Origin of the sequence: Ideonella sp. BN130291 (genome assembly GCF_036231905.1) — a bacterium.
Classification (GTDB): Bacteria; Pseudomonadota; Gammaproteobacteria; order Burkholderiales; family Burkholderiaceae_C; genus CAMLIZ01.
The window spans coordinates 109,615-163,957 of the sequence record NZ_JAZARE010000006.1; the positions used below are offsets into that span (position 1 = coordinate 109,615).

55 protein-coding genes and 1 riboswitch (1 of these 56 cut by a window edge) are annotated in these 54,343 nt (G+C 69.7%); of the genes, 23 read left to right on the plus strand and 32 right to left on the minus strand.

Annotated elements, in window-relative coordinates; translation table 11 throughout:
• Positions 1-127 precede the first annotated feature (127 nt).
• The gene (locus VPH43_RS24650; RefSeq protein WP_442909290.1) at positions 128-604 is read left to right on the plus strand and encodes a restriction endonuclease; all 477 of its coding nucleotides are present in this window, start codon (positions 128-130) and stop codon (positions 602-604) included.
• Between the two features lie 282 nt (positions 605-886).
• Here the strand turns inward: VPH43_RS24650 and glmS are convergent, their stop codons facing one another.
• Positions 887-2,716 carry a glutamine--fructose-6-phosphate transaminase (isomerizing) gene (gene glmS, locus VPH43_RS14150; protein ID WP_328578365.1) on the minus strand — a complete coding sequence of 610 codons (1,830 nt, stop codon included), beginning with the start codon at positions 2,714-2,716 and terminating at the stop codon, positions 887-889.
• Positions 2,717-2,857: 141 nt separating this feature from the next.
• Between glmS and VPH43_RS14155 the strand changes: the two genes are divergently transcribed.
• Positions 2,858-3,346, plus strand: coding sequence for an Lrp/AsnC family transcriptional regulator (locus VPH43_RS14155; protein WP_328578366.1), 489 nt, complete (start codon positions 2,858-2,860; stop codon positions 3,344-3,346).
• A gap of 70 nt (positions 3,347-3,416) precedes the next feature.
• Complete coding sequence (locus VPH43_RS14160; RefSeq protein ID WP_328578367.1) at positions 3,417-4,331, plus strand: DMT family transporter; 915 nt, start codon at positions 3,417-3,419, stop codon at positions 4,329-4,331.
• Here the strand turns inward: VPH43_RS14160 and VPH43_RS14165 are convergent.
• The 10 genes from VPH43_RS14165 to VPH43_RS14210 all read right to left on the minus strand — a co-directional run bounded on the left by VPH43_RS14165 (position 4,300) and on the right by VPH43_RS14210 (position 14,515).
• A complete protein-coding gene (locus VPH43_RS14165; RefSeq protein WP_328578368.1) occupies positions 4,300-5,484 on the minus strand; it encodes a class I SAM-dependent rRNA methyltransferase in 1,185 nt (394 codons plus the stop codon). The genes VPH43_RS14160 and VPH43_RS14165 overlap by 32 nt on opposite strands.
• Positions 5,485-5,507: 23 nt before the next feature.
• On the minus strand, positions 5,508-7,556 hold the full coding sequence (locus VPH43_RS14170; protein WP_328578369.1) for an alpha/beta hydrolase family protein: 2,049 nt from the start codon (positions 7,554-7,556) through the stop codon (positions 5,508-5,510).
• A 135-nt stretch (positions 7,557-7,691) separates the two neighbouring features.
• Positions 7,692-8,039, minus strand: coding sequence for a tyrosine-type recombinase/integrase (locus VPH43_RS14175; protein WP_328578370.1), 348 nt, complete (start codon positions 8,037-8,039; stop codon positions 7,692-7,694).
• A 740-nt stretch (positions 8,040-8,779) separates the two neighbouring features.
• Positions 8,780-9,700 (minus strand): tyrosine recombinase XerC, encoded by a 921-nt coding sequence (locus VPH43_RS14180; protein ID WP_328578371.1) that lies wholly within the window; start codon positions 9,698-9,700, stop codon positions 8,780-8,782.
• 12 nt (positions 9,701-9,712) lie between these two features.
• Positions 9,713-10,384 (minus strand): DUF484 family protein, encoded by a 672-nt coding sequence (locus VPH43_RS14185; RefSeq protein WP_328578372.1) that lies wholly within the window; start codon positions 10,382-10,384, stop codon positions 9,713-9,715.
• Positions 10,381-11,235 carry a diaminopimelate epimerase gene (dapF, locus tag VPH43_RS14190; protein ID WP_328578373.1) on the minus strand — a complete coding sequence of 285 codons (855 nt, stop codon included), beginning with the start codon at positions 11,233-11,235 and terminating at the stop codon, positions 10,381-10,383. Before dapF ends, VPH43_RS14185 begins: the two co-directional genes overlap by 4 nt.
• A gap of 7 nt (positions 11,236-11,242) precedes the next feature.
• Positions 11,243-11,872 carry a glutathione transferase gene (gene yfcF / locus VPH43_RS14195; RefSeq protein WP_328578374.1) on the minus strand — a complete coding sequence of 210 codons (630 nt, stop codon included), beginning with the start codon at positions 11,870-11,872 and terminating at the stop codon, positions 11,243-11,245.
• A gap of 46 nt (positions 11,873-11,918) precedes the next feature.
• Positions 11,919-12,812 carry a PhzF family phenazine biosynthesis protein gene (locus tag VPH43_RS14200; protein ID WP_328578375.1) on the minus strand — a complete coding sequence of 298 codons (894 nt, stop codon included), beginning with the start codon at positions 12,810-12,812 and terminating at the stop codon, positions 11,919-11,921.
• An 81-nt stretch (positions 12,813-12,893) separates the two neighbouring features.
• Entirely contained in the window at positions 12,894-14,051 is a 1,158-nt protein-coding gene (locus VPH43_RS14205) for a cytochrome c biogenesis protein DipZ (protein ID WP_328578376.1), read from the minus strand.
• An 11-nt stretch (positions 14,052-14,062) separates the two neighbouring features.
• A complete protein-coding gene (locus tag VPH43_RS14210) occupies positions 14,063-14,515 on the minus strand; it encodes a DUF2147 domain-containing protein (protein ID WP_328578377.1) in 453 nt (150 codons plus the stop codon).
• Between the two features lie 167 nt (positions 14,516-14,682).
• On the opposite strand from VPH43_RS14210, the gene VPH43_RS14215 reads away from it, so the two are divergent.
• Positions 14,683-15,420, plus strand: coding sequence for a response regulator (locus VPH43_RS14215; protein WP_328578378.1), 738 nt, complete (start codon positions 14,683-14,685; stop codon positions 15,418-15,420).
• On the plus strand, positions 15,417-16,703 hold the full coding sequence (locus VPH43_RS14220) for an ATP-binding protein (RefSeq protein WP_328578379.1): 1,287 nt from the start codon (positions 15,417-15,419) through the stop codon (positions 16,701-16,703). Before VPH43_RS14215 ends, VPH43_RS14220 begins: the two co-directional genes overlap by 4 nt.
• Here VPH43_RS14220 and VPH43_RS14225 read toward each other — a convergent pair.
• Together VPH43_RS14225 and VPH43_RS14230 are read right to left on the minus strand one after the other, a co-directional pair.
• Positions 16,697-17,578 (minus strand): LpxL/LpxP family acyltransferase, encoded by an 882-nt coding sequence (locus VPH43_RS14225; RefSeq protein WP_328578380.1) that lies wholly within the window; start codon positions 17,576-17,578, stop codon positions 16,697-16,699. The two genes, VPH43_RS14220 and VPH43_RS14225, sit on opposite strands and share 7 nt — an antisense overlap.
• Complete coding sequence (locus VPH43_RS14230) at positions 17,575-18,444, minus strand: lysophospholipid acyltransferase family protein (protein WP_328578381.1); 870 nt, start codon at positions 18,442-18,444, stop codon at positions 17,575-17,577. Before VPH43_RS14230 ends, VPH43_RS14225 begins: the two co-directional genes overlap by 4 nt.
• Before the next feature lie 147 nt (positions 18,445-18,591).
• Here VPH43_RS14230 and metK point away from each other — a divergent pair, with 147 nt between their 5' ends.
• Positions 18,592-19,770 (plus strand): methionine adenosyltransferase, encoded by a 1,179-nt coding sequence (gene metK, locus VPH43_RS14235; RefSeq protein ID WP_328578382.1) that lies wholly within the window; start codon positions 18,592-18,594, stop codon positions 19,768-19,770.
• A 61-nt stretch (positions 19,771-19,831) separates the two neighbouring features.
• On the plus strand, positions 19,832-20,923 hold the full coding sequence (locus VPH43_RS14240; protein ID WP_328578383.1) for a DNA glycosylase AlkZ-like family protein: 1,092 nt from the start codon (positions 19,832-19,834) through the stop codon (positions 20,921-20,923).
• Between the two features lie 14 nt (positions 20,924-20,937).
• On the opposite strand, the gene VPH43_RS14245 is transcribed toward VPH43_RS14240, so the two are convergent.
• Entirely contained in the window at positions 20,938-22,971 is a 2,034-nt protein-coding gene (locus tag VPH43_RS14245; RefSeq protein ID WP_328578384.1) for a putative bifunctional diguanylate cyclase/phosphodiesterase, read from the minus strand.
• Between the two features lie 104 nt (positions 22,972-23,075).
• The gene (locus tag VPH43_RS14250; protein WP_328578385.1) at positions 23,076-23,876 is read right to left on the minus strand and encodes an HAD family hydrolase; all 801 of its coding nucleotides are present in this window, start codon (positions 23,874-23,876) and stop codon (positions 23,076-23,078) included.
• A gap of 61 nt (positions 23,877-23,937) precedes the next feature.
• A riboswitch (S-adenosyl-L-homocysteine riboswitch) is annotated at positions 23,938-24,012 on the plus strand.
• A 71-nt stretch (positions 24,013-24,083) separates the two neighbouring features.
• On the opposite strand from VPH43_RS14250, the gene ahcY reads away from it, so the two are divergent.
• The 3 genes from ahcY to metF all read left to right on the plus strand — a co-directional run bounded on the left by ahcY (position 24,084) and on the right by metF (position 27,222).
• Entirely contained in the window at positions 24,084-25,511 is a 1,428-nt protein-coding gene (gene ahcY / locus VPH43_RS14255; protein ID WP_328578386.1) for an adenosylhomocysteinase, read from the plus strand.
• 110 nt (positions 25,512-25,621) lie between these two features.
• The gene (locus VPH43_RS14260) at positions 25,622-26,380 is read left to right on the plus strand and encodes a TlyA family RNA methyltransferase (protein ID WP_328578387.1); all 759 of its coding nucleotides are present in this window, start codon (positions 25,622-25,624) and stop codon (positions 26,378-26,380) included.
• A complete protein-coding gene (gene metF, locus VPH43_RS14265; RefSeq protein ID WP_328578388.1) occupies positions 26,377-27,222 on the plus strand; it encodes a methylenetetrahydrofolate reductase [NAD(P)H] in 846 nt (281 codons plus the stop codon). Before VPH43_RS14260 ends, metF begins: the two co-directional genes overlap by 4 nt.
• Before the next feature lie 66 nt (positions 27,223-27,288).
• Here metF and VPH43_RS14270 read toward each other — a convergent pair whose 3' ends face one another.
• Together VPH43_RS14270 and VPH43_RS14275 are read right to left on the minus strand one after the other, a co-directional pair.
• Positions 27,289-28,260, minus strand: coding sequence for an MBL fold metallo-hydrolase (locus VPH43_RS14270; RefSeq protein ID WP_328578389.1), 972 nt, complete (start codon positions 28,258-28,260; stop codon positions 27,289-27,291).
• Between the two features lie 61 nt (positions 28,261-28,321).
• Positions 28,322-28,918 (minus strand): 5-formyltetrahydrofolate cyclo-ligase, encoded by a 597-nt coding sequence (locus tag VPH43_RS14275; protein ID WP_328578390.1) that lies wholly within the window; start codon positions 28,916-28,918, stop codon positions 28,322-28,324.
• A 44-nt stretch (positions 28,919-28,962) separates the two neighbouring features.
• Here VPH43_RS14275 and VPH43_RS14280 point away from each other — a divergent pair, with 44 nt between their 5' ends.
• Positions 28,963-29,412 (plus strand): TfoX/Sxy family protein, encoded by a 450-nt coding sequence (locus VPH43_RS14280; protein ID WP_328578391.1) that lies wholly within the window; start codon positions 28,963-28,965, stop codon positions 29,410-29,412.
• On the opposite strand, the gene VPH43_RS14285 is transcribed toward VPH43_RS14280, so the two are convergent.
• Positions 29,309-29,710, minus strand: coding sequence for a DUF2917 domain-containing protein (locus VPH43_RS14285; RefSeq protein WP_328578392.1), 402 nt, complete (start codon positions 29,708-29,710; stop codon positions 29,309-29,311). The two genes, VPH43_RS14280 and VPH43_RS14285, sit on opposite strands and share 104 nt — an antisense overlap.
• 95 nt (positions 29,711-29,805) lie before the next feature.
• Here VPH43_RS14285 and VPH43_RS14290 point away from each other — a divergent pair, with 95 nt between their 5' ends.
• The 4 genes from VPH43_RS14290 to VPH43_RS14305 all read left to right on the plus strand — a co-directional run bounded on the left by VPH43_RS14290 (position 29,806) and on the right by VPH43_RS14305 (position 35,020).
• On the plus strand, positions 29,806-30,765 hold the full coding sequence (locus VPH43_RS14290) for a LysR family transcriptional regulator (RefSeq protein WP_328578393.1): 960 nt from the start codon (positions 29,806-29,808) through the stop codon (positions 30,763-30,765).
• Positions 30,766-30,919: 154 nt separating this feature from the next.
• Complete coding sequence (locus VPH43_RS14295; protein ID WP_328578394.1) at positions 30,920-32,959, plus strand: lytic transglycosylase domain-containing protein; 2,040 nt, start codon at positions 30,920-30,922, stop codon at positions 32,957-32,959.
• A gap of 104 nt (positions 32,960-33,063) precedes the next feature.
• Entirely contained in the window at positions 33,064-33,741 is a 678-nt protein-coding gene (locus VPH43_RS14300) for a glutathione S-transferase family protein (protein WP_328578395.1), read from the plus strand.
• Between the two features lie 46 nt (positions 33,742-33,787).
• Positions 33,788-35,020, plus strand: coding sequence for a multifunctional CCA addition/repair protein (locus VPH43_RS14305; RefSeq protein ID WP_328578396.1), 1,233 nt, complete (start codon positions 33,788-33,790; stop codon positions 35,018-35,020).
• A 6-nt stretch (positions 35,021-35,026) separates the two neighbouring features.
• Here the strand turns inward: VPH43_RS14305 and VPH43_RS14310 are convergent, their stop codons facing one another.
• Positions 35,027-36,127: a class I SAM-dependent methyltransferase gene (locus VPH43_RS14310; protein WP_328578397.1), complete on the minus strand. Its 1,101-nt coding sequence runs from the start codon at positions 36,125-36,127 to the stop codon at positions 35,027-35,029.
• Between the two features lie 18 nt (positions 36,128-36,145).
• On the opposite strand from VPH43_RS14310, the gene VPH43_RS14315 reads away from it, so the two are divergent.
• From VPH43_RS14315 to VPH43_RS14330, 4 genes are all read left to right on the plus strand, one after another.
• Positions 36,146-36,922 carry an SDR family oxidoreductase gene (locus VPH43_RS14315; protein ID WP_328578398.1) on the plus strand — a complete coding sequence of 259 codons (777 nt, stop codon included), beginning with the start codon at positions 36,146-36,148 and terminating at the stop codon, positions 36,920-36,922.
• 3 nt (positions 36,923-36,925) lie between these two features.
• Entirely contained in the window at positions 36,926-37,318 is a 393-nt protein-coding gene (locus VPH43_RS14320; protein ID WP_328578399.1) for a dihydroneopterin aldolase, read from the plus strand.
• Between the two features lie 5 nt (positions 37,319-37,323).
• On the plus strand, positions 37,324-38,244 hold the full coding sequence (ttcA, locus tag VPH43_RS14325; RefSeq protein WP_328578400.1) for a tRNA 2-thiocytidine(32) synthetase TtcA: 921 nt from the start codon (positions 37,324-37,326) through the stop codon (positions 38,242-38,244).
• Positions 38,245-38,329: 85 nt separating this feature from the next.
• A complete protein-coding gene (locus VPH43_RS14330) occupies positions 38,330-38,872 on the plus strand; it encodes a DUF4136 domain-containing protein (protein ID WP_328578401.1) in 543 nt (180 codons plus the stop codon).
• A gap of 9 nt (positions 38,873-38,881) precedes the next feature.
• On the opposite strand, the gene VPH43_RS14335 is transcribed toward VPH43_RS14330, so the two are convergent.
• Positions 38,882-39,787, minus strand: a complete 906-nt coding sequence (locus VPH43_RS14335; protein WP_328578402.1) for a DUF6279 family lipoprotein — start codon at positions 39,785-39,787, stop codon at positions 38,882-38,884.
• Between VPH43_RS14335 and glmU the strand changes: the two genes are divergently transcribed.
• Entirely contained in the window at positions 39,786-41,156 is a 1,371-nt protein-coding gene (gene glmU / locus VPH43_RS14340) for a bifunctional UDP-N-acetylglucosamine diphosphorylase/glucosamine-1-phosphate N-acetyltransferase GlmU (RefSeq protein WP_328578403.1), read from the plus strand. The genes VPH43_RS14335 and glmU overlap by 2 nt on opposite strands.
• A gap of 144 nt (positions 41,157-41,300) precedes the next feature.
• Here glmU and VPH43_RS14345 read toward each other — a convergent pair whose 3' ends face one another.
• Genes VPH43_RS14345 through tsaB form a run of 3 tightly spaced genes read right to left on the minus strand, consistent with a single transcriptional unit; the run spans position 41,301 to position 43,322 of the window.
• Positions 41,301-42,104 (minus strand): uracil-DNA glycosylase, encoded by an 804-nt coding sequence (locus VPH43_RS14345; RefSeq protein ID WP_328578404.1) that lies wholly within the window; start codon positions 42,102-42,104, stop codon positions 41,301-41,303.
• Entirely contained in the window at positions 42,091-42,594 is a 504-nt protein-coding gene (rimI, locus tag VPH43_RS14350; RefSeq protein ID WP_328578405.1) for a ribosomal protein S18-alanine N-acetyltransferase, read from the minus strand. Before rimI ends, VPH43_RS14345 begins: the two co-directional genes overlap by 14 nt.
• On the minus strand, positions 42,591-43,322 hold the full coding sequence (gene tsaB, locus VPH43_RS14355; RefSeq protein WP_328578406.1) for a tRNA (adenosine(37)-N6)-threonylcarbamoyltransferase complex dimerization subunit type 1 TsaB: 732 nt from the start codon (positions 43,320-43,322) through the stop codon (positions 42,591-42,593). The genes rimI and tsaB overlap by 4 nt, the downstream gene beginning before the upstream one ends.
• A gap of 118 nt (positions 43,323-43,440) precedes the next feature.
• Here tsaB and dacB point away from each other — a divergent pair, with 118 nt between their 5' ends.
• Together dacB and VPH43_RS14365 are read left to right on the plus strand one after the other, a co-directional pair.
• Positions 43,441-44,862, plus strand: a complete 1,422-nt coding sequence (gene dacB / locus VPH43_RS14360) for a D-alanyl-D-alanine carboxypeptidase/D-alanyl-D-alanine endopeptidase (RefSeq protein WP_328578407.1) — start codon at positions 43,441-43,443, stop codon at positions 44,860-44,862.
• Entirely contained in the window at positions 44,862-45,203 is a 342-nt protein-coding gene (locus VPH43_RS14365) for a SemiSWEET transporter (protein WP_328578408.1), read from the plus strand. Before dacB ends, VPH43_RS14365 begins: the two co-directional genes overlap by 1 nt.
• Here VPH43_RS14365 and VPH43_RS14370 read toward each other — a convergent pair.
• The 6 genes from VPH43_RS14370 to purE all read right to left on the minus strand — a co-directional run bounded on the left by VPH43_RS14370 (position 45,191) and on the right by purE (position 51,142).
• Complete coding sequence (locus VPH43_RS14370; RefSeq protein ID WP_328578409.1) at positions 45,191-45,868, minus strand: OmpW/AlkL family protein; 678 nt, start codon at positions 45,866-45,868, stop codon at positions 45,191-45,193. The genes VPH43_RS14365 and VPH43_RS14370 overlap by 13 nt on opposite strands.
• Positions 45,869-45,899: 31 nt before the next feature.
• A complete protein-coding gene (locus VPH43_RS14375) occupies positions 45,900-47,294 on the minus strand; it encodes an alpha/beta hydrolase family protein (protein WP_328578410.1) in 1,395 nt (464 codons plus the stop codon).
• A 194-nt stretch (positions 47,295-47,488) separates the two neighbouring features.
• Complete coding sequence (locus VPH43_RS14380; RefSeq protein WP_328578411.1) at positions 47,489-48,481, minus strand: SGNH/GDSL hydrolase family protein; 993 nt, start codon at positions 48,479-48,481, stop codon at positions 47,489-47,491.
• A 37-nt stretch (positions 48,482-48,518) separates the two neighbouring features.
• On the minus strand, positions 48,519-49,514 hold the full coding sequence (locus tag VPH43_RS14385) for an L-threonylcarbamoyladenylate synthase (protein ID WP_328578412.1): 996 nt from the start codon (positions 49,512-49,514) through the stop codon (positions 48,519-48,521).
• Positions 49,515-49,520: 6 nt separating this feature from the next.
• On the minus strand, positions 49,521-50,681 hold the full coding sequence (locus tag VPH43_RS14390) for a 5-(carboxyamino)imidazole ribonucleotide synthase (protein WP_328578413.1): 1,161 nt from the start codon (positions 50,679-50,681) through the stop codon (positions 49,521-49,523).
• Positions 50,678-51,142 carry a 5-(carboxyamino)imidazole ribonucleotide mutase gene (purE, locus tag VPH43_RS14395; protein ID WP_328578669.1) on the minus strand — a complete coding sequence of 155 codons (465 nt, stop codon included), beginning with the start codon at positions 51,140-51,142 and terminating at the stop codon, positions 50,678-50,680. The genes VPH43_RS14390 and purE overlap by 4 nt, the downstream gene beginning before the upstream one ends.
• A gap of 94 nt (positions 51,143-51,236) precedes the next feature.
• Here purE and VPH43_RS14400 point away from each other — a divergent pair, with 94 nt between their 5' ends.
• Positions 51,237-52,181 (plus strand): tetratricopeptide repeat protein, encoded by a 945-nt coding sequence (locus VPH43_RS14400; protein WP_328578414.1) that lies wholly within the window; start codon positions 51,237-51,239, stop codon positions 52,179-52,181.
• Positions 52,182-52,200: 19 nt separating this feature from the next.
• On the opposite strand, the gene VPH43_RS14405 is transcribed toward VPH43_RS14400, so the two are convergent.
• The 3 genes in view from VPH43_RS14405 to VPH43_RS14415 are tightly spaced (at most 41 nt apart) and all read right to left on the minus strand, a layout consistent with a single transcriptional unit that may run on beyond the window.
• Positions 52,201-53,307, minus strand: coding sequence for a hypothetical protein (locus tag VPH43_RS14405; RefSeq protein WP_328578415.1), 1,107 nt, complete (start codon positions 53,305-53,307; stop codon positions 52,201-52,203).
• Positions 53,308-53,314: 7 nt separating this feature from the next.
• A complete protein-coding gene (locus tag VPH43_RS14410) occupies positions 53,315-54,223 on the minus strand; it encodes a phosphoribosylaminoimidazolesuccinocarboxamide synthase (RefSeq protein ID WP_328578416.1) in 909 nt (302 codons plus the stop codon).
• 41 nt (positions 54,224-54,264) lie between these two features.
• A protein-coding gene (locus VPH43_RS14415) for a DUF3667 domain-containing protein (RefSeq protein ID WP_328578417.1) crosses the window boundary here: on the minus strand, positions 54,265-54,343 show its 3' end. It continues 809 nt past the right edge of the window; the window shows 79 of its 888 coding nt (coding positions 810-888); its start codon lies off the right edge, out of view; it ends in the stop codon at positions 54,265-54,267.

A 54,343-nucleotide genomic window follows, 5' to 3' on the forward strand; every position in this document is an offset into this window, starting at 1 on the left:
GACGGCGCTCAGTGCGCGAAGTGCCGCGCGATCGGCATCGACCACGAACCACTTCTTGACCCTGCGCATTCATTGAAGACGTTCCGCGGTCAAAGCGGCTCGCGGGCTATTGCTCACCAGGACTTTCTTGTCGCTATCAACAAGGAGCAACCATGGGCCGACCCAGACGGCATTTGCCGATCGGTCCTCCCTACATCCCCGACTCTTCGGCTATCGAGCAGAAGCGACCGCATATACGAGCGATGGAGGGATCGATGTCGTATTGGAGGACAGCGCAGGCGAGAGGATAGGAGTGCAAGTAAAGCGGCAGAAGCGCTCGATCGAAGTCGAGCAGATCAGGGCTTTTTTGGGCGCTCTCGTCCTAGGAGGGTATGCGCGGGGCGTATTTGTCTCTTCTTCGCGCTTCAGTCAAGCGTCAACAGGAGCAGCGCGTAAAAGTACTGAATCGGTCCTCCCAATCGACTTGGTGGATGCGGATCGATTTTTTGACATGCTGGGCTACGCTCAGTTGCACCGACCCGCAAGACTCGAGGACTGCGATATCAGTCGAGCGATGCCACTCAAGTTTCACGGCCATGCCTGCTACAACCTGAAAACGTTGTGAAGCTGTTGTCCGGCGTTGCTGGCGGCCCGCTGCCGACTCCTCTGGGAGACCGACAGTTCGGAAACCGTGGCTGGCCAAGGGCAAGATGACGCCTCCGGGGACTCGAGGATCTACCAGGGCCGCACCTGACCTCGAACACATCGCGCCCGTCCTGAAACGTTCAGCTTTCTCTGCGCAGCAGCCGCCAAGCTCGTCTCACCCTTCAATGGCACCCCTCAGGCATCAATGGCATGTCTCAGGCACGGATAGCACGGAACAGCGCATGCATGGCCCTTCTGCCGTTCACTCCACGGTCACGCTCTTCGCCAGGTTCCGCGGCTTGTCCACATCCGTCCCCCGCGCACACGCGGTGTGATACGCCAGCAGCTGCAGCGGCACCACGTGCAGCAGCGGGCTCAACGCGCCATAGTGCTCCGGCATGCGGATCACATGCACGCCCGGCTCGCTCTCGATGCGGGTGTCGTTGTCGGCAAACACGAACAGCTCGCCGCCGCGCGCGCGCACCTCCTGCATGTTGCTCTTCAGCTTTTCCAGCAGCTGGTCATTGGGCGCCACCGTCACCACCGGCATCGCGGCCGTCACCAGCGCGAGCGGGCCGTGCTTCAGCTCGCCGGCCGGGTAGGCCTCGGCGTGGATGTAGCTGATCTCCTTGAGCTTGAGCGCGCCTTCCAGTGCGATCGGATAGTGCAGGCCGCGGCCGAGGAAGAGCGCGTTTTCCTTGCGGGCGAACTCCTCACTCCAGGCAATGATCTGCGGCTCCAGCGCCACGACGGCTTGCACCGCCACCGGCAGGTGGCGCAGCGCCTTCAGGTGCTCGGCTTCCTGCTCGTCGCTCAAGCGCCCGCGCACCTGCGCCAGCGCCAGCGTCAGCAGGAACAGGCCCACCAGCTGGGTGGTGAAGGCCTTGGTGCTGGCCACGCCGATCTCGGCGCCGGCGCGGGTGATGTAGGCGAACTTGCATTCGCGCACCATCGCGCTGGTGCTCACGTTGCAGATGGTCAGCGTATGTTCCATGCCCAGGCTGCGCGCATGCTTCAGCGCGGCCAGGGTGTCCGCCGTTTCGCCGCTCTGGGTGATGGTGACCACCAGCGTGCGCGGGTTGGGCACGCTGTCGCGGTAGCGGTATTCGCTGGCGATCTCCACGCTGGTGGGGATGCCGGCGATGCTCTCCAGCCAGTACTTGGCGGTGCAGCCGGAGTAGTAGCTGGTGCCGCAGGCGAGGATCAGCACCTGGTCCACGTCCTTGAACACGCGGTAGGCGCCGTCACCAAACAGCTCGGGCGAGATGCCGTTCACGGCGTCCAGCGTGTCGGCAATGGCGCGCGGCTGCTCGAAGATCTCCTTCTGCATGTAGTGGCGGTACGGGCCCAGCTCGGCGGCGCCGGTGTGGGCGTGCACGGTGCGCACCTCGCGCTGCACCGGCTTGTGGGTGCCGCCGGCCTGCGGGCTGCTGATCCAGTACTTGCCCAGCTGCACGTCGACCACGTCGCCTTCTTCGAGGTAGACGATCTGGTCGGTCACGCCGGCCAGGGCCATGGCGTCGCTGGCGAGGAAGTTCTCGCCCTCGCCCACACCCAGCACCAGCGGTGAGCCATGGCGCGCGCCCACGATGCGGTGCGGTTCGTCACGGGCGAACACCGCGATCGCATAGGCGCCGCGCAGGCGGGTGGTGGCGCGCTGCACAGCATCCAGCAGGTCGCCGTCGTACAGGTGGTTCACCAGGTGGGCGATCACCTCGGTGTCGGTCTGGCTCGTGAACTCGAAGCCCTTGGCCTTGAGCTCGGCACGCAGCTCGTCGTGGTTTTCGATGATGCCGTTGTGCACCAGCGCAATGCGGTTGCCGCTGAAGTGCGGATGCGCGTTGTGCACCTCCGGCGCGCCGTGGGTGGCCCAGCGGGTGTGGGCGATGCCGGTGCCGCCGATCACTTCGTCACGCAACACCAGGCTGTCCAGCTCGGCCACGCGGCTGGTGCTGCGGGTGCGGCGCAGTTCGCCGTTCTGGTGCACCGCCACGCCGCAGGAGTCATATCCCCGGTATTCCAGGCGCTTCAGGCCCTCGATGAGGATGGGGACGATGTTGCGGTTGCTGACCGCGCCGACGATGCCGCACATGGTGGAAGCCTCTCGTGATGTTCGGAATGGGCTGCATCGTACGGCTGCGGCGGTGTTGTGTTCTTTCAGTTTTGCTAGTCTCCTGGAATAATCGTTCACACTGCCGAGAAACCGCAATTTTCCTTCTTTTGTCGTGCTTCTGTGAACGAACCTGAACAAGCCATACCCCTGGACCCCCTCGACTGGAGGTTGCTCGGCCTGCTGCAGGACAACGCTGCCGTGTCGAATTTCGCGCTCGCCGAGGCGGCCCATGTCTCGGCCGCCACGTCGCTGCGCCGGGTGCGGCGCCTGGTCGAGGCCGGCGTGATCGAGCGGCAGATCGCCATCGTGTCGCCAGACGCCGTGCCGGGCAACGGCCTCACCGCGCTGTGCGAGGTGACGCTCGACCGCCAGGGCGCCGAGCATCTGGAGGCCTTCGAGGCGAAGGCGGTGGCCGAAGCGGCGGTGCAGCAGTGTTATCGCGTGTCGCCAGGGCCGGATTTCATGCTCGTGCTCTGGGTGCACGACATGCCCGCGTACCACGCGCTGGTGCAGCGCCTGTTCACGCAGGACGCCAACGTGCGCAACGTGAAGACCTTCTTCAGCGTCAAGCGCGCCAAGTTCGCGCCCCGGATCGCGCCCCCCGCTTGATGCCGCCGGCGCAACGCTGGCTTGCGCAAAGCTCACCGCTCGCGCGTGGCAGGCCCGTACAGTGGCCCGAATGAGATCGCGCGACCTGACGGAGATGCTGGTGTTGGCGGCGGTATGGGGCGCCGCCTTCCTGTTGCTGCGGCTCACCGTGCCCGAGTTCGGCACCGTGCCGCTGGCCTGGCTGAGGCTGGCCGGTGCGGCGGCGCTGCTGTTGCCCTTGCTGCTGTGGCAGGGGCAGGCCCGGCTGCTGTCGCGGCACTGGCGGCCGATGCTGCTGATGGGCGTCACCAATTCGGCCTTGCCCTTTTTGTGCTCCAGCTACGCCGCGCTGCACCTCACCGCCGGCCTGAACGCGATCCTCAACGCCGCCACGCCCTTGTTCGCCGCCGCCATCGCCTGGGCGTGGCTGCACGACCGGCTTTCGGCCTCGCGGGTCCTCGGGCTGGCGCTCGGTTTTGCCGGCGTGGCGTGGCTGGCCGCCGCGCGCAGCGGCCTCGCAGGCGTGCAGGGCGATGCGGCCTTGTGGGCGATGGCGGCCTGCATGGTGGCCACCTGCTCGTATGGCTTTTCCGCCTGTTATGCAAAGAAGCGGCTGGGCGACGTGCCGCCGGTGGTGTCGGCCACCGGCAGCCTGGCCGCGGGCGCGCTGTTGCTCGCGCTGCCGGCCGCGGCAGCCTGGCCGGCCCAGGCACTGTCAGTCGCCGCCTGGGGCTGGGTACTGGTGCTGGCGCTGCTGTGCACCGGCGTCACCTGCCTGATGTACTTCCGTCTGATCGCGCGCCTGGGCCCGGCCCGGGCGGTCACCGTGACCTTCCTGCTGCCGGTGTTCGGCGCCGGCTGGGGCGCGGTGTTCCTGGGCGAGCGCATCAGCGCGCCCATGCTCGCGGGTGGCGTGGCCATCCTGCTCGGCACCGCGCTGGCCACCGGCGCCTTGCAGCGGCTGCTGCCCCGCCTCAGGCCTGCTTCAGGATCGCCAGCCCCTTGAGGTATTCCCCCTCGGGAAAGTTGATGGTGGTGGGGTGGTCGCACGCCCCTTCCAGGCGCTGCAGGATGGCGCCGTCCACGCCCGCGTCCATGCCGGCGCCGGCCACGATCTTGTGGAACAGCTCGGCGCCGATGCCGCCGGAGCAGCTGAAGGTGAGCAGCAGCCCGCCCGGCGCCAGCAGCTTGAAGGCCAGGCGGTTGATGTCCTTGTAGGCGCGCGCGGCCCGGTCGGCATGGGCTGCCGTGGGCGCGAACTTCGGCGGGTCCAGCACGATGGCATCGAAGCTGCGGCCTTCCTTGATGCAGTCGCGGAGGTACTGGTTCACGTCCGCGTCGGCGAACTCCGCGCGTGCGATGTCGAAGCCGTTGAGCTCCACGTGCGCGCGGGCGCGCTCCAGCGCCGGGGCGGACGAGTCCACGCTCACCACCTGCGTGGCACCGCCGGCCAGCGCCGCCACGCTGAAGCCGCCGGTGTAGCAGTAGCAGTTCAGCACGCTTCGGACGCCGAAGTGTTGTACCCAGCGCGCAAAGGCGGCGCGGTTGTCGCGCTGGTCCAGGTAGAAGCCGGTCTTGTGGCCTTCGGCGACGTCCAGCGTCAGGCGCCAGTCGTGTTCGCGGATGGTGACCGTGGTGTCGCCGTCGCCGCGCAGCCAGCCGGTCACCGGTGGCAGGCCTTCGAGGCCGCGCACGCCGGAGTCCGAGCGTTCGTACAGGCGCGTCAGGCCGGTGGCCTTGAGCAGCAGGTCCGCGATCACCGGCTTCCAGCGCTCGGTGCCGGCGGACAGGAACTGGGCGCTGAGCACATCGGCATACCGGTCGACGATCAGCCCGGGCAGGCCATCGGCTTCGCCATGGATCAGGCGCACACCGTCGCTCGCGATCGGAAGGCGGGCGCGCAAGGCCACGGCGGCGGCGATGCGGCGCTCGAAGAAGGCGGCATCGATGCGCTCGGTTTCGTCGAAGCTCCAGGCGCGCACGCGGATCATGGAGCTGGGGCTGAAGGACGCCCACGCGAGGAACTTGCCGTCGTGCGATTCGACGCGCACGGTTTCGCCGGAGTCGGCTTTGCCGCTGGCCACGCTGCCCTGGAACACCCAGGGGTGGCGGCGAAGCAGCGAGCGTTCTTTGCCTTCGCGAAGCTTGATGACTTTCATGGGCGGATTGTCCCAGGGCGCGCTCAGCGCGAGCCCGCCATCGACTCCTTCAGGAAGGCTTCGACACGGCGCAGGTAGTCGGCCCGATTCGCCAGATCGTAGAAGCCGTGACCCTCCTCGGTATAGATCAGCTTCTGCACGCTCACTCCTGCCCTCTGCGCCGCAGACACGAACTCGCGCGTGTGGACGACGGGGACGCGGCGGTCTTCACCGCCGTGCACCACAAGCACAGGTACTTTGATGTCACCGGCGCGCTGGAGCGGCGAATAGCGGTCGTACAAATCCTTGTCACGATCAGGATCGCCCACCAACACGGGCATGCCGTAGCGTTTGTACTCCTCGCTCATGTCGCTCCAGGCCACGTCACGCATCAGGCGCAGGTCAGTCACGCCGGCGAAGCTGATGGCGCAACGGTAAAGCTGGGGTGACTTGATCACACCCATCAGGGCCGCATAGCCGCCGTAGCTGGCGCCCATGATGCAAACCCGGGAGCCATCGACGAGCTTTTGCTTCACGGCCCACTGCACGGTGTCCACCAAGTCCTCGTCCATCGCCTGGCCCCATTGTTTCCACCCCGCCCTGAAGAGCTTGGCGCCATACCCCGTGCTGCCGCGGAACTCGGGCTGCAACACACGGTAACCGCGCGACGCCAGGAACTGCGCTTCCGCATCCCACTCCGTCGAGCTGCCGCGGACCCACGGGCCACCATGCACCAGCAGCACCGTCGGCAGCGGCTGATCGGCCTTGGACCCCGCAGGGTGGGTTACATACACCGGCAACTGCAGCCCGTCCCGGGCGGCGACGCGGTGAAAGCTGCGGCGCCCCTGGGTGGCTTCGTCGATCCACGGACGCTCCTTGCCCAGCGGTTGCATGGCGGACGTCTGGCGATCCAGCAGGTAGTACTCCCCGGGCAGGCGGTCGCTGGACGAGCGCACGACAAGGAAACGCGTGCTCTCGCAGCGTCCGCAGTAGATGCGATTCGTGCGCCCGGGAAGTGCAGCGTCGAGGCCCCGCTGAGCCCGGCCCAGCTCGGCGTTAAACCAATAGCTGTACGGCCGGTCAGCCATGAAGTGGACGCCGACCAGTTGATTGGTCTGGCGGTCCGTTTCCGCAACGGGGTCCAGATCAAAGCCCTTGACCTGCACCAAGGGCTCGGGGAGCAGGCGCCGCGCTGCGGTGTCGAAGCGGTAGAGGGCCTCGGTGTCCCCGCTGCCGTAGGCGGTGACCAAAAGCTGGCCGTCCGCATCGATCTGCCAAGGCGAGAAGGCATCGCTTGGGGTGAAGTCGTCGAACTCGGCCAGCGAGCTCCACTCTGCACTGGCGCCCTCGGCACGCCACCACACCTGCGTCCGCCCCTTGGTATGACTGGTCGCCACCCTGGGCGTCAGCGTCTTGTCCAGAAGCCAGCCAAAGGTCCGCGCGGGCTGGCCGATGCTCATGTTGTGCCGGATACCGTCCAGTGTGTTCAGCCGCGCCAACGTGAAACCCTGCACCTCGTCGCGACCGTCGACGATGCGACGGTTCACGATCACGTCCGCGCTGCCGTCGTCCAGCGTGGTTTCAAGGTTCCAGCCATACGGCAATACGCGCGACTGGATGTTCGAGCCGGTTTCCTCGTTGTGGTGGATCCAGGAAATCAGGCGTCGCTGGCGGCTCCCGTCGTGATCGACCGCGAACAGGCCTGCGCCGCCATGCTGCACCACGAAGGACCGTTGGGCGGCGAAGAAGACCAGCCGATCATTGTTCACCCACTGCAGCCGCTCCACATCGGCGTCGACGAAGCTGGCCACCCAACGGACTTTGCCGATGGGGTCGAGGTCCATCACGGCCGCGCCGACATACCCCGTCGGTGTGGCCACCAGCATCGCCAGCCGCCGCCCGTCGGGCGACAGCGCAACGTTGCGCATTGCGGGCGGCCGGACGAACGCCTCGGCGGGAAGTGGCGCCGACGCGCCGGGCGCAGGCGCCGGTGCGGCGTCGCTCGCACGCACCACGCCCCAGCTCAACAACATCCCCCCCAGCAACGCGGCAGCGCGCGCCGGAACCGAATATCGTCGTTTGGAGTGCGTCATCATCCCCCCTTGTTCGTCTGCTATATGTCGCACGGCGATTGTCCCGCAAGGGCGCGGGCGCAACCGGCCGCTACTTCTTCTTCGCCCGCCGATGCGCCGCGCTCGTAGGCAGGCCCGCATGAAGCGCCAGCACCTTCAGGCGCGAGCGGATTTCGCTGCGCTCAGGCACGTGCGACGCTGGCTGACGAAGAGCGCGGGCTCGCCCGCGGGTGCCAGCGCGCTGCGTTCGGCGAGCCATGCTTCGAGTGCGCCCAATGCTGCTCGGCCGATGGGCACGCTGCGGCGCTTGCTGCCCTTGCCGAGCACCTGCGCGCTCGCGTCGCCGATGTCAATCCATCCAGCGGCTCCCGCACCGGGCGCCACGTCCAGCCCCACCAGTTCGCCCACGCGCAGGCCGCAGCCGTACCGCAGCTCCACGATGCAGCGGTCGCGCGCCTGCAGCAGCGGCGTGGTGTGCGGGTTGTCCTGGTCGGCCAGCGCCATCGTTCTGCTTCACCGCAAGCGGCTTGGCCGCTGGCCACGCTGCCTTGGAACACCCAAGGGTGGCGGCGCAATAGCGAACGTTCTTTGCCTTCGCGCAGGTGGATGGACTTCATGTTGGGACGGTGAGCCGATGTGGTGAACGCCGCATCCTGCCACAGGGGGTGGTGGTTCTTTGCGCCTGCGGCGCGGGCTGGGTTTCTGGCCCGTGGCCACAGCCCGCCGGTCGCGCCCGGCCGGCGGTCACTTTCTTCACTGGCATGAAGAAAGTAACCAAAGAAGGTGCCTGGGAATACCAACATCCGATCAGATTCGTTGACGCCGAATCGGGGGCCGGTTTTCGGGGGGCACGCTGACATTGCTGCAGACCCGAGGCCACTTGGCACCAGCCAAGCACATCGCCCCACCCATCACTCGACCACCAGCCAGCCTCCGCGTGCCATGTCCGAGCGAGCGCAGCGAAGCGCCGGCACACGGAGGATGGAAGAACGTCGAGCGCGCGGTGCACACAAGCCAAGGCACTCGTCACAAGTGGCCTCTGGACCTCTACCGACCGAGCGACTCACCAGAGAACCGGGCCCCCGTTCGGAGTGAGCGAGCGAAATCGGATGTTGGTCTTCGCAGGCTCTCTTCTTTGGTTACTTTCTTCTGAGCCAGCAGAAGAAAGTGACCGCCGGCCGGGCGCGACCGGCGGGCTCCACGCAAAGCGCAAACCCACCCACCGCCGCAGGCGCAAATCCCCACTACTCGGACTTCTTCCGAGCCCGCGGATGCGCCAAGTCATACACCTTGGCCAGATGCTGAAAATCCAGCCTCGTGTACACCTGCGTGGTGCGAATATTCGCGTGCCCCAGCAGTTCCTGCACCGCGCGCAAATCGCCACTGCTCTGCAGCAGATGCGACGCAAAGCTGTGGCGCAGCATGTGCGGATGCACGCTCGTCGGCAGCCCGGCCTGCAGGGCAAGCCCCTTCAGCCGCGACCGGATCTGGCTGGCGCTCAGCCGCGTTCCACGCTGGCTGACGAACAAAGCCGGTTCGCCGGCCGGTGCCATCGCGACTCGCTCGCTCAGCCAAGCCTGCAGCGCCTGAAGCGCAGCACGGCCGATCGGCACGCTGCGGCGCTTGCTGCCCTTGCCCAGCACCTGGGCGCTGGCATCGCCGATGTCGATCCAGCCGGCGGCCGCGGCACCCGGCGTCACATCCAGCCCCACCAGCTCACCCACCCGCAGGCCGCAGCCATAGAGCAGCTCCACGATGCAGTGGTCGCGTGCTTGGAGGGCCGGCTCGGTGTGCGGGTTGTCCTGGTCGGCCAGGGCCATCGCCTGCTCCACCGCCAGCGCCTTGGGCAGTGGCTTCGCGGCCTTGGGCGCGCGCACACCCTGCACCGGGTTGTGCGCCACGCCGCCCTGGTGGCCCCACCAGGTGTAGAGCCCGCGCCAGCCGGACAACAACAGCGCGATGCTGCGCGGGGCCAGGCCTTTGGCGTGGGCCTGGGCCGCCCAGCGGCGGATGTGGTGGGCCTGCACCTGCTTGAGCGGCACGCCGGCTTCGTCTGCGGCGGCTTGCAGGCGCTGGAGTGCGTCGGTGTAGAGCGCCAGCGTGCGCGGCGCCAGGCGACGCTCACTGGTCAGGTGCTGCAGGTAGCGCTGCAGCGTGTCGTTCATGTCAGCGCCGGCCTACTGGGCCGGCAGCAGGCGCGACAGCGCACCGCCGGCAATCTCGCCGATGCGCATCAGGAACTCGGTGCCCATGTCGGCGGTGTAGCGCGTGGGGTCGGGCGAGCCCAGCACCAGCAGGCCGAAGGCCGCTTCCGCGCCGGCGTGGCGCAGGGGGATCAGCGCCACCGACATCACGGTGGACGTATCGTCCAGCCAGCCCGCGGCTTCGAAGCCGGAGTTGATGCCGCAGTAGGGCAAGGTGAGGCTGGAGGCAAAACTGCGCACGTCGCCGCTCACCGGCTTGGCAAACGGCAGCGGCTCGTAGGCCTCGGCCACGCCCCACAGGCGCACCGCCGCCTGCGGAATGAGGAACTGGTGCTTGAGCTCGTCCACCAGCACCTGCGGCAGCTGCGACGGCGCCGCGGTGAGCAGCAGGGCGCGGGTCCAGCGGTGCAGGCGGTCGGCAATGGCCACGTTCTCCTGGCCGTTGCGGATCATCTCGATGATCTTGAACTCCAGGCCCTTGATCTTGTCGCGCAGCATTTCCATCTGCCGCTCCTGCAGCGACACCGCGCGCTGCCCGTGCGGGCTGGTGAGCTGGATGCTGGCCAGCAGCTCCGCATGGCGCTCGAAGAACCCCGGCGTGTTGGCCAGGAAGTTGGCGATGTCGCCTTCGGTGATGCCGTTCACAGCTCGATCTCTCCTTCAAATACGGTCTCGGCCGGGCCGGTCATCAGCACAGGGCTGCTGCCGCCCGCCCATTCGATGGTCAGGCGTCCGCCGCGCATGTCGACGTCCACGGTGTTGTCCAGCCAGCCCAGCCGGATGCCGGCCACCACGGCAGCGCAGGCGCCGGTGCCGCAGGCCAGGGTTTCGCCGGCGCCGCGCTCGAACACCCGCAGCTTCACGTGGCTGCGGTTCACCACCTGCAGGAAGCCCGCGTTCACACGGCGCGGGAAACGCTCATGCGCTTCGATCTGCGGGCCCTGGATGGCCACCGGCGCACGGTCCACGTCCACCACCCGCTGCACCGCATGCGGGTTGCCCATGGACAGCACGGCCACGTCCACCTGGTCACCATCGCCCAAAGCCAGCGGCCAGAGCGCGAAGCCGTTGACTTCGCGCGGCGTGAGGCGGCTGGCATCGAAGGGGACTGCAGCCAAATCGAACACCGGCGCACTCATGTCGACGGTGACGCGGCCGTCGTCCTGCTCGCGCAGCTCCAGCACCGTGTTCATCGTCTCGACACGCACGGTGCGCTGCTCGGTCAGGCCGTGCTCGCGCACATAGCGCACGAAGCAGCGCGAGCCGTTGCCGCACTGCTCCACCTCGCCACCGTCGTTGTTGAAGATGCGGTAGCGGAAGTCGATGCCGGGCTGGCTGCTGCGCTCCACCATCAGGATCTGGTCGGCGCCCACGCCGAAGCGCCGGTCGCCCAGCTTGCGCAACTGCTCCGCCGACAGGGCCAGCGGCTCGCGGGTGGCGTCGAGCACGACAAAGTCGTTGCCCGCGCCGTGCATCTTGGTGAAGCGCAGCCTCATGGGCGGATTATCGGGGCTGGCGCACCCACTCGGCCACCGAGGGCCGCTGCCACTGGGCTTCAGCATAGGCGCGCAGCGGCGCCGGCAGCGCGTCGCCATGCTGCAGCAGGCGCTGCAGCATCACCGCCAGGTCCACGTCCGCAATGCACCAGTCGCCAAAAAGAAACTTACCGCCGTGCGCCAGCAGCCGGGTGGCTGCGGACACCAGCTTGTCGGCCGCCTGCTGCGCGTCGCGCGACAGCGCTGCACCGCGGGCACCACGGAACACCACCTCGGTGCTGCGCTCCTTGCGCAGGGCCAGCAGGTCGCTGCGGATCCAGGCCTGCACCTGGCGTGCGCGTGCGCGCTGCTCCAGGTCGCGCGGCAGCAGGGCGGCGTACTGCGGCGGCGCAAAACGTTCTTCCAGGTATTCCACGATGGCGGTGGATTCGGCCAGCCAGAAGCGCCCGTCCACGCACAGGGCCGGCACGCGGCCGGTGACCGAGGCGTCGCGGTAGTCATCGGCATGTTGCTCGCCGGCGTCCAGGTTCAGCGTGCGCAGTTCGAAGGGCAGGCCCTTCTCGCGCAGGGCCACATGGGCACACAGGGCCCAGGGGCTCAGGTGGTCGGCATCGATGCACAGCAGCAGGGAACTCATGGGGCTATCGTCCTGATCGTCAGTAATGAAAGGAAGTGGCAAGAGATCAGCCCGCGAGCTCGCTCGCCGGCAGCAGCAGATGGCCGGCGCCCACGAACGCGACATCGCCGCTGACACGCACCGACAGGCTGGCGCCGCCGCTGACCAACACATGCAGCTCGCTGGGCCGGCCGAGGAAGCGGCCCTGGTGCAGCGCCACACGCCGGCCGATCGGGATGCGGCCATGGCGGGCGAGGTACGCCGCCGCAGGCCCTGCGGCGCTGCCGGTGGCGATGTCCTCCACCCGGCCGTCGTTGTCCCAGGTGCGGCCTTCCAGCGTGTCCACGTCGATGGCATACGCAAACTTCGCGCCCCAGGGCGCGAGCAGCGACTCGAGCTGCGGATGGACGATGCGCGTGCGGTCCAGGCCGGCACGCAGCGGCACGATAAGGTAGGGCAGCCCGGTGGACACCACCTGCAGCGGCAGACCGGGGGCGACGTCGTCGGCCTGCAGGTTCAGCGCGCCCAGCAGCTCGCCCTGAGCCGCCTGGCCGATGGTGGAGACGAACTCCGCCTCGCCCTGGTCCATTTCCGCCGAGTAGGCGCTGCCGTTGCGGCGGCTGGTGACGGTGACCTGCTTGGCCGGCAACTGCAGCTCCAGCTCCAGCGTGGCCTGCCCCGGCGCATGCTGTTCATGCAGCACACAGGCCGCGCCGATCACGGGGTGGCCGGCAAAACCCAGCTCCTCTTCCATGGTGAACATGCGGGCGCGCCAGCGCTGGGGCTGCTCGGTGGGCCAGAGGAAGATCGACTCGAACTGGCGCATCTCCTGCGTGATGCGCTGGAGCAACGCGGTGGGCACCGGCTGCGTGAGCTGGAAGGCGGTGAGGCCGTTGCCGCGCAGCGGTTGCGCGGCAAAGACATCGACGTGGCGGTAGTCGAAGCGGAGGGTGCTGTTCATGGGTCGCTGACTGTATGCCGGCCGGTCGGGCGCAGGCTTGCCGATTTCGCAGCGACTGATGCCGGGTGCGCATCGGGCGCCTCACGGGCGGGCCAGCTCGCGCGCAATCGCCTGCTCGATCGCCGCCTCGTCGCCCTCCCCGAAGTGGCGCAGCACGATGCGGCCCTGCCGGTCGATGAGGTACTGCGCCGGCCAGTAGCGGTTGGCCCAGGCGTTCCAGGTGCGGTAGCCGTTGTCCTGCGCCACCGGATAGCGGATGCCGTGGCGGTTGATGGCCGCCTGCAGGTTGGCCGCCGACCGCTCGAAGCCGAACTCCGGCGTGTGCACGCCCACCACCACCAGCCCCTGCTCGCCATACCGTTCATGCCACTCCTTGAGCGCCGGCAAGGTGCGCACGCAGTTGACGCAGCCGAAGGTCCAGAAGTCCACCAGCACCACCTTGCCGCGCAGCCCGGCCACGGTGAGCGGGGCGGAATTGAACCAGGCGGCTATGCCCTCGAACTCGGGGGCCACGGTGGGCGCCGCAGCGGCACGCGGGGCGCTCGCTTCGGCGGGCGTGGAGGCCAGGTCCGCGAGCCAGGCGGCGGCGGAGACGTCGGCGCCCGTCTGCATCGCCAGCGCCGTGCCGATCACCAGCACGCCGAAACCCTGGCGCAGCCGCGTGGCATGGCGCGTCAGGCGCCGCACCGAGTTGCCGGCCCATTGGCCGCCGTAGGCGATCAGCAGCATCGGCACACCCGCGCCCAGCGCATAGGCCAGCAGCAGCACGGCGGCGCGGGTGGTGTCCTGCTCGCCAGCCACCAGCGCCAGGATGGACGCCAGCACCGGCCCGGCGCAAGGTGTCCACAAGGCACCCAAGCTCAGCCCCAGCAGGAAACCGCCCGCCCGGCCGCTGCCGCTGCGCCGGCCGAAGCGGGCGGCCAGGTCCGCCACGCGGCCGAACGGCGCCATCACCCGGTCCAGCAGCGTGGGCCAGGCGAGCAGGGTGCCGAACAACAGCAACGCCAAGATGGCCAGCTGGCGCACCGTGTCCTGCGACAAGCCCGCCGCACGCGCCGAGGCACCAAACGCCAGCCCCGCGGCCGAAAACGACAGCACGAAACCGAGCACGATGAACAGCGGCCGCGCCCGGCCGCCGTGGCCCACGGTGCCGCCCAGCAGCAACGGCAGCATGGGCAGGATGCAGGGGCTGGCCACGGTGGCCATGCCGGCGCCGCCGGCAAGCAGAAGTTGCAGCATGGCAGGCCCTTTCAGCGTGGCGCGTCGGCCGCGAAGGCCGCGCGCTGCCACAGCTGCGTCTTGCCGAACGCCGGCAGGCCGACGTAGGCCCTCAGCACCATCGCGCCGTTGGCGTCCAGCGACATCAACCCGCTGTAGGTCTTGCCGTTCTCGCGGTTGTAGATCTCGCCGCGCCAGGTGCCGGCCTCGCCTTCTTCGGCGGTGAAGTTCTTCAGCAGGGTCATGCCGAGCGCAGGCCGCGTGTCCGCCGGCTGCATCGCCTCGCCAGGCCGGCTCATGGAGTGGTTGGCAATCACCTTGGTGACCACGCCGCAGAGGGCCGCACCGCAGGGCGCGACCTCCACTTCGAGGTTGCCGCTGGCGGTGATCCAGCGGCCGCGCGGGTCGGCAGACGGTGCTTGCGCGAAGGCGGCCAGGGACGCCAGGCCCAGGGCGGCCGCGCACAGCGATGATCGGGTGGACATGAAGGAGCTCCTCGTCGGTGAAGGGAGCCTCCATTGCAGCGGCGTTGCGTATCGGGCGTTTGTCGGCGATGGGCGCGGCTGCAAGCGAGCGTGTCGCGGCCGCCGCCATACAAACTGCGATACAAACCCGCGATCGTCCGGCGCGCGTTCGCGCTTAAGGTGCCGCCATGGAATCGCCCGACCACCTGCTGCTCGTCGACGACGACCGCGAGCTGCTCGCGCTGCTGCGCGACTACCTGGAAGCGGCCGGCCTGCGCGTGAGCACCGCCCGCCATGGACGCGAGATGCGCGCGGTGCTGGCCAGTGCCCGCATCGACCTGATCGTGCTGGACCTGATGCTGCCGGACGAAGACGGCCTGGCGCTGTGCCGCGAGCTGCGCACACGCGAGGCCGCGCCCATCCCCGTGCTGATGCTCACCGCGCGCGCCGACGAAGCCGACCGCATCCTCGGCCTGGAGATGGGCGCGGACGACTACCTCACCAAACCCTTTGCCGCACGGGAGCTGCTGGCGCGCATCCGTGCGGTGCTGCGGCGCACCCGCATGCTGCCACCCAACCTGCAGCCGGTGCGGCAGGCACGCGAGCTGTGTTTTGGCGACTGGCGGTTGGACACCACCGCGCGCCACCTCGTCGACGCACAAGGCACGCTGGTGTCGCTGACCGGCGGCGAATACCGGCTGCTGCGCGTGCTGATGGACCACGCCCAGCGCGTGCTCACGCGCGACCAGCTGCTCAACCTCACGCAGGGCCGTGACGCGGACCCCTTCGACCGCTCCATCGACCTGCTGGTGAGCCGCCTGCGCCAACGCCTGCGCGATGCCGCCAGCGAGCCGCGCTACATCAAGACGGTGCGCAGCGAGGGCTATGTGTTCTGCGCGGAGGTCACCCCCGGGGCCTCGGCATGAGGGGCGTGCCGCGCTCGCTGTTTGCCCGCATCGCCGCCATCCTGGCGCTCGGGCTGCTGCTGGCCTATGCCCTGGCGCTGTGGTCGGTGCTGCGCGAACGTGGCGAGCTGTCGCGCTCGATGATGCTGGGTTACCTCGGGCGCGACGTGGCTGCGTCCGTGGCGATGCTGGACCGCCTGCCGCGCGATGAACGTGCGGCCTGGCTGCCCCGGCTGGCACGCGCCAACTACCGCTACGCGCTGACGCCGGCGCCCGCCGGGCCGGCGGCGGATTCGGCGCTGGTGAAGGAGATCGCCGATGCGCTTGGCGCCGAGCTGGGCCCTGGTCGGCTGCTCCGCGTGGCGCAGGCCGACGGCCAGCTGGCATTCGACCTGCGGCTGGCCGACGGCTCGCCGCTGGCGCTGACGCTGCAGCCACCGCGGCTGATGGTGTCGGCCACCACCGCCGGTCTGCTGTTGCTGCAACTCGCCTTGCTGGGCGCCTGCATCGCCTGGGCGGTGCGGCAGACCACGCAGCCGCTGGCGCAGCTGGCCCACGCCGCCGACGCACTGGGGCGCAACCCCGAGGCCCCACCGCTGGCCGAACACGGGCCCACCGAAGCGCGCCGCGCCGCTGCGGCCTTCAACACCATGCAGCGCCGCATCGCCAGCCACCTGGCCGAACGCCTGCAGATCCTGGCCGCGGTGTCGCATGACCTTCAGACGCCGATCACCCGCCTGCGCATGCGCACCGAAACGATGGCCGACACCGCCCTGCGGGGCAAGCTGCAGGCCGACCTCGCGGAGATGCAGGCGCTGGTGGAAGAAGGCCTGGCCTATGCCCGCTCGGCCCATGCCGCGGCCGAACCGGCGCAGCCCGTGGACCTGCATGCGCTGCTCGACAGCCTGGTGTGCGACTACACCGACGCAGGCCGTGAAGTGCTGCTTTCCGGAGCGCACCCGAGGCCGCTGACCACTCGCCCGCAGGCATTGCGCCGCGTGGTGGGCAACCTGGTCGACAACGCGCTCAAGTTCGCCGGTGCGGCGGAGCTGATCGTGCGCAGCGACGCCCGATCGGTGCACATCAGCGTCTGCGACCGCGGGCCCGGCATTGCACCGGATCAGCTGGCCGCCGTGCTGCAGCCTTTCTATCGGATCGAAGCGTCCCGCAACCGCGACACCGGCGGCGCCGGCCTCGGCCTGGCCATCGCCAGCCAGCTCACGCAAGCCCTGGGTGGCCGCCTGCACCTGCTGGCGCGCGCGGGCGGCGGGCTGGAAGCGCGCCTGAGCCTGCCGGCTCAGTAGAAGGACTTCTCACCCGGTGGCCGCGTCTTGAAGCGCTTGTGCACCCAGAGGTACTGCGCCGGGTTCCTGAGGATCTCACTCTCGATCCAGCGGTTCATGCGCAAGGTGTCGGCTTCGGCGTCCTCTGTGGGGAAGTCGTCCCACGGCGGCAGGTAGCGCACCTTGTAGCCCTGGCCGCCGGGCAGCACTTCCGTCACCACCGGCTGCACCACCATGTGGAGGCTCTTCGCCAGGCGCGAGGGTGCCAGCAAGGTGGCGGCGGGCACACCGAAAAAGGGCACGAAGGCCGCGTCGCGCGCACCGAAGTCCATGTCCGGCAGGTTGAGGAACACCATGCCGCGCTTGATCGCCTTCACCAGCGGCAGCGCATTGTGGTGGCGCGGCAGCAAGTCGCCATTGTTCCAGCGCAGGCGGCCGGCCTTGAGCGCGGCGTCGAACACCGCGTTGCTCTGCGTCTGGTACATCGACACCACACGCCGGGGCTGCAGCGCGCTGGCGGTGCCCGCGATCTCCAGCCCCACGAAGTGCGGCACCAGCCACATCACCGGCCGGTCGGTGGCGGCGGCAAAGCCGATGTCGCCCTCGACATGGATCAGGCGCTTCAGGCGCTCGGCCGAGCCATACCAGAGCAGGCCGCGTTCGAGGATGCTGCGGCTCACCCACTCGAAGTTCTGCCGCACCAGGGCCTCGCGCTCGGCGGGCGGCATGTCGGGGAAACACAGCTCGAGGTTGCGCTGCGCGATGCGCCGGCGGCTGCCGGCCGCGGCGTAGAGCAGGCGGCCCACGGCGCGGCCGATGGCCGCCTGCATGCCGAGGGGAAGCCAGTGGAACAGCCAGAGGAAGGCCAGCGCGGCCCGTGCACCCAACACACTCATGAAGGCTTAAGCTCCCGGCGTGGCGCCTTGTAGCGGTGGTAGCCCCAGAGGTACTGTTCGGGGCGTTCGGCAATCAGCTGCTCCATCGCCCGGTTGACGGTGGTGGCGCAATCCAGCTGCAAGGCCTCGTCGCTGGCGGCCGCGGTGGGCAGCGCAGGCGCAGGCCGCACATGCAGGTGGTAGCCGGCGCCGCGTGGCAGGCGCTCGCACCACATCAGCACCATCGCAGCACCGCTTTGTTGCACCAGGCGGGCCGCCAGGGTCATGGTGTAGGCGGGCTTGCCGTAGAACGGCGCCCACACGCCCAGGCCCTCGGGCGGTACCTGGTCGGGCAGCAGGCCCACGGTTTCGCCCTTTCGCAGCGCGCGCAGCATCTGGCGCACGCCGGACAGCGCGGCCGGCGCGGTGTGCAGGCCGGGCCGGGCGCGGGCAGTCTCCTCCAGCTCGCGCAGCCAGGCCTTGCGCGCGGGGCGATAAAGCGCGGTCATCGGCTGCTGGGCACCGTAGCGGTGGGCATAGGCCTGGGCGCAGACCTCAAAACACCCCAGATGGGGGGTCAGCAGCAACAGGCCCTTGCCTTGGGCCAGCGCCTGGTCGATCAGCTCGGCGCCATCCCAGGTGATCCAGTCGGCGATGGAGCGCCCAGGTGGATGCAGCCAGACCCACGGCACCTCGGCCACCATGCGCCCCGCTTCTCCTATGGCGCGGCGGCGCTGCGCGGGTGTCAGCCCGGCCAGCGCGGCGTTGTCGTTCAGGCGTTGCCGGTAGCCCGCGGACAGGCCATAAGCCAGCCAGCCGAGCAGGGCGCCAAGAGCGTGAAGGAGTCGCAAAGGCCAGCGCGCCAGCCAGTGCATTAGGGGCAGCATCGGAAAGTGTTATTTCTATAATGCGCGCATCGCCGAGTTAACCGAACAACTTGCGGGGCGATTCAAAAATGCCGCTAAAGCGTTCGCCGCTTTTCCGAACCAGGACTCCGGCGACGCCTCAGTGCAACGACCTAGGAGTTTAAGAAAGTGGCGAACGACTTCCTCTTCACATCCGAATCCGTCTCCGAGGGCCACCCCGACAAGGTGGCCGACCAGATCTCGGACGCGATTCTCGACGCGATCTTCGAACAGGACCCGCGCTCCCGCGTGGCGGCCGAAACGCTGTGCAACACCGGCCTGGTGGTGCTGGCCGGCGAGATCACCACCAACGCGCACGTGGACTACATCCAGGTCGCGCGCGACACCATCAAGCGCATCGGCTACGACAACACCGAGTACGGCATCGACTACAAGGGCTGCGCGGTGCTGGTGGCCTATGACAAGCAGAGCAACGACATCGCCCAGGGCGTGGACCACGCCAGCGACGACCACCTGAACACCGGCGCCGGTGACCAGGGCCTGATGTTCGGTTACGCCTGCGACGAGACGCCCGAGCTGATGCCCGCGCCGATCTACTACGCGCACCGCCTGGTCGAGCGCCAGGCCCAGCTGCGCAAGGACGGCCGCCTGCCCTTCCTGCGCCCGGACGCCAAGAGCCAGGTGACCATGCGCTATGTGGACGGCAAGCCGCACAGCATCGACACCGTGGTGCTGTCCAGCCAGCACAGCCCGGAGATGAGCGACGGCGCCAAGATGAAGCCGGCCTTCATCGAGGCGGTGATCGAGGAGATCATCAAGCCGGTGCTGCCCAAGGAATGGCTGAAGGACACCAAGTACCTGATCAACCCGACCGGCCGCTTCGTCATCGGCGGCCCGCAGGGTGACTGCGGCCTCACCGGCCGCAAGATCATCGTCGACACCTACGGCGGGGCCTGCCCGCACGGCGGGGGCGCGTTCTCCGGCAAGGATCCGACGAAGGTGGACCGCTCGGCCGCCTACGCCGCCCGCTACGTGGCCAAGAACATCGTGGCCGCCGGCCTGGCGCGCCAGTGCCAGATCCAGGTGGCTTATGCCATCGGCGTGGCGCGCCCGATGAACGTGACCGTGTACACCGAAGGCACCGGCGTGGTGTCGGACGAGAAGCTGTCGCAGCTGGTGCAGGAGTATTTCGACCTGCGGCCCAAGGGCATCATCCAGATGCTGGACCTGCTGCGCCCGATCTACCAGAAGACCGCCGCGTATGGCCACTTCGGGCGCGAGGAGCCGGAGTTCAGCTGGGAGCGCACGGACAAAGCAGCCGCACTGCGCGCAGCCGCGGGCAAGTAAAGTCCACCCCACCGAATTCAAAGGCGGCTTCGGCCGCCTTTTTCATGGGTGCCCGCGCCACATGCCCAGCCCGATCACGCTTGACGACCTGCGCCGCTACGCCGTCGCCCGCTCCCTCTTCAAGCCCACCACCCTCGGCCGCGCGATCGAGAAGCTCGGTTTCGTGCAGGCCGACCCGATCCGCGCCCCTGCCCGCGCGCAGGACCTCACCCTGCGCCACCGGGTGCGCGACTACCGCGCCGGCGACCTGGAGCGCCGCTACGCCAGGCTGCCGATCGAGGAGGACTTCCTCGTCAACTACGGCTTCCTGCCGCGCGCCACGCTGGCCCTGATGCACCCCCGCACAGCCAAGCGCGCCTGGGATGCCGCCACGCGCCGCCGCGCGCAGAACGTGCTGGCCTTCATCCGCGAGCACGGCCCCTGCCATCCGCGCGATGTGCAGGCCGCCTTCGACCACGGCCGCACCACCAACTACTGGGGCGGCGAATCGAACGCCACCACCCACCTGCTGGACGGCATGCACTACCGCGGCATGCTGCGCGTGGTACGGCGCGAGGCCGGCGTGCGGGTCTACGAGGCGGTGGAGCATGCGGGCGACGAACGATCGCCATCGCAGAAGGCCGAGGCACTGCTGAAGCTGGTGGTGCAGAAGTACGCGCCGCTGCCGTCGCGCAGCCTGGGCCAGCTCACCTACCACCTGGGCGGTGGTGCGCCCCAGCTGCTGCCCGAGCTCAAGCGCATGCTGGCCCATGCACGCGAGACCTGGCCCAGCGCCGAGGTGGAGGGCACACGCTGGTATTGGCCCGAAGGCGAGAACCCGCGCTCAATGCGCCATGCCCCCGATGACGCAGTGCGCCTGCTGGCGCCCTTCGACCCGATCGTGTGGGACCGCCTGCGCTTCGAACTGCTGTGGCAGTGGGTCTACCGCTTCGAGGCCTATACGCCGGCGCCCAGGCGCCAGCGCGGCTACTACGCGCTGCCGCTGCTGTGGCATGACCGCGTGATCGGCTGGGCGAACGTGACGGTGCGCGACGGTGAAGTGAATGCGCAGACCGGTTATGTGGCCGGCAAGGCGCCGCGCGATGCGGCCTTCCGGCGCGGCCTGGACGACGAGCTGCAGCGCATGGCCCAGTTCCTCGGCCTGGAACCCTGACTGCGAAAGGCCGTCTACAAGGCGGCCGGCGAGGTGGACAGGGGGGCGAAGTCGGTGCGCGCGCGCGGCAGCTTGGGTTCGTTGGCGGCCAGCGGCGCGCCGGCATGGTCGAGCTGGGTGGCGGGGGCCGGGCGGCCGAGCAGGAAGCCCTGCAGCTCGTCGCAGCCATGCGCCTGCAGGCTGCGCAGCTGGGCCGGCGTTTCCACGCCCTCGGCATTGACGCGGATGTTCAGCGAATGCGCGAGCGACACGATGGAGCGCACGATCAGCGCGACCTTGGGGTCGCTGTCCAGGTGCTGGGTGAAGGCGCGGTCGATCTTCACCTTGTCGAACGGAAAGCGCCACAGGTAGGCCAGGCTGGAATAACCGGTGCCGAAGTCGTCCATCACGATGCGCACGCCCATGGCGGTGAGCCGGTGCAATGTCTTCACCACCTGTTCGGTGTTGCCCATCAGCAGCGATTCGGTGATCTCCAGCTCCAGCCGGCTGGCCGGCAGGCCCGCCGCCTCCAGGCTGGCCGCCACCATGCGCACCAGCTCGTCGCCCTGGCGGAACTGCGCCGCTGACAGGTTGACCGACAGGCTCAGTGATTCCGGCCAGCCGGAGGCCACGTCGCAGGCCCGCGCCAGCACCCACACGCCCAGGTCCTCGATCAGGCCGCACTCCTCGGCGATCGGGATGAACTGCGACGGCGGAATCGCGCCGCGTTGCGGGTGGCTCCAGCGCACCAGCGCCTCGTAGCCCTGCAAGGTGCAGCCGTCGCGCTCATACAGTGGCTGGAAGTTCAGGTGCAGCTGGTCGGCGTACAGCGCCTGGCGCAGGTCGCGCGCGATCGCACGGCGGGCCTGCAGCTGCTCATCCATGGTGGCGTCATAGAAGCTGAAACCGCCGCGGTGATGCGACTTGGCGCGCAGCAGCGCCTGCTCGGCCTTGTGCAGCAGCTCGGCGCTGTCGAGCCCGTCGTTGCCGTACACCGCCGCGCCCACGCTCACGCCGGCCTGCAACGCCTGGCCCGCCACCTGGTGCGCTTCGGCCAGCGCGGCGGCCAGGCGCTGGCCCAGCACGCTCACTTCGTCGGGGCTGCGCACCCCGGCCTGCAGCACGGCGAACTGGTCGCCCGCCAGGCGGGCCACGAGGTCCAGCTCGCGCACCGTCTCGCGCAGCCGCTCCGCCGTGGCGCGCAGCACCGTATCCCCGGCGGCATGGCCGAAGGCGTCGTTGATGTCCTTGAAGCCGTCCACGTCCAGGCACAGCACCGCGAAGCCGGCGCCGCCTTCCTGCGCGCGTTTTTGCGCGCGCTGCAGCGCCTCGTGGAAGCTCGCGCGATTGAGCGCGCCGGTCAGCATGTCGTGCCGCGCCAGGTAGCGCAGCTGCTCGTCGGCCCGCCGTTGCGTGCGCAGTCGTTGCCACCATTGCCAGGCGCCGGCCGCCACCAGGGTGAGCAGCACCAGGGCCACCGCCAGCGCCACCTGGCGGAACGCCTTGGCGATGCGGCGCTCGCGGGCGGTCTGGTCCACGTAAACCTCCACCACGCCCAGCACCTGCCCGCCGCGCAGCACCGGCACATAGGCTTCGCTGTAGACCGCGGGGCGGTCGCTGCGCTCTTCCCGCTTGAGCTCGATCAGGTTGCCGCCACCCAGCACCACGGCGCGGACGCTGCTGTTCTGCTCGCCGGGCTCGGCACCCAGCGGCTCGCCGGTGGCGCCGGACGGCTGCTGCGTGCGATCCATCTCATCCGACACCAGCAGCGTGGCGCCATTCGGGTCGTAGAGCTTGAAGCGGAACACTTCGCCCGCCTGGCGCAGGCGGCGCAGCTGGCGCAGCGCCTCCAGCGTGAAGCCGCGGCCGGCAAACGCCTGCTCGAGGTCGGGCACGGTGTCGCGCGCGAAGGCCGCCCAGTTCAAGGCGACATGCTCGGCGTCCGCTTCCAGCTGCGCGCGCGCGGCCAGTTGCATGGCCGCCGCCATGCCCAGCAGCGCTGCGACGGCAGCCAGCAGCCACAGGGCGACGCTGCGCGCGCCCTTGGCCAACGGAAGGGAAAGCTTCATGTGTTTTCTTGGCGGTTTCTGCAACCGCTTCTCCCGGAGCTTCGCCGCTTATCGACCGATCGCCAAGCCGGCTTGAGCCCTGCCGCGGCGACCGGTGTGCGGAATCACCGCCCCGCGATCAGGCGTTGCGCCACTTCCGCAAAACCGGCACCGCGTTCTGCCTGCGCCAGGTAGGCCGGCCAGGTGTGCAGCTGGGGCGCGAAGGCCATGAGGTTGGCCACGCCCACGCTGAGCGGAAAGTGGGCAAACATCTGCTGGTCGTTGGTGGAATCGCCCACGTACACCCAGTGCGGCGTCTCTGCGGCCAGCGTGCGGCCGAACAGGCGCTGCAACATCCACTCGGCGCCGCTGAGCTTGGTGTGCTGGCCGTACCAGCCGTTGATGTGGATGGAGCTCACGGTCGCCTGCATGCCTTCGCTGCGCATCAGTGCCACCACCTGCGCAATGCGGGCATCGTCCAGGCGGGCGAACTCGCTGTGGTCCACCGCGATGTCGGTCACGCGGCCGGCGCTGTCCTGCGCCAGCTGCGCGCCCGGCACCTCGTGCTGGATGCGCTGGGCCACCGCCTGCAGGCGCAGGGCGTTGGCCTGTCGCGTCGCGGCATCCTGGGCGTACTCGATGCACAGTCGCCCTTGTTCGCGGAACAGCGCCACCGCGCCGTTCTCCGCCACGATGGCCGTCACCGGCCAGTCACGTGCAAAAGGCTCGCTCCAGCCCATGGGCCGCCCGGTGATGGCGATCACCGGGATGCCGGCCGCCTGCAGGTGTTGCAGCGCCTGCAGCGCCTCGGGCGTGATCGCCCCTTCGCTCGTGAGGGTGTCGTCGATGTCGGTGAACACGCCGCGCACCGCGGCGGCTGCGGCGGCGGACAGTTCGGCCAGCGGCCGGGGCATCGTGGAGGGCATGGGCGGCAAGTCTTGCACAGCGTTGCGCCCCGTTGGGGGCCGCTCTTGGCTACAATGCACGCCTTCCGAGGAGCGTTGCAAGGCACATCCATCGTGCCCCAGGCTCGGAACTTCATTGCAACGGCGCTCACCCGCACGGTTTCATCGTGGGTGAGTTGGAACACCTCCCTGTCGGTGCCGCGCGGGTCCTCATTTCTGGAGACCTCGATGAACGCCGTACTGAAGCCCACCAACGATTACGTCATTGCCGACCTGTCGCTCGCCGACTGGGGCCGCAAGGAAATCCGCATCGCCGAGACCGAGATGCCCGGCCTGATGGCCATCCGCTCCGAATTCGCCAAGAGCCAGCCGCTGAAGGGCGCACGCATCACCGGCTCGCTGCACATGACCATCCAGACCGCGGTGCTGATCGAGACGCTGCAGGCGCTGGGCGCACAGGTGCGCTGGGCCTCGTGCAACATCTTCTCGACGCAAGACCATGCCGCTGCCGCGATCGCCGCTGGCGGCACGCCGGTGTTCGCCGTCAAGGGTGAAACGCTGGCCGACTACTGGGACTACACCCACCGCATCTTCGACTTCGGCCCCAAGGGCTCGGACGCCGAAGGCCCCAACATGATCCTGGACGACGGCGGTGATGCCACGCTGCTGATGCACCTGGGCCAGAAGGCCGAGAAGGACCAGTCGCTGATCAGCGACCCCAAGAGCGAGGAAGAGCGCTGCCTCTTCGCCAGCATCAAGGCCAAACTCGCTGAAGATCCGACCTGGTACACCCGCAAGGCGGCCAAGATCATCGGCGTGACCGAAGAGACGACCACCGGCGTGCACCGCCTGAACGAGATGAGCGCCAAGGGCACCTTGCTGTTCCGCGCCATCAACGTGAACGACTCGGTCACCAAGAGCAAGTTCGACAACCTCTACGGCTGCCGCGAGAGCCTGGTGGACGGCATCAAGCGCGCCACCGACGTGATGATCGCCGGCAAGGTGGCTTGCGTGGCCGGTTACGGCGACGTGGGCAAGGGCTCGGCCCAGGCCCTGCGCGCGCTGAGCGCCCAGGTGTGGGTGACCGAGATCGACCCGATCAACGCGCTGCAGGCCGCGATGGAAGGCTACCGCGTGGTGACCATGGAGTACGCCGCCGACAAGGCCGACATCTTCGTGACGACCACCGGCAACAAGGACGTCATCACGCATGACCACATGGCGAAGATGAAGGACCAGGCCATCGTCTGCAACATCGGCCACTTCGACAACGAGATCGACGTCGCCTCGCTCGAGAAGTACGAGTGGGACGAGATCAAGCCGCAGGTCGACCATGTGATCTTCCCGGACGGCAAGCGCATCATCCTGCTGGCCAAGGGCCGGCTGGTGAACCTGGGCTGTGGCACCGGCCACCCGAGCTATGTGATGAGTTCCTCCTTCGCCAACCAGACGCTGGCGCAGATCGAGCTGTTCACCAAGCCCGACGCGTACGAAGCCGGCAAGGTGTACGTGCTGCCCAAGCACCTCGATGAAAAGGTCGCCCGCCTGCAGCTGAGCAAGCTGGGCGCGGAGCTCACCGTGCTGACGGACGAGCAGGCCGCCTACATCGGCGTGAAGAAGGAAGGCCCGTACAAGCCCGATACCTACCGGTATTAAAGACCACCCCGGAGCGGCCTACGGCCGCCTCCCCTCAAGGGGCGACACCAGCGGCCCGGCGGAGCCGGATCCGCGGTGTCCGCTGGAGGTCCTTTGTTCGCGAGGGATGCGTGACGCGGATTGACCACCTTCTCGTGCAGCGAGGCCTTGCGCCCACCCGCTCCGCCGCACAACGGCTGATCGAGCGTGGCGCGGTGCGGTGGCTTGGCCCCAAAGGCTGGGCCGCCCCCCGCAAGGCGGGCGACGAGTTGCCCGATGGCTGCGAGCTGCAGATCACCGACGATGCCGAGCTGCGCTGGGCCTCGCGCGGCGGGCTGAAACTCGAGGGCGCGCTGGCGCACACCGGCATCGCGGTCGACGGGCGGCTGTGCCTGGACGTGGGGCAGAGCACCGGCGGTTTCACCGATGTGCTGCTCGCCCGCGGCGCGCGCCATGTGGTGGGTGTCGACGTGGGCCATGGCCAGCTGGTGCAGCGCTTGCGCACCGACCCGCGCGTCACCGTGCTGGAGGGCGTGAACGCTCGCCAGCTGCAGGCGGCGCAGCTGCCTTTCCCGCAGTACGACGTGATCGTCGGCGACCTGTCCTTCATCTCGCTCACGCTGGTACTGCCTGCCCTCGCGCCGCTGCTCGCTGGTGACCTGCTGTTGCTGGTGAAACCGCAGTTCGAGCTGCAGCCGGCCGACATCGGCAAGGGCGGGTTGGTGAAGGACGCCGCCAGCCACACCGTGGTCGAAAACCGCATCCGCGAGGCTTGCGCCGCGCAGCACCTGGCCGTGCGCGGCTGGTTCACCAGCCCGGTGACCGGCGGCGACGGCAACACCGAATTTTTTGTGTGGGCTCAGCCTGCACGCGATGGAGATCCAACATGAACAAGCCGCTGCCTGTCAGCCTGGAGTTCTTTCCGCCGAAGACGCCCGATGGCGTGGCCAAGCTGGCGGCCGCCCGCCAGGCGCTGTATGTGATGCGCCCGCAGTTCTGCTCGGTGACCTACGGCGCCGGTGGCTCCACCCAGGACGGCACCTTGCAGGCGGTGCAGGCCATCCTGGCCGAGGGCGTGGAAGCGGCGCCGCACTTCTCCTGCATCGGCGCCAGCCGGGCCTCGGTGCGCGACAAGCTCGCCGCCTTCAAGGCCGCCGGCATCCGCCGCGTGGTGGCACTGCGCGGTGACCTGCCCAGCGGTTACGGCGATGCCGCGTCCAGCGAGTTCCGCTATGCCAGCGACCTGGTGGCCTTCATTCGCACGGAGACGGGCGGTGATTTCCACATCGAGGTGGCGGCCTACCCGGAAACCCATCCGCAGGCCAAGTCGCCGGAAGCCGACCTCAAGGCCTTCGTCGCCAAGGCGCAGGCCGGCGCCAGCTCCGCGCTGACCCAGTTCTTCTTCAACCCCGACGCCTACTTCCGCTTTGTCGACGAAGCGCGGGCGCACGGGGTGGAGCTGCCGATCGTGCCGGGCATCATGCCGATCACCAACTCGAGCGGCCTGCTGCGTTTTGCCGACAACTGCGGCGCCGAGATCCCGCGCTGGGTGCGGCTGCGGCTGCAGTCCTACGGCGACGACAGCGCGTCGATCAAGGCCTTCGGCCTGGACGTCGTGGCCGCGCTGTGCGAGCGCCTGCGCGCCGGCGGCGCGCCGGGTTTTCACTTCTACACGATGAACCAGGCGGGCGCGACGCTGGAGATCGCGCGCCGCCTGAAGCTGATGGCCTGAGGCCGCCCCAGGCAAAGCGGCGCCCCCTCGGGGGTGGCCGCGGCACTCCGCGGCCGGGCTGTCATTTCATCGGATGGGCGTGTAGCCGACCGGCACCCACGCGAAACCCTTGCCCTCGGCCCGCACATGGCCGAGGCCGGGGAACGAGATGTGGGCCGCCGCCAGCAAGGTGCGGTCCTTGGCTGCCTGCGAGAACAGCTTCTTGCGGGTACTGATGGCCAGCTTGTTGTCGGTGTCGAAGGCGATGGCCACATCCGGGTCGGCGAACTGCACCGCGCCCACGTGGATCACATCCCCCAGCACAATCAAACGCTGGCCCTTGGACTCGAACAGGTAGCTGCTGTGGCCCGGCGTGTGGCCGGGCGGCGTGTTGACCGCCAAGGCCTTCACGCCCGGTGCCACCTCGCTGTTGGGCGCAATGGTCTTCCAGCGCCCGGCCGCCTGGTAGGGCTCGGCGGCCTTCCTGGCCATGTCGAAGAAGCCCTGCATCTCCTTGGGCGCCTTGGCCTTCTGCGCCTCGTCCAGCCAGTAGGCGCTTTCCGGCGCGGTGGTGATCACCTGCGCGTTGGGGAACGCCGGCTTGCCATCGGCCGTGAGCACGCCGTTCACATGGTCGCCGTGCAGGTGGGTGATGAGCACCAGGTCCACCTGGGCGGCGTCGTAGCCCGCGGCCTTGAGGTTGTCCTGCAGCTTGCCGACGGTGGGGCCGAAGAGCCCGGCCGCGCCGGTGTCCACCAGGATCAGCTGCTGGCCGGTGTTCACCAGGAAGGCGTTCACCGAGGTGGGCACCTTGGGCCCGGGCTCGAAGGCGCGGGCCAGCCCGCGGTCGATCTCGCCCGGATGGGCAAACTTGAGCAGTTCCTTCGGGTCCAGGTCGATGTAGCCGTCGTACAGCGCGGTGACTTCGAAGTCACCCACCATGGTGCGGTACCAGCCGGGCGCCTGGGTCTTCTGCTGCGGGGCGCCCGCTTGGGCGGCACCCAGCGCCAGGGCCAGGCCCGCGGCCACCAGGGTGCGGCGAATGATCGAGATGGTCATGCAGTCCTCCGTGTGTTTGGAGGCGCGGACGTTAGCGGCAGCCGGCTGCCCCTGCGGGCAGTCAGGTTTCCCGCTGCCAGGCCAGGCCGTCTTCCGTGAGCACCGCGTCCAGCGGCACGTCGTGCGGCTCGGCCTGCAGCCAGGGCAGGAAGCCATGCGCATAGCCTACGCCCACGGTGTAGGGCTGGGGCGTCAGGGCCGCCAGCGTGCGATCGTAGAAGCCGCCGCCATAGCCCAGGCGCACACCTTTGGGGCCGAAGCCTACGCAGGGCACCAGCAGCAGCTGCGGCTCGAAGGGCTCGGTGTCCTTGGGCTTGGGGATGCCATAGGCATCGTCTTCCATCGGGCAGCCGGGGTACCAGACATGGAAGCGCAGCTGCTTGGTGTCGCGGTTGATCACCGGCAGGCCGATGCGGCGCTCGGCACCGCCCTCGCTCCAGCGGTACAGCGCGGGCAGCGCATCGAACTCGCCCTTGATCGGCCAGTAGGCGCCGATGGTGCGCTCCTGCCGGCCCACCAGCCACACGCGCAAGGCATGCTGCAGGCGCACCGCGCGTTCATGGCGGTCGGCCATCGCCAGGCGTTCGGCCTGGAGCTGGCGACGCAGCAGCTTCTTGTCGCGCGAGGGTTCCAAAGGCAGGTTGAAGGCGTTGCTCATCGGCCGATTGTGCGGGCGGTGCTGCGGGCTGGCAAACTCGCGCGATGCCGCAAGACGCCCTGCTGGACCACTGCCTGGAACTCTTGTCCGCCGTGGGCCGCCCGCGCTCGCGCCGCATGTTCGGCGGGCAGGGGCTCTATGTGGATGAACTCTTCATCGCACTGATCGTGTTCGACCGCCTGTACCTCAAGGCCGACGACGAGACCCGTGCGCGCTTCCAGGCGGCCGGCTGCCAGCCCTTCACCTATCCGAAGAAGGGCGGCAGCGCCGTCGTGCTGAGTTACTGGACCGCGCCCGACGAGGCCATGGACTCGCCGGACGCGATGGCGCCGTGGGCCCGCATGGCCATGGCGGCCGCGCTGCGGGCCCGCCAGGCGGCACCCAAGCCGGTCAGGAAGCGCAAGGTGCCGGCGCCGGACCCTGCTGCGACGGCCGCAGCGCCTGCAGCCAGCGCCGCAAGGCGGCGGACGGCTTCAGCGCGAGCGAAGCGCTGACTTCCGCACCCGGTGCCACCTGCCGCAGCTCGAAGCGTGCACTCGGCCAGCTTTCGATCACCGCGTCCTGGCTGGCGGGCAGTTCGATGCTGTCGCCGGCTTCCAGCCAGCAGTCGTGCGGCACCTGCTCGGGCGTCGTCGCGCTGGTGGTCAGCCAGACCCGGCCCTCGGTCACCAGCAGCCAGCGACCGCGGTCTTCGGCTGCCAGCCGCATGGCACTGCCTTCGGTCAGGCCCCACTTGCGAACGGCCTGGGAGGCGGAGGACTCTTGCGAATGGCTCATCAACGTGGTGCTCATGGCATACTCCTTTTGCGTCGTCGTGAGAGGCATTCTGGTCGTCTCTCAGGGAAAACTCCAATGAGTTCCAGCACACGCACTGATTCCCAAACCGCATGAATAAACCGGTCCGCCAACGCCCGCTGGGCATCGGCCCGCTGCGCGCATTCGAGGCCGTGGCGCGGCGCCTGAGCTTCCGCGCGGCGGCCGACGACTTGCACCTCACGCAGTCGGCCATCAGCCGCCAGATTCGCGCGCTGGAGGACGAACTCGGCGCGCCGTTGTTCCTGCGTGGCACCCGCCATGTGGAGCTCACCAGCGCCGGCACCGTGCTGCTGCAGACGGTGGTGCCGCTGCTGGACCGGCTGGACGCCAGCGTGCGCCAGATCCGCACCGCGCGCGGGCGGCGCTCGGTGAGCCTGAGCACCTTTGCGTCGTTCGCATCGCTGTGGCTGATCCCGCGCCTGCAGGCCTTCCAGCGCGACCATCCGGACATCGACATCCGCGTGTCGGCGAGCGACGCCATGGCCGACCTGGACGACCCCGAGCTGGACCTCGCGATCCGCTACTGCCACCCGGACGATGCCCCGCCCGGCGCGGTGCGCCTGTTCGGCGAGGTGATGACACCGGCCACCGGCGCCGGGCTGATGGAGCAGGCACGCAACGGCCTCGTGCCGCCGCTGAAGACGCCCGCCGACCTGGCGCGCCACACCCTGCTCGAAGAGGACGACCAGCGCGCGAGTGCCGAGTACCTCAGCTGGCGCTACTGGCTGGCCCAGCACGGCCAGGGCCAGCTGCAGCCCTTGCGCTGGATCTACCTCAACTTCACCTACCAGCAGATCCAGGCCGCGCTGGCCGGCCAGGGCGTGGCGCTGGCACGCATTGCCCTGGTGTCCGAATCGCTGCAGCGCGGCGAGCTGGTGGAGCCCTTCGGCCCCGAGTGCCGGGTGCACTCGCCGTTTGCGTACTGGGCGGTGCCGGGCACCGCGGCCAGCGACCGGCCCGAGCTGCGCCAGTTTTTTGCCTGGGTGGTGCAACAGGCGGCCGAGTCGCGGCGCGCGCTCGGGGAACCTTGAGCGGCGCGGCGCGTCTCACGCCGTCGCGCATGGCCCGCTCGGCTCCACAAGCCCCAAGGTTCACGCCTTGCCTGTCATCGCGCGGCGCAGCCCCTGCGCTACAGTGATCCGAGCCCCTCGCCGCCGCGCCGCCGGCGCCGCCACCCCAGACTCCATGCCCTTCTTCCCCATCGCCCGCTCCACCCTCCGCCTGCTCGTCACCACGCTGGTGACCAGCGTGCTGGCCGGCAGCGCGCCCGTCGTGCTGGCTCAGCCCGTGAGCGCCGCCGACGCCATCGTGCTGGACGCCCGCGAGGCCTTGCGCAAGCGCGACCGCGACCGCCTGGCGGCCGATCGTGCGGCGGCCGTCGTGGGCCGCCATCCGCTGGCCTCCTGGGTGGACTACTGGGAGCTCAGCAACCGCCTCTCCGAAGCACAGCAGCCCGAGCTGGAGGCGTTTTATGCGCGCTGGCCCAACACCTATGTCGAGGACCGGCTGCGCAACGACTGGCTGCTGGAACTCGGCCACCGGCGCGACTGGGCCAACTTCACGCGCGAGTTCCCGCGCTTCAGGATGAACGACGACCGCGAGGTCACCTGCTACGCGCTGCTCACCGAGCACCTGGCCGGGCGCGACGTCACCCAGCAGGCCAAGGCCGCGTGGCGCGCCCAGCGTGACGTGGACGAGGGTTGCAACCTGCTGGCCACCACCATGGTGGAAGCCGGCCGCTTCACGGTGGACGATGTCTGGCGCACCGCCCGCCTGGCGATGGAGCTCAACCGCCTGCGGGTGGTGCGTTTTGCCGCCGGCCTCGTGAGCCCGCAGGCTGCTGCCGCGGTGGGCGAGCTGATCGACGAGCCGGCGCGTTACCTCACGCGCAAGGCCTCGGTGATGGGCCGCACGCAAAGCGAGCTCACCGCGCTGGCGGTGATGCGCATGGCGTGGAACGACCCCGGCGCGGCCGCCGGCCAGCTTGAACAGCGCTGGCAGCATGCCCTGTCGGCGGAGCTCGCGGGCAACACCTGGGCGGTGGTGGCCAAGCAGGCCGCCTTCAAGCTGATGCCCGAGGCGGTGCCGTACTACCAGGCTGCCTGGAAGGCCGGCCACAAGCGCGGCGCCACCAGCATCGACTGGACCGACGATGCGCTCGCCTGGGGCGTGCGCTCCGCCCTGCGCTCCGCACGCGGCAGCGACCGCTGGCTGCAGGTGCGCCAGATGATCGGTGCCATGAGCCCGGCCGAGCGCAAGGACCCGGCCTGGGTGTACTGGGAGGCCCGCGCCATCGCCGCGCTCGCCCTGCCCGGCGCAGAGGGTGATGCCGCGCGCGCACAGAGCCGCCAGCTGCTGGAGTCGATTGCCAGCCCGCTCAGCTTCTACGGCCTGCTGGCCGCCGAGGACATCGGCCTGCCGCTCGCCCTGCCGGACAAACCCACCGCGCTGATGCCGGAAGAAGAAGCCCGCGCGCAGCAGCACCCCGGCCTGCAGCGCGCCCTGCTGCTGATCAACATCGGCCTGCGCAACGAAGGTGTGCGCGAATGGAATTTCTGGCTGCGCGGCATGAGCGACCGTGAGTTGCTGGCCGCCGCCCAGGTGGCCTGCGACCGCGAGGTGTGGGACCGCTGCATCAACACCAGCGACCGCACCCGCGAAGAGGTGGACATCGAGCAGCGCTTTCCCACGCCCTTCCGCAATGACCTGCTGGCCAAGGCGCGCGAGATGGGCATCGACCCGGCCTATGTGTACGGCCTGATCCGCCAGGAGTCGCGCTTCGTCACCGACGCCCGCTCCTCGGTGGGCGCCTCCGGCCTGATGCAGGTGATGCCCACCACTGCGCGCTGGACCGCCAAGAAGCTCGGCATGCCTTTTTCGCCCGAGATGATCACCGACCGTGACACCAACCTGCGCATCGGCACCGGCTACCTCAAGCTGGTGCTGGACGACTTCGGCGGCTCGCAGGCCCTGGCCGCGGCGGCCTACAACGCCGGCCCCACCCGGCCGCGGCGCTGGCGCGAGGGGCCGGTGCTGGAGCCGGCCATCTGGGCCGAGAACGTGCCCTTCAACGAAACACGCGACTACGTGAAGAAGGTGCTCGCCAACGCCGCGCTGTATGCGGCCGTGCTCACCGGGCAGCCGCCTTCGCTGAAGGCACGACTGGGGCCGCCCATCGGCCCGCGCGACGCGACGATTCCCGAGCCGGTGCCCGACCTGCCTTGATGGTGTGCGGGCGGCATGCCAGCGCTGCATCGGGTTGTTGCGCATTCGGCATCGGGATGACAGGCGCGCGCCTCTAGCATCTGGGCCTTCTTCCTGGAGGCCCCATGCAGCTCTACTTCGGCAACAAGAACTATTCGTCCTGGTCCCTGCGGCCCTGGCTGGCGATGCGCCAGCTCGGCATCCCTTTCGATGAGGTGAAGCTGCGGCTGGACTTCAGCGAAGGCTCGGCTTTCAAGGCCACGCTGGAGCGCATGGGGTCGCCCGGCAAGGTGCCGGTGCTGGTGGACGACGGCTTCGTGGTCTGGGACACCCTGGCCATTGCCGAGTACCTGAACGAGCAGTTCCCCGACAAGGCGGTGTGGCCGCGCGGCCTGCGTGAGCGCGCCCGCGCCCGCAGCCTCTGCGCGGAGATGCACTCCGGCTTTTCGGCGCTGCGCAACCACTGCCCGATGAACATCGAGGCCGACCTGCGCCAGGTCGGCGCGGGGATCTGGGACACCGAGGCCGACGTGCGGCGCGACGTGGCCCGCATCGAGCAGCTGTGGGGCGAGCAGCTCGCCGCCTCGGGCGGCCCGTTCCTCTTCGGCGAGTTCAGTGCCGCCGACGCCTACTTTGCGCCGGTGGCCACGCGCCTGCGCACCTACGGGCTGCCGGTGAGCACCACCACCTCCGCCTACGTGGACCGCATCTTCGCGCTCCCGGCGATGCAGCAGTGGGTGTCGGACGCGCTGGCGGAGCAGGACTTCCTGGACTTCGACGAGCCGTACCGCAAGAGCCGCTGACCTACCCGCCGCGCGCCTGCGCGAGTCGCGCCCCTAAACTGGCGCGATGAAGGCTTACGTGGTGGGCGGTGCGGTGCGGGACGAGTTGCTCGGGCGGCCCGCCAGCGACCGCGACTGGGTGGTGGTGGGCAGCACGCCCGACGAGATGCTGGCCGCCGGCTTCCTGCCGGTGGGCCGCGACTTCCCGGTCTTCCTGCACCCGACCACCCGCGAGGAGTACGCCTTGGCCCGCACCGAGCGCAAGAGCGCACCGGGCTACCGCGGTTTCGTGGTGCATGCCGACCCCAGCGTCACGCTGGAAGACGACCTGCGACGCCGCGACCTGACCATCAACGCGATGGCGCGCGACGAAGCCGGCGCGCTGGTGGACCCCTTCGGCGGCGCCGCCGACCTGCGGGCGCGGGTGCTGCGCCATGTGTCCGAGGCGTTTGTCGAAGACCCGGTGCGCATCCTGCGGCTGGCGCGTTTCGCCGCCCGCTTCGCCGACTTCGAGGTGGCCGGCGAGACGATGGCGTTGATGCGCCAGATGGTGGCCGATGGCGAGGTGGACGCGCTGGTGCCCGAGCGGGTGTGGCAGGAGCTCTCGCGCGGCCTGATGGAAGATCGGCCGAGCCGCATGTTCGAGGTGCTGCGCGAGTGCGGGGCACTCGCCGTGCTGCTGCCCGAGGTGGACCGGCTGTGGGGCGTGCCGCAGCCGCCCGCCCACCACCCCGAGGTGGACACCGGCGTGCACCTGATGATGGTGCTGGACATGTCGGCCCAGCTGAAGGCGCCGCTGGAGGTGCGTTTCGCCTGCCTGTGCCACGACCTCGGCAAAGGCACCACGCCGGCCGACGTGCTGCCCCGCCACCTGGGCCACGAGGGCCGCAGTGCGAAGTTGCTGGCGCAGGTGTGCGACCGCTGGAAGGTGCCGCTCGCCTGCCGCGAGCTGGCCGACGTGGTGGCGCGCGAACACGGCAACGTGCACCGCAGCGAGGAGCTCAACGCCGGCGCCTTGATGCGGCTGCTGGAGCGCTGCGACGCGCTGCGCCGGCCCGAGCGCTTCGAGCAGGCGCTGCTGGCCTGCGAGTGCGATGCGCGCGGCCGGCTGGGGCTGGAAGATCGCCCTTATCCGCAGCGTGAGCGCCTGAGGGCTGCGCTGCGTTGTGCGCAATCGGTGGACGCGGCCGCCATCGCGGTGGCGGCGGTGGAGCGCGGCTGGTACGGCCCCAAGATCGGCGACGCGGTGCGCAGCGCCCGGGTGGACGCCATCGCGAGCGGCATGGGCCTCGCGCGCTGAAGCCCGTCAGAGCCGGTGGCTGCGGTCGCCGGCCGCAAAGCCGATGGCGTCGAAACGGCAGCCCTTGGCAAAACCGATCACCTTGAAGAGCTCGCCCATCTCGTGTTCGGCGATCAGCTTGTGCGCCGCTGAAGCGGTGCGCACGTCGGCGCCCTGCAGCAGCTCGGCCAGGCCGCAGTTGATGAGGAAGCGGCCCTGCGAGGTGTAGCCCAGCACGTCCAGCCCGGCCGCCTGCCCCGCCAGCGCGATGCCGGTGAAATTGACGTGGGCGGTGATGTCCTTCAGCCCCAGGTCCACCAGCGGGTCGGTGTCGGCCTGGTGCGCCCGGTGGCACATCAGCGTGCCGCCGGTGCGCTGCGGGTGGTAGTACTCGTCTTCCGGGAAGCCGTAATCCATGAAGAAGGCGGCGCCCTGCTGCAGGTGCTCGGCCAGGGTGGTGATGAAGGCTTCGGCTTGGCGGTGCACCTCGGTCACCGTGCCGGGCAGGAAGGGCCCGTCCACCGGCGGCCGCAGCGCGGTGGAGCGGTCGGACCAGGCAAACCCGTCCCCCTGCGCCACCACGCCGCGCTCCAGCCAGTGTTCACCGGTCCAGTGCAGCAGCGTGACCGGCATCGCGTCCAGCACCTCGTTGCCGACCACCACGCCGCGCAAGGCAGTGGGCAGCGTGTCGGCCCACTGCACCCGCTGGCCAAAAGCGGCCAGGCGCTCCTGCTGGCGCTGGCGCAGCGCCCCCGAGAGATCGACGATGGTGTAGCGCCGCACCCGGTCGCCCAGCGCCTGCAGCAGCTGCTCGGCCAGCGCGCCGGAGCCGGCGCCAAATTCCCACAGCTCGTCGGTGCCGCTGGCTTCCAGCGCCTGCGCCACCTGGCGCGCCAGCGCCCGGGCGAACAGTGGAGAGAGCTCCGGCGCGGTCACGAAGTCGCTGCCCGACGACGGCATCCAGCCGAACTTGCGGCTGCCGTTGGCGTAGTAGCCCAGGCCCGGCGTGTACAGCACCAGCGCCATGAAGCGGTCGAACGGCAGCCAGCCGCCGGCCGCCGACAAGGCCGTCCGCAGCTGCGCCGCCAGGGCGGCCGATACACTGTCGGGTTCGTCGTCCTTGTGCATCGCGGCATTGTAGAAACCATGGCTTCCCGTCCCGTGGCCCTCGTCACCGGCGCCGCCCGCCGGCTGGGGCGTGCCATTGCGCTGGAGCTGGGCGCGCACGGCTGGGACGTGGCGGTGCACTACCGCGGCTCCCAGGCCGACGCCGAAGCCACCGTGGCGCAGCTGCGCACCGGCGGTGCGAATGCGGCTGCCATCGCCGCGGACCTGGCCGACGAATCCGCCTGCCAGGCGCTGCTGCCGGCGGTGGTGCAGCAGTTGGGCCGGGCCGATGCCGTGGTCAACAGCGCCTCCACCTTCGAACACGACGGCATCGACAGCTTCAGTTACGACGCGATGGACCGCCACTGGCGCGCCAATACCGCGCCGGCCATCGTGCTGGCGCGTGCGCTGCATGCGCACCTGCAGCCACGCGGCGGGTGGGGTTGCGTGGTGAACCTGCTGGACCAGAAACTCTGGAATCCGAATCCGGACCACCTGTCCTACACGCTGTCGAAGGCGGCGCTGGAAAGTGCCACCCCCCTGCTGGCCCAGGCGCTGGCGCCGGTGCTGCGGGTGTGCGGCGTGGCGCCCGGCATCACCTTACCCTCCGGCCCGATGAACGAGGCCGAATTCCAGGCCGCCCACCGCATGACGCCCCTTGAACGTTCGTCCACGCCCGACGACGTGGCCCGCGCCGTGCGCTTCCTGCTCGAATCCCCCGCCATCACCGGCACCACCCTGCTGGTCGACGGCGGCCAGCACCTGACGCGCCAGCCGCGCGATGTGTACTTCCTGGCGTCCAGCGCCAAGGACTGACCCATGTCCAGCCCGCTCCACCTGCCCAGTCTCATCGACTGCCGGCGCCTGTTTTTGCGCAACTACGAGGTCTGGATCAACATCGGCGTGCACGACTTCGAAAAGCGCGGCGAGCAGCGTGTGCTGATCAACGTGGACCTGTTCATCCCGCTCGCGAAATCCACGCCCAGGGAGGACGAACTGCACGAGGTGGTGGACTACGACTTCATGCGCCGCAGCATCGCCGAGCGGGTGAAACAAGGCCACATCCACCTGCAGGAAACCCTGTGCGACGACGTGCTGGCGCTGATGCTGGCGCATCCTTCGGTCAAGGCGGCGCGGGTGTCGACCGAAAAGCCGGACGTGTACCCCGACTGCGATGCCGTGGGCGTGGAAGTCTTCGGGATGAAGGATTGAGCGAGATGAGCGCAGTACTGAACGACGACACCGCCGCGGCCGACAAGAAGGCCGCCTTCGAGGCCAACAAGCTCAGCAAGCGCCTGCACCGGCAGGTCGGCCAGGCGATCGCCGACTTCAACATGATCGAGGACGGCGACAAGGTGATGGTGTGCCTGTCCGGTGGCAAGGACAGCTACGCCCTGCTGGACGTGCTGATGAACCTGCGCCAGCGCGCGCCCATCCGCTTCGAGATCGTGGCGGTGAACCTGGACCAGAAGCAGCCGGGTTTCCCGGAAGAAGTGCTGCCCAACTACCTGCGCAGCCTGGGCGTGCCCTTCCACATCGAGAACCAGGACACCTACTCCATCGTCAAGCGCCTCATCCCCGAGGGCAAGACGATGTGCAGCCTGTGCTCGCGCCTGCGCCGCGGCATCCTCTACCGCGTGGCCGGGGAGCTGGGTGCCACCAAGATCGCACTGGGCCACCACCGCGACGACATGCTGCAGACGCTGTTCATGAACATGTTCTTCGGCAGCCGCCTGAAGGGCATGCCGCCCAAGCTGGTGAGCGACGACGGCAAGAACATCATCATCCGGCCGCTGGCCTACGTGGCCGAGACCGACCTGGAGAAGTGGGCCGCGCACCGGCAGTTCCCGATCATTCCCTGCACCCTGTGCGGCAGCCAGGAGAACCTGCAGCGGGTGCAGATCAAGCAGATGCTGCGCGAGTGGGACCGCAAGTTTCCCGGCCGCGTGGACAACATGTTCACCGCGATGGGCAACATCGTGCCCTCGCACCTGATGGACCGGAACCTTTACCCTTTCACCACGCTCAAAACCACAGGCGTGGCCGATCCGTCGGGCGACAAGGCATTCGACGACGATGACACAGGCTGTGCCCCGGCGGCGCCGGCCGTTGTCCAGTTGAAGCTGCACGACGACTGACGCCGCCGCCTTGTTTGCCGGAGGTTGTGTGATGCGACGCCTTGCTCCCCTTGTCCTGGCCCTGGCACTGGCCGGATGCGCCGGAATGAACTCCGTCACCAGCGACGTGGCCACCTTTGGCGAGTGGCCGGCCGGCCGCCCGCCCGGCAGCTTCACCATCGAGCGCCTGCCGTCGCAGCAGGCGCGCGGCGCCCAGCAGGACACGTTGGAAGCCGCCGCCCGCAGCGCGCTGGAGCAGGCCGGCTTCAAGCCGGCCACCGACGCCGCCAGCGCCGACGTGGTGGTGCAGATCGGCGCCCGCGTCACCCGCACCGACTTCACCCCCTGGGACGACCCGCTGTGGTGGCGCTGGGGTGGCAACTACTGGCGCCGCCCGGGCTACTACTGGCGGCCGGGCTGGGGCTTCCCGCCGCAGTACGAAAGCCAGTACGACCAGGAAGTGGGCCTGCTGATCCGCGACCGCCGCACTGGATCGCCACTGTACGAGGCACGCGCCAGCAACGAGTCGCGCACGCAGGCAAGCACCGCCGCCTTGGGCGCCATGTTTCAGGCCGCGCTGAAGGACTTCCCCAACGCCGTGCCGCAGGCACACCGCGTGCAGGTGCAGCTGGCGCCGCAGGCGCAGTGAGGCCGGGCCTCAGCGTGGCGCTGCGTTGAGCGCCCGCACGTCGTCTTCCCAGCGCTTGAGCTTGCGCTGCGCATACTGGCGCTGCGCCGGGCTCATGGTGTTGTGCACCTGGGCTGCAAAAGCGCAGTTGTAGTCCCACACCCGCTGCTGCTGCGGCCGGTAGGCCTCGCGGGGCGACTGCTCCACATGCTGCGCCACCTGGCGCAGCGCGGCCTGCGCCTGCCCCAGCAGCGCGGCCGGTTCGGCACGGGCCGCCTTGGCGGCCTGCAGCTGGCGCAGCGCCTGCAGCACCTCCTGCTGCACCAGCCGGCGTTCGGCCAGCCAGAGCTCCGGGTCGTAGGGCGAGGCAGACACCGCCTGCACGATGCGCTGGTGCTGGGCATCGTCCACCGAGCCGTACACCAGCTCGAAACGCTCCACCGCCTTCTTCACGTTGGCCTTGATGCGGTCCTCGCGGCGCGGCCCCATGAACTCGTCGCGGTACTTGGCGTTGTTCTTCTCGAACTTCTTCTCCAGGTGCTTCAGTTGCTCCGGCGTGAGCGTGAGCGCCACCTCCGCCAGCGAGGGCACGGCATGGTCGTAGGCCAGCATGGTGCGGCGCTTGACCTCCTGCGCCATGCCGCACATCGCCTGCGGCGTGAGCACCGGGTCCAGCACCTGGGTCTGGGCGCGCTGCAGCAGCTGGGCGTAATCGGGCAGCTGATCCTGCCGGTTCCACTGGAACCACTGGTCGATGAGCTGGCGCACACGCGGCGCCTGGTCGTCGTCGAAGTCGACATAACCGTCCATCCACCAGTACAGCAGGGTGGGCCCCTGGTTGTAGGTGATCTTCAGCGCCACGCTGCAACCCGCCACCAGCGCCAACATCACCATGGCCGCACCGATAATCCAGCGTCTGAACAAGGATCCCTGCATGTCGCTCCAGATCGTCATCATGGCCGCCGGCAAGGGCACGCGCATGAAGTCGCAGCTGCCCAAGGTACTGCACCGCCTGGCCGGCCGAAGCCTGGTGCAGCATGTGCTGCACACCGCCGGGCGGCTGGCCGCCCGCCACACCATCGTGGTCACCGGCCACGGCGCCGACACGGTGGAATCGGCAATCGCCGGGCCCGGGCTGGCATTCGTGCGCCAGATGCCGCAGCTTGGCACGGGCCACGCGGTACAACAAGTCGTACCGCAGCTGGGCGACGAAGGCACGGTGCTCATCCTCAACGGCGACGTGCCGCTGGTCGCCGAAGCCACCGCCCGCGCCCTGGCCGAGGCCTGCGCCGGCGAGCGCCTGGCGCTGCTGACCATCGAGCTGCCCGACCCCACCGGCTATGGCCGCATCGTGCGCGAGCCGGGCACCAGACGTGTGCTGGGCATCGTGGAGCACAAGGACGCCACGCCCGAGCAGCGCGCGATCCGCGAGGTCTACACCGGCATGATGGCCGCGCCCGCCGCCTGGCTGAAGCGCTCGGTGATGGCGCTGAAGAACGACAACGCCCAGCGTGAGTACTACCTCACCGACATCGTCGCCATGGCCGTGGCCGACGGCGTGCCGGTGGTGGCTTCACCCGCGGCCAGCGAGACCGAAGTGCTGGGCGTCAACAGCCCCGCCCAGCTGGCCGACCTGGAGCGCCGCTACCAGCGCGCCCAGGCCGAGGCGTTGATGGAAGCCGGCGTGCGCCTGGCCGACCCCGCCCGTTTCGACGTGCGGGGCACGCTGAGCTGCGGCACCGACGTGGAGATCGACATCGGCTGCGTCTTCGAAGGCACCGTGCACCTGGCCGATGGCGCCCGCGTCGGCCCCCACTGCGTGCTGCGCGACGCCCGCATCGGCGCGGGCGCGGTGATCCATCCCTTCACCCACATCGAAGGCGCCACGGTGGGCGCCGGCGCGCTGGTCGGCCCCTACGCCCGGCTGCGCCCGGGCGCCGAGCTGGGCGAGGAGGTGCACATCGGCAACTTCGTCGAGGTGAAGAACTCCACCCTGGCCAAGGGCGCCAAGGCGAACCACCTCGCCTACCTGGGCGACGCCACCGTGGGCGAGCGGGTGAACTATGGCGCCGGCTCCATCACCGCCAACTACGACGGCGCCAACAAGCACCGCACCACCATCGGCAACGACGTGCACGTGGGCTCCAACTGCGTGCTCGTCGCCCCGGTGACCCTGGGCGACGGCGCCACCATCGGCGGCGGCTCCACCATCAGCAAGGACGCGCCGGCCGGGCAGCTGACGGTCGCCCGCGCAAGGCAGGTCACACTGGCGGGCTGGACCCGGCCGCAGAAACAGAAGAAGTGACGTAGCGCGGCACCTGTATTGGTCCCTAGGGACAGGCCGCAAAGCGGCCAGGGGAGCGCCCTTGCCGGGCGGGCGAATCCGGGAGCGGGTTTCCCGGCCCGGATTCGAACCCCCTCGGGGGGTGGCCGCCAGGCGGCCGGGGGCTCAATCGGAGAGGATTTGTGCCGCAAGGCACAGGTCCTCCCACGCCTTGGCCTTGTCGGGCAGGTTGCGCAGCAGGTAGGCGGGGTGGTAGGTCACCACCAGCGGCACGCCCTGGTACTGATGCACCCGGCCGCGCAGGCGGCCGATCGGCTCACCGCTGCGCAGCAGCGCCTGCACCGCAAAACGGCCCATCGCCAGGATGACCCTGGGCTGCACCAGGGCCAGCTGGCGCTGCAGGAAGGGCTCGCAGCGCGCCAACTCCTCCGGCTCGGGATTGCGGTTGCCGGGCGGCCGGCACTTCAGCGTGTTGGCGATGAACACCTGGCGCTCGGGCGGGCCGGGGTCGCGGGTGAGGTTCAGCGCCCGCAGCATGCTGTCCAGCAGCTGGCCGGCCGGGCCGACAAAGGGTTCGCCCTTGCGGTCTTCCTGCTCCCCGGGCGCCTCGCCCACCACCATGAGGTGCGCACGCTCGTTGCCCACGCCGAACACCGTGTTGCGGCGGCCCTCGCACAGGCCGCAGGCGCGGCAGGCGGCCACCGCCTCGCGCAAGGCGGGCCAGTCCAGCGCGGCGACCGGCGAAGTGGCTGTGCTCGCGGGATGATCCACCGGCACGGCAGGCGTTGCGCTCTGTGGGTCACGCGGCGCCCCGGTGGCCACCGGGGCCGCCCGCGCGGGCGCAGGCCCAGGGGCCGGCGTTGGCCGGGGCGCATCGGCCACGACCGCCATCTCTTCGGTCGCGTCCGGCACCCAGACCGAGAGCCCCATCTCGGCCAGCATCAGGCGCTGGCGTTCAGACCAGCCCATCGGGTGCCTCCGGCGGCTGCGTGATGTGCAGGCTCATCACCACCGCATCTTCCCGGCTGCCCTGCGGCCCCGGGTAATAACCGCGCCGCACGCCCACCTGCACGAAGCCATAACGTTCATAGATGCGGCGAGCGCGGGTGTTGCTCTGCCGGACCTCCAGCCACACCGCACTGGCCGGCACGCCGCGCGCATGGAGCACCAGCCGGTCCAGCAGATGACGGCCCAGGCCCCGGCCCCAATGCGTGGGCGCGACGGTGAGGTTCAGCAGGTGCATCTCGTCCACACCCTGCATCGCCACCTGGTAGGCAACCACCTCGCCGGCCGGCCCGAGCATCACCTCGGCCAGGTAGCCCGCGGCCAGGGAATCCACGAAGTTGCCGCGGCTCCACGGGAACGCATACGCACTGGCCTCGATGGCGGCCACCGCCTCGACACGCGCGCCGGTCATCGGCACCACGCGGGGGGCTGTGGATTGCCAGGCGGCGCTCATCCGGCCGCCTCCCCCGCCTTGGCGGCCGCCCGCTCCGCCGTGGTCAGCGCCACCTTGTCGCGCAGGTACAGCGGCAGCGCATCGGCCGCGTCCAGCGTGTCGCCCCGCTGCCACGCCTGCTGCGCCACCCGCAGCAGCGCAGCGGCACGCTGCTGCTGCACCGGGTATTGCGCGGCGGCGCCCACCTGCAGGCGCTCGCCGAAGGCCTGCAGCGCCGAGCCCGCCAGCGCGGCCGGTGGCGCGCCGTGCCAGCGCGCATGCAAGGTCGGCAGGTCGTACAGCGCCGGCGCATCGTGCACCGTCCAGCGGCCGTCGCTCCAGGCATAACGGCCGGCATACACCTCGTCCATGCGGGCGTCCATCACCACCCACAGATCAAAGACGGGCGGCGCGCCGGCGGCCACCCGCGCGTCCTCCGCCACGATCAGCAGGCTGTCCAGCGCCAGCACCGGCCTGGCCGCACCGAAGGCCAGGCCCTGGGCCACCGCGCAGGCGGTGCGCAGGCCGGTGAAGGCCCCGGGCCCGCACGCGAACGCGATCGCATCCAGGTCCGCGAGGCGGGTGCCCGCCTGCGCCAGCAGCCCCAGCAGCTGCGGCAGCAGCTGGGCCGAGGCCTGCGCGCCACCGGTTTGATCCACCCAGTGCTCACCACCACCAAACTGCAGCGCGAGGCACAGGCGCTCGGTGGAGCTGTCGATGGCGAGCAGGGCGTTGGAAGAGGCGCTCACGGGAGGCGTTGACACAGCGGCGAGAGGCGCGCCAGGACATGTCGCGTTGCGACCGGCTGGCGCGGCGCGGGAGGCCCGCGCGGCATGCCGGCCAGTGTAGCCGTGCGATCATGCCGCCATGCTCCGGTCGCTCTTGCGCACGCTGGTCCTGCTGCTCGTGCCGGCCTTCGTTTCGGCCGCCTCCGCCCAGCCCCTGCCGCGCGAGGTGGCCCAGGCGCTCAAGCGCGCCGAGGTGCCACGCGACGCGCTGGCCGTGGTGGTGCAGGAGGTGGCCGCCGGGCGCTCCCTGCCGCCGCCAAGGCTGGTGTTCAACGCCAGCCAGCCGATGAACCCGGCGTCGCTGTTCAAGCTGGTGACGACCGCCGCCGCGCTGGACCTGCTGGGCCCGGCCTACACCTGGCAGACCCCCCTGTGGCTGCAGGGCCGCCTGGACAACGGCGTGCTGCACGGCTCGCTGGTGATCCGCGGCAGCGGCGACCCGAAGCTGGTGGTCGAGCGGCTGTGGCTGCTGATGCAGCGCCTGCGCCAGCAGGGCCTCCAGGAGATCGACGGCGACATCGTGCTGGACCGCAGCCTGTTCACCGAGGCGGACATGGAGCCGGGCGCCTTTGATGGCGAGCCGCTGAGGCCCTACAACGTGCGCGCCGACGCCCTGCTGCTGAACTACAAGTCGGTGCGCTACACCTTCACGCCCGATCCGGCGCACGGCGTGGCGCGCATCAGCGTGGAGCCGGCGCTGGCGCAGGTGATCGTGGACGCCGCCGTGCCGCTGGACGACGGGCCCTGCACCGACTGGCGCGCTCAGCTCAAGGCGAACTTCGCCGACCCGGTGCATGCGCGCTTCGAGGGCCGTTATGCCGCCGGCTGCGGCGAGCGCCAGTGGCCGGTGGCGCATGCGGAGCCCGGGCGCTACAACGCGCGCCTGCTGGAGGCGCTGTGGCGCGACAGCGGCGGCCGGCTGCGCGGCAGTGTGCGCGAGGGCAGCGCGCCGGTGGACAGCCCGCCCAGCCTGGTGGTGGAGTCGCCGCCGCTGGCCGACGTGGTGCGCGACATCAACAAGTTCAGCAACAACGTGATGGCGCAGCAGCTCTTCCTCACCCTGGGCGCGGTGCAGGCCGGGCGCGGCTCGCCGGACACGGCACGCCAGGCGCTGCAGCGCTGGATCGCCCAGCGCTTTGGCGAGGCGGCGGCGAGCGCCACCGTGATCGACAACGGCAGCGGCCTGTCGCGCGACACGCGGGTGTCGGCCGCCCTGCTGGCGCGGCTGCTGCAGCAGGCCTATGCCGGGCCTGCGATGCCGGAACTGATGAGCTCGCTGCCGGTGAGCGGCCTGGACGGCACCTTGCGCAACGCGGCCGGCCTGCCCGCGGGCCGCGCGCACCTGAAGACCGGTTCCCTGCGTGACGTGGCGGGCGTGGCCGGCTACGTGCTCGCCGCCAGCGGCAAGCGCTACCTGCTGGTGGCGCTGATCAACCATCCCCATGCCCAGGCGGCGCGCGGCGCGCTGGATGCCGTGGTGCAATGGACCTACGACGACTGATGCCCTTGTTCGCTGTACAGCTCACGATCGCCGACTGGCTCGGCACCCTGGCCGCCCTGCTCACCACCACCGCCTTCGTGCCACAGGCCTGGCTCACCTTCCGCACCCGCGACGTCAGCGGCATCTCGCTGGGCATGTATGCCTGCTTCACCTGCGGCATCGCCCTGTGGCTGGCCTACGGCGTGTTGCTGGACGCCTGGCCGATCATCGTGGCCAATGCGGTGAGCCTGGTGCTGGCGACCAGCATCCTGGTGATGAAGGTCAGCGCCGGCAACAAAAAAGCCGTCGCGCCCGCAGGCGGCGACGGCCCTGGCCTGCGCGGCCAACGTCAGAAGCTGTAGCCCACGCAGAGGGTGTAGGCCACCGGGTTGAACTTGATGTGGGTGGTGCGCACCACGTCGCCAGAGGCGGTGGTCGTGGTGGCCTTCAGGTCGCTCTTGACATCGGCATAGGCGATGGTGCCCACGATGGACCAGGCCTTGTCGATCGCATAACTGGCACCCACGTGGGCGGCCAGGCCCCAGGAGTCCGACAGCTCGATCTTGGTCGGGCCGCCGCTGGCCGCTTCACCCGATGCCGTGCTGCGGGCACCGGTGAAATGGGTGTAGTTGATGCCCACACCCACGAAGGGCTCGACCTTGGCCATCGGGCTGAAGTGGTAGTTCACGAGCACCGTGGGCGCCACCTGCTTCACCGACGAGATCTGGCCAAAGGGCTCGATGAAGCCGCGGCCATAGGTCTTGTGGCGCGGCGGGATGCCCAGCGCGGCCTCCACGCTCCAGGCTGGCGTGAAGCGGTACGTGTAGCCAAAGCCGACGGTGGAGGCGTCGTCCACCTCGATCTGGGCGCCGGGCGCAGGCAACGCCTGGCCGCCGGACAGCGCCGGTGCCCGGCTGTGCACGTCGATGTAGGCGCCGCCCACGTAGACGGTGTTCGACTGCGCCGAGGCGCCCGCAGCGCCGAGCGACAGCAGCGCCGCCGCGGCGGCCGAAAGAAGGTTTTTCATGGGATGTTGATTCCTTGGCTGCGGTGGCGGATCACAGCGCGGAGAAGACGCTGCGCACAAGCGCATTGCAGAACGGCGGCACCAGCGTGCCGTGGTACTGCGCGGTGGCGTTGGAGCCGGCCGCGGCCTTGGCCTGCTGGAAGCCGCCGTAGATCTGGTCTCCCGCGGCGCCGGCCGGCAAGGTGGCGCGGTTTTCGAGGTCGAAGGCCGCAACCGGCGTGACGCCCTGCGTGGCGAACGCGCTCACCGCGGCGGTGGTGTTCACCTGGTAGAACACGGTGGGGTCGTTGAAGCCGCCACAGAGTGCGACCGGATGTTGCGGCTTCCAGACGATCGGCGTGGTGTTGTCGAAGCCGGCCAGCGTGTTGGTGACCGAATCCTTGCGGTAACCGGAGGTCGAATACCCGGCGCGGAAGGTGTCGGTCAGCAGGCCACCGGTACCAAACAGCTTGGTGAAGGTCGGATCAGCGGGGAGCTTGCCTGCGGCGATCAGCTGGTCCAGCGGAGTGTCGGTGGGGAACAGCGTTTCCGCGGTGGCGGCGAAGGGGGCCTGGTAGGCGTCCGCGGCCGTCGCGTACACGTTGTGGTAGGACTTCTGGTAGCTGGTGAGCAACAGCGGCGTGAAGATGGTCGCGCCTGCGTTGATCGGGCCCGGGCCGGTCACCACGTCGGCCATGGTCACCAGGTTGTACGGGCCCGACATGCCGGCGGACGCGGTCACGGTGAACTCGCCCGAATAGTCGCGCTCCAGGGCCCGGTGCGTCGCCATCGCAACGTGTCCGCCCTGCGAGTAGCCGGTGACGAAGAGCTTGCTGGAGGGCTTGGTGCCGGTGGTGGCGGCCAGATGGGCCTTGGCGGCACGCAGGCCGTCCACCATGTCCACCGCCTGTGCCTCGGCATTCAGGTAGGGGTGCCATTCCAGCGACGATTTGTCGTAGCCCAGGTAGTTGGGGGCCACGACCACGAAGCCTTGGGCCGCGTACATCGCGACCACGAGCGAGCCTTCCGCCCCGCCGGCGTTGTTGAAGGCGCCGGTGGTGGTGCTGCGGGAGATGTCGGCGATGTTGTAAGACTTCGCGGTGGTGGTGCCGTGGGCATACAGCACCACGGGGCGCTCACCGCTGCATTGCGGCGCGCTGCCCGAGGGCACGAACACCGCGGCCGACGCAGTGGCCGGTGCGCCGGCCGGATCGCGCGTCATGTAGAGCACGTAGCGAATGTCCACGTCGCACGCCGCCGGGCCGGTGAGGGCCTGGATGCCGGAGGCGGTGGTGCCCGCATTGATCTGCGCGGTGGTGGCCTGGCCGGCCAGCTGTGCTGTGATGATGGTGCCGCGCGGCGGGGGCGGATCGTCGCCGCCGCCACCGCACGCCGCCAACATGGCGCTGACCACGACGGTCAGCACGCCTGCATGAATCCTGTTCATCGAAACAACCCCTTTGCCAAGCAGCAGAAGACAAAAAGCGAACGAGCGTTCGCTTTTGTTGAAGTCACTATACGGGCAGGTTTCCATGGCTCCGAGCCGGGGAAACCCGGCTTGGGGCGGCGCCTCTAACCACCGGCTCGGCGATGAAAAAAGCCGCCTCGGAGGCGGCTTTTGCAAGGCAGCGGCCAGCGCCGTCAGAACGGGTTGCTGATGGCGCGATTGGCGGCCAGCGAGCCGATGGACGACTGCCCCACCGGGCTCAGCATGGTGCTGCCGGCCCACAGGTGCGACGTCGAGCTGATACCCGTCGCCAGGTTGGCGGTGGTGCAGCCCAGCAGGTCGGCCGTGGCCGGTGCGGTGCAGGCCGCCGCGGTGACGTTCAGTCCCGTGGAAAAGTTGGTCAGGTTCTGGATCGCGGTGTCGCCGAACACCAGGCCGATCAGGTGACCGTCGTTGATCAGGTTCAGCTGCAAGGCCGTATTGAACTCCAGGGTCATGCGCGACAGCAGCGCGGCACGGCCGGGGTTGGCCGTCTCCTGGGCGCGCGCAAACGGGGTGAGGCCGACGTCCGGGATACGGACCACGATGACCGCCGGGCCGGCCACGGCAATGCGGTTGGCTTGCTCCGCCAGCGCCTTGGCCCGCACGCGCAGGTTGTCCATGATGGTCGCTTCGGGCGTCGCCGGGTACAGCGCGTACTGTTCGAGCACGTCGTTCTGGCCCGCCATCAGGGTGACGACGTCCTTGTCGGTAAAGCCGCCGTTGCTGGTGGCGAGGAAGTTGTCGATCTGGGTGGCGATGTCGGTCGACTTGGCGCTGACGGTGGCCAGGATCTTGCCGCTGGACGTCGCGGCACTGCCCTTGCACTCGTCGAACACCAGGCCGAAGGCCGAGGCCACGCTCTGGATCCACAGCGGGTTGCTGGTGCACACCGCCACGGCTGGCGGATTGGGGTTCTCCGCGGAACTGGCCGGCGCAGCGAACGAATTGATCGTGTACTTGAGGCCCTGCGAGGTGCCGTTGGGCACGATCACGCTGGCCTCGTCGCCGAACGCGAGGATGCGGTTGGGCCGGAAGGGATCGATCTGATCGCCGCCGCCACAACCAGCCAGGGCCAGCAACGCCGCAGCGGCCGCTCCTGCGAAGCAGCGCAACGCAGCGCGCGCGGAAATACCTGAGAACTTCATCGAACCTCCAGATTGCCGGATGGATGGGCCGGGCCGATCACGCGGCCGCCGCCCGCTGCAGCCGGTCGCGCACGCCGTCCCAATCGGGCGTGTCGGGCGGCTGCTCCACCCAGATGAGCTGCGCACCCCGGTCATCGAAGTCGCGCAGCACCGAGAACAACTCCTGCGCCGCCTGCGCCGCGCTGTGCGGCATCCAGCGGTGCATCACGGTGCCGGTGGGCCCGCTCGGGCGCACCGTGCGGGAATATACCGCCAGCGTGTGAACGGCCCCGTTCTCACCAGCCAGGGCATCGAGGGCATCGGCCAGCTCGGCGCCGGCCATGAGGCGAACACGGGCGTTGGGCGCGTAGTGCGCCTCCAGCGTGCCGGACGCACGCGGCGCCTGCGCATCGCGGTCGTGCAGGGGCTCGCCAAGCACCGCCTCGATCTGCGCGCGGGTCAGCACGCCCGGACGCAGCAGCACCGCATGGCCACGGGTGCAGTCCACGATGCTGGACTCGATGCCCACCGCACAGGCGCCGCCGTCCAGCACCATCAGCGCCGGCCCGAACTCGTCGGCCACATGCTGGGCGGTGGTGGGGCTCACGCGCCCGAAGCGGTTGGCGCTGGGCGCGGCCACGCCTTTCACCCCGCGCTGCGCCGCCGCCTGCAGCAGGGCGTGGGCCACGGGATGCGCCGGGCAGCGCAGGCCCACGCTGGCCTGGCCGCCGGCCGCCGCGCTGGCACGCTCGGGCCGGCGCGGCACGATGATGGTCAGGGGCCCGGGCCAGAAGGCCTGCATCAGGCGCTGCGCCAGCGGCGACAGCTCGGCGGCGAACTGGCCCGCCTGCGCCGCATCGGCCAGGTGCACGATGAGCGGGTGGTCGGCCGGCCGGCCCTTGGCGGCAAAGATGCCGGCCACCGCTGCGTCGTCATCGGCCCGCGCACCCAGCCCATAGACGGTTTCAGTGGGAAACGCCACCAGGCCGCCAGCGACCAGCTGGTCCGCCGCAGCTGCGATCGCAGCCGGCTCGGTGCCTGGATGCAGCGGCATGCGGCGTCAGAAGGCCGGCAGGCCGAGTATGCGGGCCACCTGCAACGCAATGTCGCGTGCGGCCTGCGCCGTGGCGGCGGTCACCGTGAGGTGGCCCATCTTGCGGCCGCGGCGCGCCTGGGCCTTGCCGTACAGGTGGAGGTGCACACCGGGCACGGCCAGCACCTGCGCCCAGGCGGGCGTGCGCTCGGTGCCGCCGGCATCGAACCACAGGTCGCCCAGCAGGTTGAGCATCACGGCCGGCGAGTGCAGCCGCGGCGCCACCAGCGGCAGGCCGGTCATCGCGCGCACCTGCAGCTCGAACTGCGACACGTCGCAGGCATCGATGCTGTAGTGGCCCGAGTTGTGCGGCCGCGGCGCCATCTCGTTGGCGACCAGCGTGCCGTCGGCCAACACGAAGAACTCCACGCACAGCACGCCCACGTAGTCGAGCGACGCGGCGATGCGCTCGGCGCACGCCACGGCCTGCTGCCGCTGCGCTTCGCTCGCGTCCGGGGCCGGCACCTGGGTGACCGCCAGGATGCCGTCGCGGTGCAGGTTCTGCTGTACCGGCAGGTGCACCACTTCACCATCCCGGCTGCGCGCGACCACCACGCTGAGTTCGAGCGCCAGGGGCAGCATCTTCTCCAGCACGCAAGGCGCCTGCTTCAGCTCGCCCCAGGCCTGCGCGAGCTCGGCGCGGTCGCGCACCCGCACCTGGCCCTTGCCGTCGTAGCCCATGCGCGCGGTTTTCAGGATGCCGGGCAGCAGCTCATCGCCCACAGCATCCAGCTGCGCCTGCGTCTGGATCAGCGCATGGGGCGCGCACGGCACGCCGCAGCGCACGAACTGCGCCTTCTCGGCCGCCCTGTCCTGGCACACGGCCACCGCCGCGGCCGACGGCGCCACCGGCCGCTGGCCCGCCAGCGTGGCCAGGGCTTCGGCCGGCACGTTCTCGAACTCGGTGGTCACGGCGGCGCTGCGGGCGGCCAGCTCACGCAGGCCGTCAGCGTCCAGGTAGCCGGTGCGCACATGGTGGTGGGACACCGTGCCGGCCGGACTGTCGGCATCGGCGTCCAGCACCGCGGTGGCATAACCCAGGGCCTGGGCCGCGTGCACGAACATGCGACCGAGCTGGCCGCCACCCAGCACACCCAGCGTGGCACCTGGCAGGATGGGGGTTGTCATTTGAGCTCTTGTGTCATCGCGCGTGCCGCCTCGGTCTGGCGGGCGCGGTAGGCCTCCAGCCGGGCACGCAAGCTGGCGTCGGAATTGGCGAGCATGGCCACCGCGAACAGCGCCGCGTTGGCCGCGCCCGCGGTGCCGATCGCAAAGGTGGCCACCGGAATCCCCTTCGGCATCTGCACGATCGAATGCAGCGAATCCACGCCCTGCAGGTGGCGGCTGGCCACCGGCACGCCGAGCACCGGCACGGTGGTCTTGGCGGCCAGCATGCCGGGCAGGTGGGCGGCGCCGCCGGCACCGGCGATGATGGCCTGCAAGCCCCGCGCAGCCGCGCCTTCGGCATAGGCGAACATGTCGTCGGGCATGCGGTGCGCGGAGACAACACGCGCTTCATGGGGGATGCCGAACTCGGCGAGAATCTGGGCCGCGTGCCGCAGGGTGTCCCAGTCGCTGCTGGACCCCATCACCACGCCGACCACGGGAGGGGCGCTCGTCAAGGCTCGCTCCGGGGCTTGAGAAAACCTTGAATTGTAGGCGGCGTGCTCCCACGTCCTTCCCATGATCGACATCACCCTCCAAAACTTCGAAGCCGACCTGATCCAGGACTCGCTGCGCCAACCGGTGCTGCTGGACATCTGGGCCCCCTGGTGCGGGCCGTGCAAGGCGCTCAGCCCCATCCTGGAGAAGCTGGAGGTGGAGTACGCCGGCCGCTTCAAGCTGGCCAAGCTCAACAGCGATGAGCAGCCCGAGATCGCCGGCCAGCTGAGCCAGGCCTTCGGCGTGCGCAGCATCCCGTTCTGCGTGCTGTTCGACCAGGGCCAGCCGGTGGATGGTTTCGTCGGCGCCCTGCCCGAAGGGCAGATCCGCCAGTTCCTCGACAAGCACGTCCCCAGCCCGGAAGAGCTCGAGGCCGAGGAGCAGACGGAAGAGGCCGCCGACCTGGCGGCCCAGGGCGACACCGGCAGCGCACTCGACCGGCTGCAGCAGGCGGTGGCCATCGACCCGGCCAACGACGCCGTGCGCTGCGACTACGTCAAGCTGCTGCTGGAGCAGGGCCGCGTCGAGCAGGCCCGCCAGGCCTGGGAGCCGGTGGCCAGCAAGGCCATGCTGGACCAGCGCATCGCGGCGCTGGGCCACTGGCTGCAGGCTGCCGAAAAAGCCGGCAGCGCGCGCAGCGAAGCCGACCTGGCTGCCGCCATCGCGGCAAACCGGCGCGACTTCGACGCACGCTTCGAACTGGCGCAGACCCACCTCGCCGCCGGCCGCTTCACCCAGGCCATGGATGAGCTGCTCGAGATCATCATGCGCGACAAGGCCTGGAACGACGAGCTCGCGCGCAAGACCTACGTGAGCATCCTGGAGCTGATGACCAAGCCGGCACCCAAGCCGAGCGCAGCGGCCGAAGCCAAGGGCACGCTGGAGCTCACCGGCAAGGCCGCCGTGGCGCCCGCCGACCCGGTGGTGGACCAGTATCGGCGCAAGCTCAGCATGGCGCTGTTCTGACGCGCCATGCCGGCGCGCATCAGGCCGGCGTGATGCCGTCGAGCGCCGCGTCCAACAGGGCGGCCTGGCGGCGCTGGTCCTGCCGGTGGGTCTCGCAATCGCGCTGGGCCGCCTCGGTGAGCGACGCAGCGGTCGCCTCATCGCCAAGCTGCTGGAACACCTGCGCCAGCCGGGCCTGGGCCATGGCCCGGTCGTCGGTGTCGCATGGCGCCTGCAGGCCCTGCAAGGCCTGATCTGCGTCCACCCGGCCCTCGGCGTGGCGGTCCAGCTGAAGCAGGCACCAGGCCCGATCGGCCAGCACCACGGATTCCATGCGGGCGCGGAAGTGCGGCTCGCTCCGCGGCCAGCACTCGTCGAACAGCGCCAGCGCCTCGGCATGGCGGCCTTCGAGCACCAGCAACTGCGCGCGCAGCAGCGGGCCCAGCCAGCTGAGGGATTGCACGCCGCTCACTGCATCGAACTGGCCGGACGATTCGGCGCTGATCACGGCGCCCACGGCGCGGCGCTCGCAATGGCGGTCGAACGCGGCCGCCCAGCGCGCCTGCGTGCCGCGCAGCGAGGCCTGGTTGTAGATCAGCGCACTGATCGCCGCATCGTCGCCGTCGGCCATCGCATGGGTGCGCGCGGCCGTGTACCACGGCTGGGCCTGGTCCATCAGGCCCGCGAAGTGGTAGCCACAGGCCACGGTGAGGTTGACGCGCCAGCGGGCGGCATGGTGGTCCGGCGCCGCCAGGCGCAAGGCCTCGGCGCACAGCTCGGCCATGCGCTCACGCTGGCAGCGCACGTACTCGGTGTGGGCCAGCCAGGCGGCACTCAGCGCCTGCAGGGGCCGCATCTGCGCCGCGGCGCTGAGCGCGCGGGCGCGCTGGAAGCGGTCATGCGCCGCATGGCTCAAGCGGCTGCCGTGTTCGATCTGGCCTTCGGCCAGCGCCAGCCAGCCGCTCACGGCGACATGGGGCTGGTCGGCAAACTGGCGCTGGATCTCCTTCAGCTGCGTCTGCGCCAGCTCCACCTTGCCATGGCGGCCGAGGAAGCCGGCGCGCTCGGCGCGCAGGCAGGCCAGCTGCACGGGATCGCGCGTGCGGGCAATTGCGGCGTCAAGCTTGGCGAGCAGGCGGGAAGCCATCGCGGGCTCACGCGGTCAGGCGCTGCAGCGCTTCCCGGTACTTCGCGGCCGTCTTCTCCACCACGTCCGCCGGCAGAGCGGGCGCGGGCGCCGTCTTGTTCCAGGGCTGGCCGTTCACCTGCGCCTGCTCAAGCCAGTCGCGCACGAACTGCTTGTCGTAGCTGGGCGGGTTGCGGCCGGCCTCGAAGGCGGCCTGGTAACCCTCCACCGGCCAGAAGCGCGAGGAGTCGGGCGTGAGCACCTCGTCCATCAGCGTGAGCGTGCCGTCGGCGTCCAGGCCGAATTCGAACTTGGTGTCCGCGATGATGATGCCCTTGCTGAGCGCGAAGTCGGCCGCCGCGCGGTACAGCCGTATCGAGACGTCGCGCACCTGAACCGCCAGCTCCAGCCCGATGGCCTGGGCGATCTGCTCGAAGCTCACGTTCTCGTCGTGTTCACCCACCGCCGCCTTGGTGGCGGGCGTGAAGATCGGCTGTGCCAGCTTGCCGGCATTCTTCAGGCCCTCGGGCAGCGCCACGCCACACACCGAGCGGCTGGCCTGGTATTCGGCCCAACCGGAGCCGGCCAGGTAACCGCGCACCACAGCCTCCACCGGCAGCGGCTTCAGGCGCTTGACCAGCATGGAGCGCTCGCGCACCTGCGCCACCTCGTCGGGCGCCACCACGCTTTCCGGCGCCTCGCCGGTCAGGTGATTGGGCACGATGCCCTTGAGCTTGTCGAACCAGAACAGCGCCATCTGCGTGAGCAGCGCACCCTTGCCGGGAATCGGCTCGCCCATCACCACGTCAAAGGCGGAGAGGCGGTCGCTGGCGACCATCAGGATGCGGTCCTCGCCCACCGCGTAGTTGTCGCGCACCTTGCCGCGGGCCAGCAAGGGAAGGGAATGCAGGGAGCTCTGGAGCAGCGCAGCGGTCACGGAGGGCCTCTCGAATTCAGCGCGAATTGTAGGTGCGGCCCTCAGCCCCAGAGAAAGAGCCCCGCCACCAATCCGGTGGTTGCGACCATGAGGAGGAACAGGTACAGCGCGCTGATGAAC

What these genes read in the sequence shown, in the direction of transcription:
- ahcY (WP_328578386.1), top strand. Translation starts at nt 24,084, where the DNA reads ATGAACGCCGTACTGAAGCCCACCAACGATTACGTCATTGCCGACCTG.
- dacB (WP_328578407.1), top strand. Translation starts at nt 43,441, where the DNA reads ATGCTCCGGTCGCTCTTGCGCACGCTGGTCCTGCTGCTCGTGCCGGCC.
- VPH43_RS14285 (WP_328578392.1), bottom strand. Translation starts at nt 29,710, where the DNA reads ATGAGCACCACGTTGATGAGCCATTCGCAAGAGTCCTCCGCCTCCCAG.
- VPH43_RS14295 (WP_328578394.1), top strand. Translation starts at nt 30,920, where the DNA reads ATGCCCTTCTTCCCCATCGCCCGCTCCACCCTCCGCCTGCTCGTCACC.
- VPH43_RS14305 (WP_328578396.1), top strand. Translation starts at nt 33,788, where the DNA reads ATGAAGGCTTACGTGGTGGGCGGTGCGGTGCGGGACGAGTTGCTCGGG.
- VPH43_RS14310 (WP_328578397.1), bottom strand. Translation starts at nt 36,127, where the DNA reads ATGCACAAGGACGACGAACCCGACAGTGTATCGGCCGCCCTGGCGGCG.
- VPH43_RS14270 (WP_328578389.1), bottom strand. Translation starts at nt 28,260, where the DNA reads ATGACCATCTCGATCATTCGCCGCACCCTGGTGGCCGCGGGCCTGGCC.
- VPH43_RS14290 (WP_328578393.1), top strand. Translation starts at nt 29,806, where the DNA reads ATGAATAAACCGGTCCGCCAACGCCCGCTGGGCATCGGCCCGCTGCGC.
- rimI (WP_328578405.1), bottom strand. Translation starts at nt 42,594, where the DNA reads ATGAGCGCCGCCTGGCAATCCACAGCCCCCCGCGTGGTGCCGATGACC.
- VPH43_RS14390 (WP_328578413.1), bottom strand. Translation starts at nt 50,681, where the DNA reads ATGACAACCCCCATCCTGCCAGGTGCCACGCTGGGTGTGCTGGGTGGC.
- VPH43_RS14170 (WP_328578369.1), bottom strand. Translation starts at nt 7,556, where the DNA reads ATGACGCACTCCAAACGACGATATTCGGTTCCGGCGCGCGCTGCCGCG.
- VPH43_RS14175 (WP_328578370.1), bottom strand. Translation starts at nt 8,039, where the DNA reads ATGGCGCTGGCCGACCAGGACAACCCGCACACCACGCCGCTGCTGCAG.
- VPH43_RS14365 (WP_328578408.1), top strand. Translation starts at nt 44,862, where the DNA reads ATGCCCTTGTTCGCTGTACAGCTCACGATCGCCGACTGGCTCGGCACC.
- VPH43_RS14245 (WP_328578384.1), bottom strand. Translation starts at nt 22,971, where the DNA reads ATGAAGCTTTCCCTTCCGTTGGCCAAGGGCGCGCGCAGCGTCGCCCTG.
- VPH43_RS14320 (WP_328578399.1), top strand. Translation starts at nt 36,926, where the DNA reads ATGTCCAGCCCGCTCCACCTGCCCAGTCTCATCGACTGCCGGCGCCTG.
- VPH43_RS14240 (WP_328578383.1), top strand. Translation starts at nt 19,832, where the DNA reads ATGCCCAGCCCGATCACGCTTGACGACCTGCGCCGCTACGCCGTCGCC.
- VPH43_RS14210 (WP_328578377.1), bottom strand. Translation starts at nt 14,515, where the DNA reads ATGTCCACCCGATCATCGCTGTGCGCGGCCGCCCTGGGCCTGGCGTCC.
- VPH43_RS14250 (WP_328578385.1), bottom strand. Translation starts at nt 23,876, where the DNA reads ATGCCCTCCACGATGCCCCGGCCGCTGGCCGAACTGTCCGCCGCCGCA.
- VPH43_RS14400 (WP_328578414.1), top strand. Translation starts at nt 51,237, where the DNA reads ATGATCGACATCACCCTCCAAAACTTCGAAGCCGACCTGATCCAGGAC.
- glmS (WP_328578365.1), bottom strand. Translation starts at nt 2,716, where the DNA reads ATGTGCGGCATCGTCGGCGCGGTCAGCAACCGCAACATCGTCCCCATC.
- VPH43_RS14315 (WP_328578398.1), top strand. Translation starts at nt 36,146, where the DNA reads ATGGCTTCCCGTCCCGTGGCCCTCGTCACCGGCGCCGCCCGCCGGCTG.
- VPH43_RS14380 (WP_328578411.1), bottom strand. Translation starts at nt 48,481, where the DNA reads ATGAAGTTCTCAGGTATTTCCGCGCGCGCTGCGTTGCGCTGCTTCGCA.
- yfcF (WP_328578374.1), bottom strand. Translation starts at nt 11,872, where the DNA reads ATGAGTTCCCTGCTGCTGTGCATCGATGCCGACCACCTGAGCCCCTGG.
- VPH43_RS14345 (WP_328578404.1), bottom strand. Translation starts at nt 42,104, where the DNA reads ATGGGCTGGTCTGAACGCCAGCGCCTGATGCTGGCCGAGATGGGGCTC.
- VPH43_RS14405 (WP_328578415.1), bottom strand. Translation starts at nt 53,307, where the DNA reads ATGGCTTCCCGCCTGCTCGCCAAGCTTGACGCCGCAATTGCCCGCACG.
- VPH43_RS14275 (WP_328578390.1), bottom strand. Translation starts at nt 28,918, where the DNA reads ATGAGCAACGCCTTCAACCTGCCTTTGGAACCCTCGCGCGACAAGAAG.
- purE (WP_328578669.1), bottom strand. Translation starts at nt 51,142, where the DNA reads ATGGGGTCCAGCAGCGACTGGGACACCCTGCGGCACGCGGCCCAGATT.
- VPH43_RS14370 (WP_328578409.1), bottom strand. Translation starts at nt 45,868, where the DNA reads ATGAAAAACCTTCTTTCGGCCGCCGCGGCGGCGCTGCTGTCGCTCGGC.
- VPH43_RS14215 (WP_328578378.1), top strand. Translation starts at nt 14,683, where the DNA reads ATGGAATCGCCCGACCACCTGCTGCTCGTCGACGACGACCGCGAGCTG.
- glmU (WP_328578403.1), top strand. Translation starts at nt 39,786, where the DNA reads ATGTCGCTCCAGATCGTCATCATGGCCGCCGGCAAGGGCACGCGCATG.
- VPH43_RS14160 (WP_328578367.1), top strand. Translation starts at nt 3,417, where the DNA reads ATGAGATCGCGCGACCTGACGGAGATGCTGGTGTTGGCGGCGGTATGG.
- VPH43_RS14385 (WP_328578412.1), bottom strand. Translation starts at nt 49,514, where the DNA reads ATGCCGCTGCATCCAGGCACCGAGCCGGCTGCGATCGCAGCTGCGGCG.
- VPH43_RS14300 (WP_328578395.1), top strand. Translation starts at nt 33,064, where the DNA reads ATGCAGCTCTACTTCGGCAACAAGAACTATTCGTCCTGGTCCCTGCGG.
- VPH43_RS14180 (WP_328578371.1), bottom strand. Translation starts at nt 9,700, where the DNA reads ATGAACGACACGCTGCAGCGCTACCTGCAGCACCTGACCAGTGAGCGT.
- VPH43_RS14220 (WP_328578379.1), top strand. Translation starts at nt 15,417, where the DNA reads ATGAGGGGCGTGCCGCGCTCGCTGTTTGCCCGCATCGCCGCCATCCTG.
- ttcA (WP_328578400.1), top strand. Translation starts at nt 37,324, where the DNA reads ATGAGCGCAGTACTGAACGACGACACCGCCGCGGCCGACAAGAAGGCC.
- VPH43_RS14165 (WP_328578368.1), bottom strand. Translation starts at nt 5,484, where the DNA reads ATGAAAGTCATCAAGCTTCGCGAAGGCAAAGAACGCTCGCTGCTTCGC.
- VPH43_RS14375 (WP_328578410.1), bottom strand. Translation starts at nt 47,294, where the DNA reads ATGAACAGGATTCATGCAGGCGTGCTGACCGTCGTGGTCAGCGCCATG.
- VPH43_RS14205 (WP_328578376.1), bottom strand. Translation starts at nt 14,051, where the DNA reads ATGCTGCAACTTCTGCTTGCCGGCGGCGCCGGCATGGCCACCGTGGCC.
- VPH43_RS14335 (WP_328578402.1), bottom strand. Translation starts at nt 39,787, where the DNA reads ATGCAGGGATCCTTGTTCAGACGCTGGATTATCGGTGCGGCCATGGTG.
- VPH43_RS14280 (WP_328578391.1), top strand. Translation starts at nt 28,963, where the DNA reads ATGCCGCAAGACGCCCTGCTGGACCACTGCCTGGAACTCTTGTCCGCC.
- VPH43_RS14330 (WP_328578401.1), top strand. Translation starts at nt 38,330, where the DNA reads ATGAACTCCGTCACCAGCGACGTGGCCACCTTTGGCGAGTGGCCGGCC.
- VPH43_RS14230 (WP_328578381.1), bottom strand. Translation starts at nt 18,444, where the DNA reads ATGCTGCCCCTAATGCACTGGCTGGCGCGCTGGCCTTTGCGACTCCTT.
- dapF (WP_328578373.1), bottom strand. Translation starts at nt 11,235, where the DNA reads ATGAGGCTGCGCTTCACCAAGATGCACGGCGCGGGCAACGACTTTGTC.
- VPH43_RS14225 (WP_328578380.1), bottom strand. Translation starts at nt 17,578, where the DNA reads ATGAGTGTGTTGGGTGCACGGGCCGCGCTGGCCTTCCTCTGGCTGTTC.
- metF (WP_328578388.1), top strand. Translation starts at nt 26,377, where the DNA reads ATGAACAAGCCGCTGCCTGTCAGCCTGGAGTTCTTTCCGCCGAAGACG.
- VPH43_RS14200 (WP_328578375.1), bottom strand. Translation starts at nt 12,812, where the DNA reads ATGAACAGCACCCTCCGCTTCGACTACCGCCACGTCGATGTCTTTGCC.